Below are 54,487 nucleotides of genomic sequence, written 5' to 3'. Positions count from 1 at the left end.
GTTCCGGAAGCTCCGGCTGTATCTTCTTCGGCGCGTCGGTAGCGCGCCGTTCACTCTCTTCTGATGCCCGGGCCGCACCGTGCCGGCCCGCTTGTTCCTTCATGCCGCACTTCATCCCACCACGGCCCGCACGACCAGGATCAGCACCGCGATGAAAATCGCCGCACCGATCAGCGCCGCGATCACCACGTGCAGCGGGTTCAGCTGCGCGGCGTCCGCTTCGAGGTCGCGACGCTTGCGCACGCCGAGAAACGACCACATCACGGCTTTCATCGAGCGGCCGAAGCTGCTCCTGCCGCTGCCGCCCCCGTTGCTGTTGTCTCCCATCTTCGTCGCCTCGCTTTGCAGCGGTTCAGGACGGACTCTCGCCCGCAGTGCCGCGCACGGCCGGCGCCGGCGTATTCAGTTCGAAGAACGTGTACGACAGCGTGATCGTTTTCACGTCCTTCGGCAACTTCGGATCGACGACGAACACCACCGGCATCCGCTTCGTCTCGTTCGCAGCGAGCGTCTGCTGCGTAAAGCAAAAACATTCGATCTTCTTGAAGTACTCGGTCGCCTGCTTCGGCGCGTAGCTCGGAATCGCCTGCGCCTGAATCGCGCGCGCCTGCTGGTTCGAGACCTCGTACATCACCGTCGTCACCGCGCCGGGGTGCACGTCGAGACTGAGCTGCTCCGGCCTGAAACCAAGCGGGCCGCGCGCGTTCGCATCGAATTCGATCGAGATCGTGCGGCTCGTGTCGACCTGCGTGTTCTTCGCCTCGCGCGCGGTCGCGTCGCGCTGCACGAGGTTGTTGATGCCGGTGATCTGGCAGATCGCGCGATACATCGGCACCAGCGCGAACCCGAATCCGAACATCAGCCCCACGACAACGACGAGCTTCACCCGCATCGAGCGGTTAAAAGAACGATCCGGCCCGGCCGGCGGCTGCGTCGACATCGACTTCCTCAACTCAACATCAGTGGATCATCGGGCCGTGCCCGCGTGCACACGTCACGCGAAAAAACACTGCTTGATGAAGATACCCACAAAAAAAACGGCGGCAATGCCAAAGAGGATCAAACCAAGCCGCTTGTTGCCCGCGCGGATCTGCTCGGGGGTACGTCTTTCTTGTGGATTCCCGGTCATGCTGGACTGCCTGGCTGCTTCGTCATTGCTTCACTCATGGACCGCGGCTCGTTGCTCATTGTGCTCATTGCTCACTGTCGCGCGGCGTTCCGGGCCGGCTCATGCCGAACCGGAACGCACTGCGCAGCAAGCTTATTCGACCGTCGGCGGGTTTTCGAACGTATGAAACGGAGCCGGGCTCGGCACGGTCCACTCGAGACCTTCCGCACCATCCCACGGCTTGTCCGATGCCTTCTCGAGGTCGCCGCCGCCGCGATACGCCGGCAACGCGACTGCAAACAGGAAGTACACCTGCGCGAGGCCGAAACCGAATGCGCCGATCGTGATCACCTGGTTCCAGTCGGTGAACTGCGCGGGGTAGTCCGCGTAACGACGCGGCATGCCGGCGAGGCCGACAAAGTGCATCGGCAGGAACGCGAGGTTGAAGAAGATCATCGACGCCCAGAAGTGGATCTTGCCGCGCGTCTCGTTGTACATCCAGCCGGTCCACTTCGGCGACCAGTAATACCAGCCGGAGAACAGACCGAATAGCGAACCCGCCACCAGCACGTAGTGGAAGTGGGCAACCACGAAGTAGGTACCGTGATACTGCATGTCGAGCGGTGCCATCGCGAGCATCAGACCCGTCAGGCCACCGAACGTGAACACGAACAGGAAGCCGACCGCGAACAGCATCGGCGTTTCGAACGTGAGCGAACCGCGCCACATCGTCGCGACCCAGTTGAACACCTTCACACCCGTCGGCACGGCGATCAGCATCGTCGCGTACATGAAGAACAGCTGACCCGTGACCGGCATGCCGGTCGCGAACATGTGATGCGCCCAGACCATGAACGACAGGATCGCGATCGACGCCGTCGCGTACACCATCGAGCTATAGCCGAACAGCGGCTTGCGCGAGAACGCCGGGATCACCTGCGACACGATCCCGAACGCCGGCAAGATCATGATGTAGACCTCGGGGTGCCCGAAGAACCAGAAGATATGCTGGTACATCACCGGGTCGCCGCCGCCGGCCGCGTTGAAGAACGACGTGCCGAAGTGACGGTCGAACAGCACCATCGTGATCGCGCCGGCCAGAACCGGCATCACGGCGATCAGCAGGTACGCGGTGATCAGCCACGTCCACACGAACATCGGCATCTTCATCAGCGTGAGGCCGGGCGCGCGCATGTTCAGGATCGTCACGACGATGTTGATACCGCCCATGATCGACGACGCGCCCATGATGTGGATCGCGAAGATCGCGAAGTCCATGCCCGGGCCCATCTGCGTCGACAGCGGCGCATACAGCGTCCAGCCCGCGGCGGTCGCGCCGCCCGGTGCGAAGAACGAGCCGACCAGCAGCACCGCGGCAACCGGCAGCAGCCAGAAGCTGAAGTTGTTCATCCGCGCGAAGGCCATGTCCGACGCGCCGATCTGCAGCGGGATCATCCAGTTCGCGAAACCGACGAACGCCGGCATGATCGCGCCGAACACCATGATCAGCCCGTGCATCGTGGTGAGCTGGTTGAAGAACTCAGGCCGCATGATCTGCAGACCAGGCTCGAACAGCTCGGAGCGGATCATCAGCGCCATCACGCCCCCGGACAGGAACATGATGAACGAGAACAACAGGTACAGCGTCCCGATGTCCTTATGGTTGGTCGCGAACAGCCAGCGACGCCAGCCGTACGGCAACTCGTGCGCATGCTCGCCGTGCGCGTGGTCGTCGTGCTCGTGGTCCGCGGCTACATCGTGTCCGATGCTAGACATGACAATCTCCTAAAACGAATACTGCTGCGGCTGTCTGCAAACGCATCATGCAGCCGGACTGATCTCGACACGGCGGGCTTCTTTCGCATCGCTGCCGCCCGTGATGGTTTCCGGCTTCTTCAAGACGATGTGGTCTTCGGCGATGCCCGCCGCCTTCAGTGCGTCGCGCACGGCCTGCGCGCGACGCTTCGCGAGTTCGGCGTTGACGCTGGCCGAACCGGTCGTGTCGGTGAAACCGGACAGCGCGAACTTCGCGTCCGGATGCGCCTTCGCGTAAGCCGAGGCTGCGTCGATCGCGGCCTGCGCGTCGCCGGGCAGCGTGCTCTTGCCGGTTTCGAAGTAGATCGTCGCCGGCAGCGCGGCTTGCGGAGCCGATGCGCTATCCGATGCCGCCGCTGCGCCGCTCGATGCCGCCGCGCCCGAAGCCGACGCATCCGCGCCGCTTGCCGCAGCCGCGTCGCTCGCCGCGGCCGAACTGCTCGCGAGATGGTCGCCGCCTTCCGGCAGCTTGCCGTTGCGTGCATCGGCCACCTGCTTCGGCTGCAGCACGTCGCCGGTCTGATTGCCCCACGAGTTGCGTTCGTACGTGATCACCGAGGCAATCTCGACGTCGTTGAGCGTGTTCCCCCACACCGGCATCGCGCCCTTGCCGTGCAGCACGATGCTCACGTGTTGCGCGATCGGACCGTTGGCGATCTTGCTGCCGTCGAGCGCCGGGAATGCGCCCGCGCCCTTGCCGTTCGGCTGGTGGCAGACCGCGCAGTTCGCCGTGTAGACCTTGGCGCCGCGCTCCATCAACTCGGCAAGCGTGTAAGTCTTGTTCGGATCGTCAGCAGCAGCGGCCATCAGCTTTTTCTGGTCGTCGACCCACTTCGCGTAGTCGGCGTCGGACAGCACTTCGACGACGACCGGCATGAACGCGTGTTCCTTGCCGCACAGTTCGGTACAGAAGCCGCGGAACGTGCCGGTCTTGTCGGCCTTGAACCATGTGTCGCGCACGAAGCCCGGAATCGCATCCTGCTTCACGCCGAACGCAGGCACGTACCACGAGTGAACGACGTCGTTCGCGGTGGTGATGATGCGGATCTTCTTGTTGACCGGCACGACGAGCGGGTGATCGACTTCCTGCAGATAGGTGTCGGTCTTCGGCATCGTGCCATCGATCTCGGCGCGCGGCGTGCTGAGCGTGGACAGGAAGCTGATGCCCTCGCCCGGACCCTTCACGTAGTCGTAGCCCCACTTCCATTGATAGCCGGTGACCTTGACCGTGAGATCGGCGTTGCTCGTGTCCTTCATCGCGACGACGGTCTTGGTGGCGGGCAGCGCCATCAGCACGACGATGACGAACGGAACGATCGTCCAGATGATTTCGACGGTGGTGCTTTCGTGGAAATTGGCGGCCTTGTGACCCTTCGACTTGCGATGCGCAAAGACCGAATAGAACATCACGCCGAACACAGCGACGAAGATCACCGTGCAGAGGATCAGCATGAATGTATGGAGGCCGTAGAGCTCCTCGGCGATCTTCGAAGCGGGCGCCTGGAGATTGATCTCGTTGACGCGGGGACCGCCAGGACTGTCGCCGACCGCCAGGGCCACACCGGCGAAGAGCAACCCGCTGCACGCCAGCACGCCCGACAGGAGGGCTCGCTTGATTGTTTTCATAGCTTCCTTACCCAAAATTTCCATTCAAACCCTCGACCCCGCAGGAAGGTTGTTGTGCCGCGCCTCCTCGCTACGACACACGGCTCGCCGCACGACTTGCCGCCTCAGCACCGCCCGAGCCACATGCGCAGTTCGGCGGCGAACTGCGCGCGCCGGTACTGCGCAAGGTGCAGCCCGATCGTGATCGCTTCTCCTCGCGACACCAGCCTGATCCGGTCGCGTGGTGTCGCGCCCGGCTCGACCCGCACCCAGCGCGGATTGAATTCGAACTGCGTGACCCGCTCGGCACTGACCTGTTCGACGACGAGCCGGTTGGGAAACAGCCGGATGCGTTCGTAATCGACAGCATGGCGCGCGTAGATGGCAAACGCGACACCGACCACCAGCAAATCGATACCGGTAAATGGCAGCACCAGCCAGGCGCCACGTAAAACCAGCAGCAGTGCAATCAACAGCGAGAACGCAGCAAGCGACATATAGAAACACACGAACTGCCGTGGCGACACCGAACAGTTGCGCTTCATGACCCAGTCTCTCAGGACCGGCTCAGACTCCGTCAGCAGATCAGTTGCTTCCATCGCTGCCTCCCGCGAACGGCGCCGATGGTCGCGACGCACCGCTCGTCGCGCGGTGTACCGCCCTTCGGCGCTTCGGGCCCGTCGCTGCGGATGTGGGACCCCGAGCGACAAACTGACGCATTATAGGCGGGTTCAATGGCATCCACAAGCAAGCGTCTATCGGCCCGCAAGCCAGGCGCGACAAGCCTCTGCGCCGTTCTGACGCAGCCTCGCCAGGGCTTCTTCGCTGCGAATTCCAGACATAACGGATGCCCTCTTTACCGCGTCACGGATTCCTCGTCGGACCTCGTCCGATGTCCTCGAGACGCACGATGCCGTGCCCTTCCGCGGTCGTGCGCGGCACCGCTTTCCATGCATGGCCGTAGATCACTTCGAAGGTCAGCGCGATCGTGCCGTCGGGCTGCCGGCGCGCATCGAGCGCGGCGAGCAGCGCGCGATGAAGCCGGCGTGCGGCCTGCGGTGCGGCATCGCGCTCGAACGGATAGGCGCCCCAGCGGCGCACGTCCGCGAGCAGCGATTCGGGCGACCGGTACGTGATCGTGAGCGTCTCCTGGTCCATCACCGGAATCTCAAAGCCGCTCTCGACGAGCATGTCGCCGAGGTCGTGCATGTCGACGAAATCGATCACATGCGCATGCGAGCCGATGCCGTGCGCCGCGTCGACCTGCGCATACGCGCCGCGCAGTTCCTTCAGCGTGTCGGGACCGAGCGTGCTGAACATCAGCAGTCCGTTCACCTTGAGCACGCGCTGCCATTCGGGAAACACGAGGTCGGGACGGGAATGCCAGTGCAGCGCGAGATTGGACCAGACGAATTCGAATGCGCCTGCGGCGAACGGCAGCGCGGAGAAGTCCGACTGCGCAAAACGCGGACCGCGGGTGCCGAGCGCCTTGCCGATCGACGCGGGCAGGAAGCGGCGCCAGCTGGTGTCGCCCGCATCGTGACGCAGCGCGCGGGTCAGCATCGCGTGCGACAGGTCGGTGCCGAACACCGGCGCCTCGGGAAAACGCTCACGCAGCGACGGCAGATCGTCGCCTGCGCCGCAGCCCGCATCGAGCACGCTGGTCGGGTTCACCTTGATGTAGTCGAGACGCTCGCGCATGCGCTGCGCGATTTCGCGAGGAAGGAACGACACGTCGTCGAAGGTCGCGGCGCGGCGGTCGAAAATCCGCCGCAGGCGCCGGGAATCGTAGGCCGGACGGCTAGATTTTGCGGGAGCTGGGGACATGGGAGTCGTACGGGCGAAGTGTGCGAAGTATACTCGTTCGCTCCTATCCGTTCAGCGTGGGACGCCTTCGCGGGCGGTCCAGTCATGTCATTGCCGGCTTTGTCGTCACTCCGTTCGTCGCTGACAATCTGTCTCACGATTCGTCTCGCCGATGCAAAACGTCGGTTCGACACGGCGCTGCCGGTCATCGCTCAAGCGTTACTGCCGCAGACGTGCGCGTTATGCGGCAATTTGTCGCAGCACACGCTGTGCGCCGGCTGCGATGCCGCGTACTGGAACGAGCACCGCCTGCGCTGTCGCGTCTGCGCGATGCCGCTCGGCGGTTTCCGGCGCGCGGCGACCAGCGGCTATCGCTGTGCCGAATGCATCGCGCAGCCGCCGCCATTCGATGCAACCTTCGCGCTCGCCGACTACCGGCCGCCGCTCGATGCGCTCGCGCTCGGGCTGAAATTCCGCGCGCGGCTGGCGCTTGCGAAAGAGTTCGCGCGGCGTCTCGCACAGCTAGCCCACGACGCGCCGGACAGATCGCCACGACTCGACGTCGTCGCACCGGTACCACTCGCGCGGCGCCGGCTCGTCGAGCGCGGCTACAACCAGGCGTGGGAAATCGCGCGGCCGTTTGCCCGCGCGCTGCGCGTGCCTGCCGATCCAACACTGCTCGTGCGCACGCTCGACACCGCGCCGCAATCGCGGCTGGATCGCGCGGCGCGAAGTCATAACGTGGGTGCGGCGTTCGCGGTCGCGAAACCGGTGCGCGGCCTGCACGTCGGTATCGTCGACGATGTGATGACGAGCGGCGCGACGCTCGATGCGCTCGCGCGCACGCTAAAAGCGGCGGGCGCGCGACGTGTGACCGGCTTCGTCGCGCTGCGCACGCCTAAAGACTAGCTCAACCCGGTTCAACGTTTTCTATCCGATTCCATCATGTTCAACGTCGTCCTCGTCGAACCCGAAATTCCGCCGAACACGGGCAACGTGATCCGCCTGTGCGCGAACACCGGTGCGCGACTGCATCTGATCGAGCCGCTCGGCTTCCCGCTCGACGACGCCAAGATGCGTCGCGCGGGCCTCGACTATCACGAGTACGCGCAGATGCACGTGCATGCGGACTGGTCCGCGTTCGTTACCGCCGAAGCGCCGGACCCCACGCGCATGTTCGCATTCACGACGCGCGGCTCGGGGCGCTTTCATGCGCATGCATTCCAGCCCGGCGACTGGTTCGTATTCGGCGCGGAAACGCGCGGACTACCCGAAGCGGTGCTCGACCGCTTCGCGCCCGACCAGCGCGTGCGGCTGCCGATGCGGCCGGGCAACCGCAGTCTGAACCTGTCGAATACGGTGGCGATCGTGGTGTTCGAGGCGTGGCGTCAGGCCGGCTTCGACGGCGGCGACTGACAACGCATGAGTTCCGCTTCGTAGCGCGCGAACATCGCGTCGTCGAAGCACGAGAAGATCGCGCGAAACGCGGCCAACGGCGAGGAAGGTGCGTTCGACGCGCAGGGCGAGCCGAACGACCAACGTCGGCCGCTATTCCGCTTTCGAGTCGCGCCGCAGCAGCGCGCTCACCGCATCGCGCGGTGCAACGCCTTCGAACAGCACCGCGCAGACCGCCTGTGTGATCGGCATATCGATACCGTGCGTGCGCGCAATCGAGAGAACCGCCTGCGCGCAGCGCACACCTTCGGCGACGTGGCCGAGCGTGCCGAGAATGTCGTAGAGCCTGCGGCCGGCGGCAAGCTGCACGCCGACCGTGCGGTTACGCGACAGGTCGCCCGTCGCGGTGAGGATCAGATCGCCGAGGCCGGTGAGGCCGGTGAAGGTTTCGGTCCGCCCGCCGAGCGTCGCGCCGAGGCGCGACATTTCGGCGAGGCCGCGCGTGATCAGCGCCGCGCGCGCGTTCAGGCCGAGGCCCAGGCCGTCGGCAATGCCGGTCGCGATCGCCAGCACGTTCTTGACCGCGCCGCCGACTTCGACGCCGACGACGTCGTCGCCTGTATAGATGCGCATCGCGCCGTGGTGGAACGCGGCGACGGCCCGTTCGCGGCACGTCGCCGACGTGCTCGCGACAGTCAACGCGACCGGCAACCCCTGCGCGACTTCACGCGCGAAGCTAGGGCCGGACAGCACACCGTTGCTGCGATGTCCGCCGAGTTCCTCCGCGACGACCTGATGCGGCAGACACTGCGTGTCCGCATCGAAGCCCTTGCACAGCCAGACGATATGCGCGGGTACGGTCGACGCGTCGCGCATCGCCCGCAACAGCCCGCGCAGTCCCGCGACCGGAGTCGCGACGACGCACAGCGCGTCGTCCGCGGCACCGTGTGCGAGCGCGGCGGCCAGATCGGTTTCGTAGCGCAATGCGGGCGGCAGCCCGACGCCCGGCAGATAGCGGGCGTTTTGACGGGACGCGGCGAGTTCGGCAGCGAGCGCGCCGTCGCGCGCCCACAGTACCGCGTCGTGGCGCGCGGCCAGATGACCGGCGAGTGCGGTGCCCCATGCACCGGCGCCGAGAACGGCAACCTTCATACCCGGCACCGTGCGTTCACGTCAGTGGGTCGCGGTGCTTTGCGCGCCGTCCGACGACAACTGCGAGAGGCGCTGCTCGTAGAGCGCCTGGAAGTTGATTTCGGCGAGATGGATCGGCGGAAAGCCGGCACGCGTGATCGCGTCGGCGATGTTCGAGCGCAGGTACGGGAACAGGATGGTCGGGCAGGCGATGCCGACGAGCGGATCGATCTGTTCCGCCGGGATATTGCGGATATCGAAAATACCGGCCTGCTTCGCTTCGATCAGGAACGCGACCTTGTCCGACACCTTCGCCGTGACCGTGCCCGTGACGATGATCTCGAACACGCTGTCCGCGAGGCGTTCGGCCTTCACGTCGACTTCGACTTCGACCGACGGCATTTCCTGCTCGAGGAAGATGCCCGGCGAGTTCGGCTGCTCGAGCGACATGTCCTTCAGATAGACGCGCTGGATATTGAAGAACGGCTGGTTGTTCTCGTCAGACATGATGGAGTGGTTCCGTGAATGTAGTTACGGCGGGCCATGTCGCCATGGTCCGCCAGTTTGGGTGCTATGCGCCGCCGACAGGACCAGTCCGCGCACCGGCCGGACACGCCTGTCGCAGCGTGCAGCCTAAACAGCTGCGGCTTCGAGCAGCGGCATCAGACCACCCTTGCGGTCGAGCGCGGAGAGATCGTCGTAGCCGCCAACGTGCGTGTCGCCGATGAACACCTGCGGCACCGTGCGGCGGCCGGTACGCGTCATCATTTCTTCACGCCGGGCCGGATCCTTGTCGATGAGCACCTTTTCAACGTGCTCGACGCCGCGCGACTTTAAAAGACGTTCGGCCATCTGGCAATACGGGCACACCTGCGTGCTGTACATGATCACTTTGTTCATCATCTGGCTGCTCCTTGCTTCACGACCGGCATACCGGCCTGCTGCCACGCGTTAAGGCCGCCTTGCAGCACATGGACTTCGGCATAACCCGCATCCTGCACGACGCGGACCGCCTTGTTCGACTGCTGGCCAGTCTGGCACACCAGCAGCACCGGATTGCTCTTGTTCTTCACGAGCTGGCCGATCTTCGCCTGCAGTTCGGCGAACTCGAGATGCCGCGCCGACGGCAGATGACCCTTCGCGAAATCTTCCGCAGACCGGAGATCGACGACCACGGCGTTGCGCCGGTTGATCAGTTGCGTGGCTTCCGCGGAGGACAGGCCGCCGCGGCCGCGGCGGCTGATCGTCGGCCACAGGAGCAATGCTCCAGAGATGAGGGCGACAGCGATGAGTACAAGGTTTGTGTAATCGGTGAAAAACTTCACGAAAAACCGCCAGAAAAGAGAGAAATCGGAAATGGCAATCCGCGCATTATAAAATAACCGTCAGCTGCGATGCTGCCGCCTCTTTTCGCCCCCCCGGCGGCGCAACGCTTTACCGCTTCCTTACTACCGACCGGCACCATGTACAAACTCGTTCTCATCCGCCACGGCGAATCGACGTGGAACAAGGAAAACCGCTTCACCGGCTGGGTCGACGTCGACCTGACCGAACAGGGTAACCGCGAAGCGCAGCAAGCGGGCATCCTGCTGAAGGAGTCGGGCTACACGTTCGACATCGCGTACACGTCGGTGCTGAAGCGCGCGGTCCGCACGCTGTGGCACGTGCAGGACCAGATGGACCTGATGTACCTCCCGGTCGTGCATTCATGGCGTCTCAACGAGCGTCACTACGGCGCGCTGTCGGGGCTCAACAAGGCCGAGACCGCGACGAAGTACGGCGACGAGCAGGTACTGGTCTGGCGCCGCAGCTACGATACGCCGCCACCCGCGCTCGATCCGTCCGACGAGCGCACCGCGTACAACGACCCGCGCTACGCGAAAGTCCCGCGCGCGGAACTGCCGCTCACCGAGTGCCTGAAAGACACCGTCGCGCGCGTGCTGCCGGTCTGGAACGAATCGATCGCGCCGGCGATCAAGTCGGGCCGCAAGGTGCTGATCGCCGCGCATGGCAATTCGATGCGCGCGCTGGTCAAGTATCTCGACGACGTGTCGGACAGCGACATCGTCGGCCTGAACATCCCGAACGGCATCCCGCTCGTCTACGAACTCGATGAAAACCTGAAACCGATCCAGCACTACTACCTCGGCGACCAGGAAGCGATCGCGCGGGCGCAGGCAGCCGTTGCGAAGCAGGGCAAGGCCGGCTGACACCGGCAGCGGCGTACGCGTGTCTTGCGTGCGCCGTGCCGTATGGCCGGGATACCTGCTCTCCTGAATACGCCACTTCGGCGCCTCATTACCGGACATTTCTTTCGCGCCGCCCGCGCGGAAGCCCGAACCCACCTCGACAAACGCTGTCGAATGCCGATTGCGCCCTCGCCCACAGCCGGGCAGGTGTGCAGTTATACTTGTCCGTCGCTTTCTACCTGACGCTGCCACGCGCTTCCGACCGCCCCACTCTATGCGAAAGAATCTGAAAAACATCGGCCTGATCGCCGCGGGCCTTGCCACCGGCGTATTTGCAACCTTGCAGTTATCCGCATCGGCCCAGCAAGCCGCTTCCGCTCCGTTACCGCTCGACCAGCTGCGCCTTTTCGCCGAAGTGTTCGGGCAGATCAAGCATGAGTACGTCGAGCCGGTGGACGACAAGAAACTGCTCACCGCCGCGATCAAGGGCATGGTGGCGAGCCTCGACCCGCACTCTTCCTATCTCGACAAGACCGATTACGAAGAACTGCAGGAACAGACCAAGGGCCGCTTCGCGGGTCTCGGTATCGAGATCTCGTCGGAAGACGGGCTCATCAAGGTGATCTCGCCGATCGAAGACACGCCCGCGTTCCGCGCCGGCATCCGTCCGGGCGACCTCATCACGCGAATCAACGACAAGCCGGTGCGCGGCATGACGCTCGACCAGGCGGTCAAGCAGATGCGCGGCGACCCGGGCACGAAAGTCACGCTGACCCTCTTCCGCAAGACCGACGATCGCACGTTCCCGCTGACGGTGACGCGCGCGATCATCAACGTCAAGAGCGTGAAGATGAAGATCCTCGCGCCGGGCTACGGCTACATCCGCATCACGAGCTTCCAGGAGCGCACGACGCCTGACCTCGCCGCGAGTCTGCAGGACATCGCGCGCCAGCAGCCGAACCTGAAGGGCCTGATCCTCGATCTGCGCAACAACGGTGGCGGTCTGCTGCAAAGCGCGGTCGGCGTCGCCGGCGCGTTCCTGCCGCCGGATTCGGTGGTCGTGTCGACCAACGGCCAGATTCCGGATTCGAAGCAGGTGTACCGCGACACCTACGACAACTACCGTCTGCCGTCCTTCGACAGCGATCCGCTGAAGAACCTGCCGCCGATCTTCAAGACCGTGCCGATGATCGTGCTGACCAACGCGTACTCCGCGTCAGCGTCGGAAATCGTCGCGGGCGCGCTGCAGGATCAGCACCGTGCGCTGATCGTCGGCAAGACGACGTTCGGCAAGGGCTCGGTGCAGACCGTCCGGCCGATGACCGCCGACACCGCGCTGCGCCTCACCACCGCGTACTACTACACGCCGAGCGGCCGTTCGATCCAGAACAAGGGCATCCGTCCTGACATCCCGGTCGATCAGTACGCCGAGGGCGATCCGGACGACGCGCTCGTCACGCGCGAAGTCGACTACTCGAACCACCTCGCGAACACGCAGGATCCGAACGAGAAGAAGGAGCAGGAACAGCGCGAGAAGGAGCGCATGGACCAGTTGCGTGCACTCGAAGAGCAGAACGACAAGAAGACGCCGGAACAGCGCCAGAAGGAACGCGACCGCAAGCCAATCGAGTTCGGTTCTGCCGACGACTTCATGATGCAACAGGCGCTGAACAAGCTCGAAGGCAAGCCGGTGCAGGAATCGAAGTCGGCGATGGAGCGTCGGCTCGCGCAGGACAAGCCGGCCCAATCGGCATCGGCACCGGTCGCGGTGAAGCCGGCCCTGCCGGTCACACCGGGCGCCTCCGGCCCGGCTCCCGCGTCGGCACCGATGCCGGCGTCGCAGGGCAAGTAACCCTCCGCCTGACGTGTCTTCGCAGCCGTGCTGCGAAGACACGCTCCCCCGCGCGACTAGAATAACGATAAAGACGACGCGCCCCGCCATGAACGACGATCAACTTCTCCGCTATTCCCGTCACATCCTCGTCGATGAACTCGGCATCGAGGCGCAGCAGCGCTTTCTCGACGCGCATGCGATCGTCGTCGGCGCGGGTGGGTTAGGGTCGCCGGCGGCGATGTATCTCGCGGCCTCGGGTGTCGGGCGGCTTACGCTGGTCGATGCCGATACGGTCGATCTGACGAACCTGCAGCGGCAGATCCTGCACGTGACGGCGTCGGTCGGACGCAGCAAGGTCGAGTCGGGCCGCGACGCGATCGCGCAGTTGAATCCCGACGTCGTAGTGAACGCGGTCGCCGAACGCGTCGACGATGCATGGCTCGATGCCGCGGTGCCCACGGCGACCGTCGTGCTCGACTGCACCGACAACTTCGCGACGCGCCACGCGATCAACCGCGCGTGCGTCGCGCACGGTGTGCCGCTCGTGTCGGGTGCCGCGCTGCGTTTCGACGGCCAGATCAGTACGTTCGATTTCCGCGACGACGCATCGCCGTGCTACGCGTGCATCTTTCCGGAAGACCAGCCGTTCGAGGAAGTGGCGTGCTCGACGATGGGTGTGTTTGCGCCGACGGTCGGCATCATCGGATCGATGCAGGCCGCCGAAGCGTTGCGCGTGATCGCCGATGTGGGTACGACGCTCGTCGGCAGGCTGATGATGCTCGACTCGCTGCGGATGGAATGGAACACGATGCGCGTCGCGCGCCAGCCGGATTGCCCGGTGTGCGGCGCGCGACACGGTACAACACGCTAGCTGGGCGCCTGCGTCAGATCTCGGCGACGCGCTTCAACGCCGCCTGCACCTCTTCCGGTTCGAACGACGCGAGCACGTCGGCGACCGGCTTCTCCAGTGTCTTCAGATGCGAGCGCAGGACCTCCTGCTTGACGACCAGCAGCTGGCTCGGATGCATCGAGAACTCGGTGAGCCCCATGCCGAGCAGCAGACGCGTCAGCGCCGGGTCACCGGCCATCTCCCCGCACACGGACACCGGCACGCCGGCGCGCTTCGCCTCGCGCAGCGTGAACGCGATCAGATGCAGCACCGCCGGATGCAGCGGGTCGTACAGATGCGCGACCGCGTTGTCCGCGCGGTCGATCGCGAGCGTGTACTGGATCAGATCGTTGGTGCCGATCGACAGGAAGTCGAGCCGCTTCAGGAACAGTGGCAATGCAATCGCCGCCGCAGGAATCTCGATCATCGCGCCGATGCGCACGTTCGGATCGTACGTGAGGCCAGCGTCGTCGAGCTGGCGCTTCGCCTCGCGGATCAGGTCGAGCGTCTGGTCGATTTCCTGCGCATGCGCGAGCATCGGGATCAGGATCTTCACCGAACCGAACGACGACGCGCGCAGGATCGCACGCAACTGCGTGAGAAACATCTGCGGCTCCGACAGGCTCCAGCGGATCGCCCGCAGCCCCAGCGCCGGGTTCGCGGCAGTCTCGTAGCCGTCACCGCCGCTGATCGATTCGAGCGGCTTGTCAGCGCCGACGTCGATCGTGCGGATCGTCACCGGCAGACCGTTCATCAACTCGACCGCACGACGATATGCGGCGAACTGCTCCTCCTCTTCCGGCAGATGGTCCTTCGTGTTCATGAAGAGGAATTCCGTGCGGAACAGGCCGACGCCCATCGCGCCCGCATCGACGGCTGCGCGCGCGTCGTCCGGCAGCTCGATGTTCGCGCACAGCTCGATGCGCGTGCCGCACAGCGTCTGCGTCGGCGAGAACTTCAGGCGCTGCAACTTGCGCTGCTCGAGCGCCTTCTCGCTCTGCCGGTACGAGTATTCCTCGAGCACGATCGGCGCGGGATCGACGATCACGATGCCGTGGTCTCCGTCGACGATGATCAGATCGTCCTGGCGAATCAGCGCGCTCGCCTGCTGCACGCCGACCGCAGCCGGGATGCCGAGACTGCGCGCGACGATCGCGGTATGCGACGTGCGCCCGCCGAGATCCGTGACGAAACCCTGGAAGGTTTGCGTCTTGAACTGCATCATGTCGGCGGGCGCGATGTCGTGCGCGACGACGATCATCTCGTCGCAGCTGCCGTGCACGCCGTCGAGCGGCGACGGCGATGCGCCCGCAAGCGCCTTCAGCACCCGCTCGACCACCTGCTGGATGTCGGCCTTGCGTTCGCGCAGGTATTCGTCTTCGATGTCGTCGAAATGGCGCGACAGGCGCTCGAGCTGTTCGGTCAGCGCCCATTCGACGTTGTAGCGGCGCGTACGCACGAGATCGATGGTTTCCTGCACGAGCATGGCGTCGTTCAGGATCATCGAATGAACATTGATGAACGCGCCCATTTCGCTGGGCGCGTCGGCGGCCAGATCCGCACGCAGCGCGTCGAGTTCGAGATGCACGCGCTGCTGTGCCGAGCGGAAACGCTCGATCTCGCCCTCGATCTGGGCGTGTTCGATCAGGTAGTGGTCGACGTCGAGTGCAGCCGGGGCGATCAGGTAGGCCCGCCCGATGGCGATACCGCGTGACACGGGAATTCCATGCAGCGTGAACGACACGCGCACCTCCTCTAGTTGTGTGATGCCGCGGCAAACCGCTGCAATGCTCTCAGACCCCGGCGATCATTATAAATTCCGCAGCGCACTCGCGCGTAAGAGGACTATGTGCGACGCAACATCGCAGCGTTCGCAGAACAGCGTAGCGCGAAAATAAAAAACGCCGCGGCGAAGCGCGGCGTTTCGTGCGTCGACCGGTGCGGCCGGACGACTTACTGGCCTTCGCCGAACTTGTTGGCGATCAGCTTGAGCAGTGCGTCCATCGCGTCTTTTTCGTCCGTGCCTTCGGTTTCGATCAGCACCGTACTGCCGATCCCCGCGGCCAGCATCATCACCCCCATGATGCTCTTCGCATTGATGCGCCGGCCGTTGCGGCTCATCCAGATTTCCGCCTGATAGTTGCCAGCAAGTTGCGTCAGTTTGGCCGACGCACGCGCGTGCAGCCCCAGCTTGTTCACGATGGTCGTTTCCTGTTGCAGCATGTATGGGCCCGAGGCGCGGTTTGTGTTGTCGAAGATGAAACGGTAACGGTCTTACGAGTGGAATTTCTGCGCGATCGCGGCCTCGGGCTGCGCGGACGCGAGGCAATCGCTCGCACATGCGACTGTGGTCGGGGCCGGTGTGTTCGCGTTGATCGAATGAATGCCTTTGGTCGCGCCGGCGAGCGCCTTGTCGACGAGGGTGTCGAGTGGCGTCGCGCGATAGCACACCGCGCGCACCAGCATCGGCAGATTCACGCCGGCGAGCACGCGCACGTCCGGCAGCGTCGCGAGCCGCCCCGCGATGTTCGACGGCGTCGCGCCGAACATGTCGGTTAGCACGAGCGCGCCGTTCTCTTCCTTCAGACGATCGATCTCGCTGTGAGCGAGCGCGACGATCTGCACGGGATCGCAATCGGGCGTGACGTCGATTGCGCCGATGCGGGCCGGTAGCCCGCCGTAAATGTGAGCAATACACTCGCGAAGCGCGGTAGCGAACGGAGCGTGCGCAATAATCAGAATGCCTGCCATGTCAGTCTTGCAGCTAAACGGCCTGATTCGCGGTCTGGGCGTGGCACGCGACCGCGTGCCAGTTCGCCTGCGACAACCCTTTCGATCGGCCGATGGTCGAAAGGGCCGGAATGCGCCGATCCAGGAGTGCTTCATGGATGACGGTGCAGCGACCGTGCGCGGCATCCGGTAACGGAAGCGTCGTCAGCATTTCGTTAGACGAGGCTCGCTTCCGGGAGCCGGCATTGTACCAGTCCATTTTCGCGCTTCCCGGCGGTTTGCGCCCGCCGGTGTTGCGGTGTGTTGCAATGTCCGCAACCCGGCGTCCAGCGCAATTGCCGTTTCTTATGTGCTTCATTGTGCACTTCAGCCGGCCGCGCGCTCCAGCGCGTCGATAAACATCGCCGCGACGTCGAAGCCCGTCTGATCCATGATTTCGCGGAAGCATGTCGGGCTGGTGACGTTCACTTCGGTCAGCCAGTCGCCGATCGCGTCGAGCCCGACCAGCAGCAGGCCGCGCGCGGCGAGCACGGGACCGAGCGCCGCGGCGATCTCGCGGTCATGCGGCGTCAGCGGCTGCGCGACACCGAGGCCGCCGGCAGCCAGGTTGCCGCGCACTTCGTTGCCCTGCGGAATCCGCGCGAGCGAATACGGCACCGGCTCGCCGCCGATCAGCAGGATGCGCTTGTCGCCGGCCTTGATCTCGGGGATGAACTTCTGCGCCATCACCGAACGCGCGCCGTCGTGACTCAGCATCTCGACGATCGAGCCGAGATTCATCCCGTCGGCCTTCACGCGAAACACGCCCATGCCGCCCATTCCGTCGAGCGGCTTCAGGATCACGTCGCCGTGCTCCGCGTGGAACGCGCGCAGACGCGCAGCGTCGCGCGTGACGAGCGTCGGCGCGACGAACTGCGGAAACTCGCCGATCGCGAGCTTCTCCGAGTGATCGCGGATCGCCTGCGGCTTGTTGAAGATGCGCGCGCCGCCGCGCTCGGCCAGTTCGAGCAGCCAGGTCGACGTCACGTATTCCATGTCGAACGGCGGATCCTTGCGCATCAGCACCGCGCCGAAGCTCTTCAGCGACCGTACCGCTGCTGCTTGCGCCTCGTACCACGGCGAACGGTGCCCGTCTGCCTCGTCGCCGACGATCGCAAAACGCCGTGCATTCGCCTCGACGTCGCTGCCCGTCCACGCGAGATCTTCCGGCTCGCACGCGTACAGCGTGTGGCCACGCCGCGCGGCTTCCGCCATCATCGCGTAGGTGGAGTCCTTGTAGATCTTGAAGCGGTCCAGCGGGTCCGCGATAAAGAGAATGTCCATGAAGTCCCTGATGCGCCCTCGCGGGCTTCGCTTTTGATGGTCGATCCAACGCGCGGGCGGCCGCCTGTTACCGTTGGCCGCCGTGTGCGTCAGACCTGGATGGCTTCCGGGTCCGTTCTTTCCAGTTCAACCGACGCCGCCAGCAACCCGAGGCGCGCGACCACGCCGTACATGTAGAAGCGGTTCGGCGGCGCGGCGCCGGGCTTCGCATGCGCGTCCGGCAACGCGGTGTGCTCGAAGCCGAGCGGTACGAAATGCATGCCGGGCGCGTTCAGGTTCTGATCGCGTTCGCGGCTCCCGTGCACACGATAGAAACCGCCGACCACATAGCGGTCGATCATGTACACGACCGGCTCGGCCACTTCTTCGCCGATCCGCTCGAACGTGTAGACGCCTTCCTGCACGATCACGTCGCGAACGTCGAGGCCTTCCTTCGTCGTCGACATCTTTGCGCGTTCGCGCGCGGTCAGCGATGCGACTTCCGAGGCGTCGTGCACCGTCGTCACGCCCATCCCGTACGTGCCCGCATCGGACTTGATGACGACGTACGGCTTCTCGGAGATACCGTACTCGCGATACTTCTTCGCAATCTTCTTCAGCACGCCGTCGATCGCGTCCGCCAGCGGTTGCTCACCGGTACGCGCCTGGAAGTCGACGTCTTCGACGTGCGCGAAATACGGATTGATCATCCACGGATCGATCTCGACCATCTTCGCGAACTTCTTCGCGACTTCGTCGTAGCACGAGAAGTGCGTCGACTTGCGGCGCACTGCCCAGGCCGCATGCAGCGGCGGCAACAGATACTGCTCATGCAGGTTTTCGAGCACCGGCGGGATGCCGCCGGACAGATCGTTATTCAGCAGGATCGAGCACGGATCGAAGTTCTTCAGACCGAGCCGGCGCGTCGAACGCTCGAGCGGTTCGAGCACGAGCTTCTGGCCGTCGGACAGCGCGATCGTGACCGGGCCCGAGATGGTTTCGTCGAGCGTACCGAAGCGGACGTTCAAGCCGGCCTGCCGCATGATCATGGCCAGCCGCGCGACATTCTCCAGATAAAACGCGTTGCGCGTGTGACGCTCCGGAATCACCAGCAGATTTTTTGCGTCCGGGCAGATTTTTTCGATCGATGCCATCGCCGCCTGCACGGCGAGCGGCAGCACTTCCTGCGGCAGATTGTTGAACGCGCCGGGGAACAGGTTCGTGTCGACCGGCGCCAGTTTGAAGCCGGCGTTGCGCAGATCCACCGAACAGTAGAACGGCGGTGTGTGTTCCTGCCATTCGAGCCGGAACCAGCGTTCGATGGCGGGCGTAGCGTCGAGAATCCGTCGCTCGAGTTCGAGCAGCGGACCGTTCAACGCGGTGACAAGGTGCGGAACCATTGAGCACTCACGGGCTTAGATGCAGCGATTGTAGAGGGTAGCGGGGTATTTGCCCCCTGCATGTTGGGATGATCTCGCAACTCGCAAGCCCGCATCCACCCTGCTGTGAGCAAGGTTTTATATCGTTTCGATAGCGAGTGCGTATCAGCGGCAGCCGGTTGGCCGCGCGGGGCGGGGCTGACGCCTGCTCGAGGCTGGGCAGGTGGTGGCGAAAAAGCCTGTGGCGCGGGCTCAGACGGGCGAAAAAAAGCCCGCCGGGTGGCGGGCCAGATCGCTGCGCTTGATTCGTCCGGCAGGGTCTCGCATGCCGGACGTCTCTCCTGTTGCTCTTACGTCCTTATGTTCGTTTATTCGACGTGCTCGCCGTGCAGCGCCACGTCGAGACCTTCGCGTTCCTCTTCTTCCGTCACGCGCAGGCCCATCACCATGTCGATGCCCTTCAGCAGGATGAAGCTCACCACGCCGCTGTAGATCAGCGTCGTCAGCACGCCCTTTGCCTGCAGGATCACGCTGCCGTCCGCGCCGCCGATGTCCTTGACCGCGAACACGCCGGTCAGCAGCGCACCGATGATCCCGCCGATGCAGTGCACGCCGAACGCGTCGAGCGAATCGTCGTAGCCAAGCTTGTGCTTGAGCCACGAGGCCGACCAGAAGCAGACCACGCCGGCGACGAGGCCGATCACCAGTGCACCGATCACGCCGACGAAGCCCGAAGCCGGCGTAATCGCCACCAGACCCGCCACCGCACCCGACACGATGCCGAGCACCGACGGCTTACCCTTCGCGATCCATTCGGCGAACATCCAGCCGAGCGCTGCCATCGCGGTTGCGATCTGCGTCGTCAGCATTGCGAAGCCGGCACGGCCGTCAGCCGCCACTGCCGAACCCGCGTTGAAGCCGAACCAGCCCACCCACAGCATCGATGCACCGACCAGCGTGAGCACGAGGTTGTGCGGTGCCATCACGTCCTTGCCGTAGCCGACGCGCTTGCCGAGCACCAGACAGCACACGAGGCCCGCGATACCGGCGTTGATGTGCACGACCGTGCCGCCCGCGAAGTCCAGGATGCCTGCGCTAGCCAGCCAGCCGGTCGGTTCCCACACCATGTGCGCGATCGGCGAGTAGACGATGATCGACCAGAGCGTCATGAACACGAGCATCGACGAGAACTTCATCCGGTCGGCGAATGCACCGGTGATCAGCGCCGGCGTGATGATCGCGAACGTCATCTGGTAGACGAAATAGACCGACTCCGGAATCGTCGAGGCCAGATGGCTGACGGTCAGTGTCGTGGCCTTGTCACCCTTGATGTAGTTCATGCCCGACAGGAAGACCCGCGAGAAGCCGCCGATGAACGAGCCGCCCGGCGTGAACGCGAGGCTGTAGCCGACCACGGTCCAGACGATCGTCACGACGCAGGTGATCGCGAAGCTTTGCATCAGCGTCGCCAGCACGTTCTTCTTGCGGACCATGCCCGCATAGAACAGCGCGAGGCCCGGAATCGTCATGAACAGCACGAGCGCGGTGGAGGTCAGCATCCACGCGGTGTCGCCCGAGTTGATCTTCGACGAATCGACCGAGAACGGGGCGGTCGGCGCAGCAGGAGCGGCAGCTGCGGCGGCCGAAGCGGCCGATGCGTCGGGCGCAGCGGCGGCGCTCGCCGCAGGCGCGGCGGAAGCGTCGGCGGCAGGCGCCGAAGCGGCGGCGGCGGCCGACGCGTCAGGCGCGCTCGCCGTCGTGTCGGCTGCGGCAGCCGATGCGGCAGCGGGCGCCGAAGCGTCGTCTGCCAGCGCGGCACCGATACCGCCCGCGAGCAGCGAGCCGGCCATCAACAAGGACATCAATAATTTGCGCATCTCTGTTTCCTCTTGTCGCTGTTTTTTTTACAGGGCGTCCGCGCCGGTCTCACCGGTGCGAATCCGAATCACTTGTTCGATCGGCGTAACGAAGATCTTGCCGTCGCCGATTTTCCCGGTGCGCGCCGCACGCTCGAGCGCTTCGATTGCCTGATCGACGATGTCGTCCGAGACCGCGGCCTCGATCTTCACCTTCGGCAGGAAATCGACGACGTACTCGGCGCCCCGATACAGTTCGGTGTGCCCTTTCTGACGCCCGAAGCCTTTGACTTCAGTGACCGTGATCCCCGAGACGCCGATGGCCGACAAGGCTTCGCGCGCCTCATCGAGCTTGAACGGCTTGATGATTGCGGTGATGAGTTTCATGACTACCTCGCTTTTAGTTGCGTAACCTTGCTAACCCGTAACCCCTGCGTAACCTTCTGGTAACCCGTTTGCGTGGTGCGTCGACAGAGCGACCCGTTTGCCGGATCGCTATTGCTGCGCCGTCCGGTCGCCCGGGATGCGCGCGGGGCAGTAACAGCAACTCGCATGCCATGTGTGTGGCAGACTGTCGTCCCGCGGCACGCTGCAGGGCTGTCAGCCGGACCGGCCGAACGGCCAACGTACGCGGCGCACGGTGGCATGCCGCGTGTATCGTTGCTAGAGTGATCGCATGCGTCGGGGATGGGGGCGCGCACCAAACGCGCTCATCCGGCGGCCGCCGCTCACTACCCATGCACCAGCATCGATCACGCGCCGATGTGAGGCACAGCGGCAATGAAACGCGCACAGTTTTTGTGCAATCAAGGGGATTTACGATGAAACAACCGAACGACGTCTTCAACGACTTTCAAGCACGTATCAGCGATCTGCTCAAGAACTCGCCGGCGAAAGATGTCGAGCGCAACGTCAAGGCGATGTTGTCGCAAGGCTTTTCGAAGCTCGACCTCGTGACACGTGAAGAATTCGATACGCAGACCCAGGTGCTGGTGCGCACGCGTTCGCGGCTCGAGGAGCTCGAGCGCCGGGTAGCAGAACTCGAACAGAAGCTTCCCGTCACGCAATCGTCCTGATCTCCCGCTGATCCACGCATCACCGGCAAGCGCGCCGTGACGTCGTCAGCGTTCTAGAGAAAGGTGCGCCCGTGGGGCGCACGGTCCGACGGAGAAAACATGTCGCTTGCCGTGGTGCGCAGTCGCGCGCCGGCCGCTGGCCGCGCGCCTGAAGTGACCGTCGAGGTCCATCTCGCGAACGGGCTGCCGTCTTTTTCGATCGTCGGCTTGCCGGATCTCGAGGTCCGCGAAAGCCGCGAACGCGTCCGTGCAGCGCTGCAGAACTGCGGCCTCGATTTCCCGGTCCGGCGTATCACCGTCAATCTCGCTCCCGCCGATCTCCCGAAGGAATCGGGCCGCTTCGATCTGCCGATCGCGCTCGGCATCCTCGCGGCGAGCGGCCAACTGCCCGCCGAATCGCTACTGCATCGCGAGTTCGCGGGCGAGCTGTCGCTGACAGGCGCGCTGCGTCCGATGCGCGGCGCGTTCGCGATGGCATGCGGCGTCGCGCGCAGCGCGACGCACGGGCACGACGCGCCCGCCGCAGACAGTGCGGTCCCGCCAGAGCTTTATCTACCTGCCGCGAGCGCGCAGGAGGCGGCGCTGGTGCCGGGTGTCGTCGTCTACGGCGCCGCGGATCTGCTGTCGCTCTGCGCGCACCTTGCTGGCTCGGAAGACGGCCGTCTTTCGCCCGCACAGCCACTCGTTCCCGTCGAAAGCGCGGCCTCCGCGCCGCTGCCCGACATGCTCGACGTAATCGGCCAGCGTGCGGCGCGGCGTGCACTGGAAGTCGCCGCCGCCGGCGGGCACCATGTGTTGATGATCGGCCCACCCGGCGCCGGCAAGTCGATGCTCGCGGCACGCCTGCCCGGCCTGCTGCCGCCGATGACCGACGACGAGGCGCTGACCTCCGCCGCGCTGCTGTCTGCGAGCGCGGCCGGTTTCTCGCCGACGCACTGGCGGCGACGCCCGTTCCGCGCGCCGCATCATTCGTCGAGTGCGGGCGCGCTGGTCGGCGGACGCAATCCGCCGCAGCCCGGCGAAATCACGCTCGCGCATCTCGGTGTGCTGTTTCTCGACGAACTACCCGAGTTCGATCGACATGTCCTCGAAACGCTGCGAGAACCGCTGGAAGCCGGACGCATCACGATCTCCCGCGCGGCCTGGCAGACCGACTTCCCCGCCGCATGCCAGCTCATCGCGGCGATGAACCCGTGTCCGTGCGGCTGGCGCGGCGATCCGAACGGCCGTTGCCGCTGCACGCCGGATAACGCGGCCCGCTATCTGCGCAAGCTGTCCGGACCGCTGCTCGATCGCATCGACATCCAGCTCGAAATTCCGGCGCTGTCGCCCGCCGAGTTGTCGGCGCGTTCGTCGACGGTGGGCGAGTCGAGCGCATCGATCGCGAAGCGCGTGCGCGTGGCCCGTGAGCGGCAACTCGTGCGACAAGGCAAAACCAATCGCGAACTGACCGGCCGCGAGGTGGACGAAGTCTGCCGGCCTGATGCCGACGGCGAAGCGCTGCTACGCGACGCGGGCGAACGTTTCGGCTGGTCGGCGCGCGCGTACTACCGGGTGCTGAAAGTCGCCCGGACCATCGCCGATCTGGCCGGGAACGATGTACCGACCGGGGGCCAGGTCGCCGAAGCGGTGCAGTATCGACGCGCGATGGCCGGGCGATGAATGGTCAAGAAAGGGCAAAAAACGGCTGTCAAGACTTGACTTATGCACACAGACACGCCTCAGTCAGATTTCGACACAACTGAAAGGTCCACGTTAACCCGATCTTTAAGATCATTGATTTTATTGATTTTTTTCGATTGCCGAGATCTCAGGCAAACTGATGAGATGCCCATCCGACGGGCATCAGGGCGATGCCCCGAGGAGTTTTCAACAAAGTTATCCACAAGTCCTGTGGGTAACAAAAAAATCCCCATTAAATCCGCCTATTAGAGCGATAAGCTACAGCGGAACTTTCAGTCTGAATCTCGACTCACGGTTTGCCGATCAGCAGGTTTCGCGCCGAAGCCGCCAGTCAAAAAAGTTTGAACGACGAAAAAAACTGGTCGATCTGTTCCTGCGGCGGCTCCTTGCTACCGATAATCGCGGCCTGATACACGTGACGCCCGCGCGCGACGAGCCGCGCATGGATGACCCGCTGCTCCTGGTTTGCACCGGCCTTGCCGCTGTATGTCATCTCGATACCGAGCACCTGGCCGCCGGCCGCCAGCGGAATCTGCGTCGCGTGCGCGTCGGGCGTCGCGCCCACGTTGCGTGCAAGCCCCGAGCGCAGGAATTCGAGCGCGGTCCGCTGCATCTGCGGATCGTCGGAGGGCAGCACCACGGTACCGACCGCGAACACCGAGTGGCCGGCTTCGGCGATCTGCATCTTCATCGTCATCGGTATGCCGCCGATGTCGATCTGCCGCTCGTCGCTGCTCGGCTTGGCCGGCAGGTCGATGGTGTAGCCGTTGTCGTCGTTCATCACGGTGCGCCAGTCGTAAGTCGGCGAGCAGGCCGCAAGCGCGACACCAGCGACGATCACATACAGCGCGGCACAAACAGCACGCCCAGCCGCACGACGACGAAGGAGGGATTGCACGACACCACGAGGAAGCAAACGAGAGAGACGAAAAACGGACCGAAGCATAAGACCTGAAAGCCGAAAGACAGATAAAGACAGAAACCGGGAATCGCATTATCCGCCGATGCCGGCCGCGATGCCGCGTCCCGGGATTGACGCTACAATACGGACGCTATCCCAATGCACCACGCCGTTTCAGCGCCCCGCGCTTTTCGAGGTCTGCTCATGAGCCCTACCCCTGTTTCCCGACGTGCCGGCCCGTTCCGCTATATCGCGGCGGCCGTGGTCGCCGGTGCGATCGCGATTGCCGGCTATTTCACGTTCGGCAGCCAGCAGCACGTTCCGGATGCGACGTTCACGCTGCTGTCCGGCCAGAAAGTGTCGACCGCCGATCTGAAGGGCAAGGTGTATCTGATCAACTTCTGGGCGACGAACTGCGATACCTGCATCAAGGAAATGCCGCAGATGGTCAACACGTACAACCGCTTCAAGGGCAAGGGGCTTGATTTCGTCGCGGTCGCGATGAACTACGACGCGCCGATGTACGTGACGAACTACACACAGACGCGCCAGTTGCCGTTCAAGGTCGCGATGGACGACGGCTCCGCGGCGAAGCAGTTCGGCAACGTCCAGTTGACGCCGACCACGTTCGTCGTCGACAAGAACGGCAAGATCCTGAAGCGCTATGTCGGCGAGCCGCAGTTCGCCGAACTCGACAAGCTGCTCGAAAAAGCGCTGAACGCAGCCTGATTCTGCTGCACACGGCATCGGCGTTCCACGTCGATGCCGTCTCTCACGAACGCGATCGCGTTCCTCACCGCTCCCCATCTCCACGCGCCGCCAGGCCGTATCGCCTGATCTTCTCGTAGAGTGTCGCCTTGCCGAGCTGCAGCCGGTCGGCCGCCACCGCAACCGCGCCGCCCGCCTGATCCAGCGCCTCTGCGATCACCGCCCGTTCGAACTGCTCGACCCGCTCTTTTAGCGGCTGCAGCGCATTGTCGTCCGGCACCGCCGTCGCGCCCTCGTCCGGCACACCGAGCACCAGACGGTCGGCCGCGTTGCGCAGCTCGCGCACGTTGCCCGGCCAGTCGCGCTGCATCAGCGCGGTTCGCTGCCGGTCGGTGAGAAGCGGCGCGGGCCGGTCGTAGCGGACGGCGGCATCGAGCAGAAAATGTTCGAACAACGGCACGATGTCCTCGCGACGCTCCGCCAGCGGCGGCAACGCGATCGTCACGACGTTCAGCCGATACAGCAGGTCGCGCCGAAACGTGCCGGCCGCCACGTGATCCGTCATGTCGCCCTTGGCCGCGGCCACGATGCGGCAGTTCACGCGGATCGGCTGATTCGAACCCAGCCGCTCGAGCACGCCGTCCTGCAGCACACGCAGCAGCTTCACCTGGAGCGCGAGCGGCATGCTCTCGATCTCGTCGAGAAACAGCGTGCCGCCGGACGCATGCTCGAGCCTGCCGATGCGGCGTTTCGCCGCACCGGTGAAAGCGCCTGGCTCGTAGCCGAACATCTCCGACTCGAACATCGTCTCCGGCATCGCGCCGCAATTGACCGCGATGAACGGCTTGTCGCGACGTGGCGACAGCTCGTGCAGACTGCGCGCGATCAGTTCCTTGCCTGCGCCCGTGTCGCCGTTGATCAGCACCGACGCATCGGTCGGCGCGACGTTCGCGATCAGACGCCGCACCTGTTCGATCGCGGCACTGCGGCCGATGATGCGCGGCGCCACCGAACTCTGTCCCGCAAGTTCACGGCGCAGTGCGAGGTTTTCCAGCACCAACTTGCGGCGCTCGAGCGCACGCCGCACCGTTTCGATCAGCCGCTCGGAGGCAAACGGCTTTTCGATGAAGTCATAGGCGCCGTCGCGCATCGCCTGTACGGCCATCGAGATGTCGCCGTGACCGGTGACGAGAATCACCGGCACGTCGGGTGCACGCTCGCGGCACTGCGCGAGCAGATCGAGCCCGCTCGCGCCCGGTAGCCGGATGTCGCTGACGACCACGCCCGCGAAATCCGACCCGATCGCGCGCGCCGCCGTCTCCGCCGACGCGTGCCCGACGACGTCGAAGCCCGCCAGTTGCAAACTCTGCACGCTGGCGCGCCGCACGAGCTCGTCGTCTTCGACGTACAGCACCTGCAAACCGTTATTGACCATGATCGTTGTCACCCGAAATCAGGAGCCCGCGACGAGCGGATCCGCGACCGTCGCACGCGCGCGGCGTAGCGTCAGCACGAACACCGCGCCGCCGTCGGGCGCATTGCGCGCGGTCAGCGAGCCACCGCAGTCGCGCGCGATCGACGACGAAATCGCGAGCCCAAGGCCCAGCCCCTGACCCATCTCCTTCGTCGTGAAGAACGGTTCGAAGAGTCGCGGCAGCACGTCGTCCGGAATCCCCGGACCGTTGTCGCGCACCGCGATCGACAGCGTGCCGTCCGACGCGTCGATCTCGATCGCAATGTGTGGCGACGGCGTGCCGGCCGTTGCATCGAGCGCGTTGCCGAGCAGATTGATCAGCACCTGTTCGAGTCGCAGCTCGTCGCAATGCGCGACCAGTTGCGCGCTGTCATCGTGAATGTCGAACGGCGTGCGACTCTGCGTATAGACATCCACCGAGGCGATCTCGATCGCGACACCCTGCAGACGCTTCTGCAGCAGCGCGAGCACGTTGCGCAACGCGCGCGCCACCGGTGCGCGCGCACTGCGTGGCCGCGCGCGCCCGACGAACAACTTCAGCTGGTTCGTGATCTTGCCCATGCGCTCGGTCAGCGCGGCGATCGCTTCGAGGTTCTCGCGCGCCGACGCGTGATCGCCACGTTCGAGCAGCACGCGCGTGTTGTCGGAGAATCCGCGCAGCGCCGCGAGCGGCTGGTTCAGCTCGTGCGTGATGCCGGCCGCCATCTGGCCGAGCGCGGCGAGTTTGCTCGCCTGCACGAGTTCGTCGTGCGCGGCGCGTAGTTCCTGCTCGGCACGCGTGCGTTCGCCGACTTCTTTCGTCAGTTGCTCGTTGGCCTGCGACAAATCAGCCGTGCGCTCGGCGACGCGCTGGTTCAACTCCGCATAGGCCTTCTGCAGCAGCGCGCGGCTGCGGATCATCTCGCGCACGCGCGCGCGGCGCATCCGCCAGTAGAACGCGAACAGGCACAGCGACACATAGCCGAAGGCGGTCACGACGGTCGCGTTGCGCGCATCGCGATCGACCGGATCGACGGACGCCATCGTGATCAGGTGCCAGTCGGGTCCGCCGAGCGCCCGACGCGACGCGAGATAACGCGGCGCATAGCGGCCACCGCCGACGCGCACGATCTGCGCGCCGCCCTCGAGCGTGCGCTCGATCGTCACCGGCAGCGGTGCGATCTGCTGCTGCGCGTACTGGCGCGTCTGGTAGATCGATTCGGCGACCGGTCCCGACAACGGCCGCACCGTGTGGTATTTCCACGCCGGCACCGACGACAGAAACACGACGCCGTGATCGTCGGTGACGATCAGCGGCTCGGATGCATCGGCGCCCTGAAACCATTCGAGATTGAGCTTCACCACCGCGACGCCGACGATCGCGCCTTCGCGATACACCGGTTGCGAGATGTAGTAGCCGGGGTCATGCGAAATCGTGCCGATGCCAAAGAAGCGGCCGACACCGCCCTTCACCGCATCGTCGAAATACGGACGGAACCGGTATTCGACGCCGACGAAACTCTCCGTGTCGTGCCAGTTGCTCGCCGCAACGCAGATGCCGTTCGCCTTGATGATGTAGGTCGCGGTCGCGCGCGCGTGGCGGTTCAGGTCTTCGAGATAGCGGTTCGCGCGGTCGACGCGCTGCGGGTTCGGCTCGGCGAGCACGTCCTGCACGAGCGGATGCTCGGCGAGCAGGTACGGCAGCGACTCATAGCGCTCGAGCGTGTTCTTGAGCGCGTTGGTCGTGCGGTCGGCGCGCACGGCGGCGTTGCGCCGCAGACTGTCGATACCGCGCTGCCACGTGATATTCCACGTGAGCGCACTCGCCGCCACGAGCCCGGCGACGAGCGCGAAGAAAATCAGCAGGCGGCGCGTCACGGTAGCGGTGTCCGGTCGATGGAAGTCAACCATTGTGGCATAGCCCGGCACCGCACCCGCGCCGCTTGCGCCGCCCGCATGGACGAGCGGGCGGGACGGCGCGGGCGCCGTGGGCCCGTGCCGTCCCGTGGTACTCATCGCGTCAGGCGCCGGCCGTTTCGCTTTCGCTGACCGGAGCGCCGCCGCGCAGCGCAGCGCGCAGCTTCGAACGGTCCAGCTCCTTCTCCCACGCCGAGATGACGACCGTCGCGACACCGTTGCCGACGATGTTCGTCAGCGCGCGGCACTCGCTCATGAAGCGGTCGATGCCGAGAATCAGCACCATGCCCGACAGCGGAATCGTCGGCACCACCGCGAGCGTCGCCGCCAGCGTGATGAAGCCCGCGCCGGTCACCCCGCTCGCACCCTTCGACGTCAGCATCGTCACCGCGAGCAGCGTCAGTTGCTGCGTCCACGTGAGGTCCGTGTTGGTGGCCTGCGCGATGAACAGCACCGCCATCGTCATGTAGATGTTCGTGCCGTCGAGGTTGAACGAATAGCCGGTCGGCACCACGAGGCCCACCACCGAGCGCGAGCAGCCGAGCTTCTCCAGCTTCAGCATCAGTTGCGGCAGCGCCGCTTCCGACGAGCTCGTGCCGAGCACGATCAGCATTTCTTCCTTGATGTACGCGACGAAGCGCAGGATGTTGAAACCGACCGCGCGCGCGATGATGCCGAGCACGACGACCACGAACACGATCGACGTCAGATAGAACGTGCCGATCAGCTTCAGCATCGGCACCAGCGAACCGATGCCGTATTTGCCGATCGTGAACGCCATCGCGCCGAACGCGCCGATCGGCGCGAGCTTCGTGATGATGCGCACGACGCCGAACAGCACGTGCGAGATCCCTTCGATGAAGTCCGTCACCACCTTGCCACGGTCGCCGAGCGTCGCGAGCACGCTGCCGAACAGCATCGCGACCAGCAGGATCTGCAGGATTTCGCCTTGCGCGAATGCCGACGAGATCGTGTCCGGGATGATGTGCATCAGGAACTCGACGGTGCTCTGGCCGTGCGCCTTCGCCGCGAACGATGCGACCGCCTTGGCGTCGAGCGTCGCCGGATCGACGTTGAAGCCGACACCCGGTTTCAGCACGTGCGTCGCGATCAGGCCGAGCACCAGTGCGAACGTCGACACGATTTCGAAGTAGAGGAGCGCCTTGCCGCCCACCCGACCCACTTTCTTCATGTCCTGCATCCCGGCAATGCCGGTCACGACCGTACAGAAGATGATCGGGCCGATCACCATCTTGATCAGCTTGATGAACGCGTCGCCGAGCGGCTTCATGTCGACGGCGAACGCCGGCGAGTAATGACCGAGCACGACGCCGATGATGATCGCGGCGATCACCTGGACGTAGAGGATTTTATAAAAGGGTTTCTTCACGATATTTCCTGCGATGTGGATGAGCCGGAGCAGATGGCCTGCCACGCTGCGCATCACGCGAACGAACGAGCGTCACGCCTGTGCACGGCAGTCGGGCCGCGACAAGACGATGCGTTCAGGAATACCGGGTGGGAAATTCGGACATCGGTTGTCTCCTTGCTGTAGTTGTCGGCCTTTGAGGCCGCGATGCATTTCGCAAGGGTGATGCCAGCATGCAGGCGCGATTCGGCCTTTGATTTTTATGGAGTTTTTTGGAGCGATACGGGTGTGTCGTCCGGGATTCCGGAAATCCGGACGATTCGCGTCGTGGAATCCGGACGCAGAGCGATGGGGTAAACACCAACCAGACGCCGGCGCCCCACCCGCTTAAACACCCTCCTCAAGCACCAGCAGATTGTCGTGCGAAAAACCAAGCGCGACCGGCTGGCCACGTTCGGGCAGCCGGCGATTCGGATCGTTGAACACATCAAGCGAAATCACCGCGTCCTTCACACGCGTCCGGATCCGCACCACAGCACCGAGGAAATTCACTTCCTCGACGGTCGCCATCAGCGAATTGCGTCCCGCCGCCGGCGCTTCGAGCACGATCGCCTCGGGCCGCAGTGCGAGCAGACGCTGCTTGCCGGCATCGTCGGCGGGCAATTCGCGCGACGTCACGAGTTCCTGTCCATCGACGGCCATCCTGCCGCTCGCCGGATCGACCACGTGCCCCGACAGGATGTTCAGCGTGCCGACGAACGACGCGACGAAGCGCGTGCGCGGATAGTTGTAGATCTCCGACGGATTACCGACCTGTTCGACGCGCCCTTCGTTCATCACGACGATGCGGTCGGAGATCGACAGCGCTTCTTCCTGATCGTGCGTGACGAAGATCGATGTGATGCCGAGTTCGCGTTGCAATGCGCGGATGTCCTGCCGGAGCGAAACGCGGATCTTCGCGTCGAGCGCCGACAGCGGCTCGTCGAGCAGCAGCACCTGCGGCTTGCCGGCAAGCGCACGCGCCAGCGCGATGCGCTGCTGCTGACCGCCCGATAGCTGCCACGGGTAGCGCTCGCCGAGCGACGGCAGCTTGATCAGCTGCAGCATCTCGTCGACGCGCGCGCGGATCTCTTCCTGCGGACGACGCGCGACGCGCAGCCCGAAACCGATGTTGTCGGCCACCGTCATGTTCGGAAACAGCGCATACGACTGGAACACCATGCCGACCTTGCGCTGCCGCGTGCGCAGATGCGTGACGTCGCGACCGTCGAGGCGGATCGTGCCGCGCGTCGGGCTTTCGAAGCCCGCGATCATCCGCAGCACAGTCGTCTTGCCACAGCCCGACGGTCCGAGAAACGTGACGAATTCGCCGCGCTCGATCTTCATGTCGAAGTGATGCAGCGCGGTGTTCGCGCCGAAGGCCTTGTGCAGATTTTCGATTTCGAGAAATGCCATGACTCGCCGCCTCAGTTCCAGTTCGTCAGGTTTTCTGTCCGGACAGCGCGCGCGCCGAACCGAACACCTGGATCAGCCCCATCGAGGCCCACGTGACGACGAACGCGATGATCGCGAGCGCCGACGGTTCATACGCGCGGTTCGCGCCGATCAGTTGCAGGTATGGCCCAAACGCCGGCCGGTCGAGCAGGCTCGCCAGCGTGAATTCGCCGATCACCACCGCGAACGTGAGAAACGCGCCGGACAGGATGCCCGAGCGGATGTTCGGAAAAATCACCTTGAAGAGGATCGTCGTCCAGTGCGCGCCGAGACACTCGGCCGCTTCGGTCAGCGAACGGATGTCGACCGCACGCAGCCCCGCGTCGACCGCGCGGTACATGTACGGCAGCGACAGCGTCACGTAGCCGAGCACGAGCAGCACATCGGTCGAGCGCTCGTTGCCGGTCAACGGCAGGATCGAGCTGCTGTTGTAGATGCGCAGATAGCCGAACACAATCACGATCGCCGGAATCACCAGCGGCAGCAACGTGATGAACTCGACCAGCGGTCGCAGCTTCGGCAGCCGCAGTTGCACCCAGTACGCGGTCGGCACGACGAGCAGGATGCCGACGACGATCGTCAGCAGCGCCATCAGCATCGAGTAGCCGAACGACGCCTGGAAGCGCGGATCGGACAGCACGACCTTGTACGCGTCGAAGCTGTACGTGCCGCGACGCATCTTCAGGCTGAACTCGAAGGTCGCGATCAGCGGAATCAGAAAGTACAGCGAACCGACGATCATCGCGGTCCATGCGCCCACACGCGACTGATTTTTCATCGACGCCCCCTTTCCGCGCGCGCACGCAGCCAGATATAGCCGCCGTTCGACAGACCGGTGACGAGGATCATCCCGAGCGCGAGCGCGTAGCCGAGGTTCTGGTTGTGCAGCACGTCCCCGCGAATCTGCGCATACAGCAGGATCGTCACGATGTTCAGCGAACTGCCGGTCAGCGCATACGCGGTCGCGACCGCGCCGAACGAATTCGCGAACAGCAGCAGCGTCGCGCCGAGCACGCTCGGCCACAGCACCGGCAACGCGACGTAACGCCAGTACTGCGTCGCCGTGCCGCCGAGACAGTCGCATGCCTCGCGCCATTCGCGCTTCAGGCCGTCGAGCGCCGGCGTGACGATCAGCACCATCAGCGGAATCTGGAAGTACAGGTAAGTGAGCGTGAGGCCCCAGAAGCTCAGGATGCTGAAGCCGGTCGAATACAGATTGAAGTCGAGGTACTTCTTCAGCAGCATCGTGACGAGACCGACGCGGCCGAGCGTGCAGAGAAACGCGAACGCGAGCGGCACGCCCGCGAAATTCGATGCGACGCCGGAGAAGGTCATCAGCGTCGGACGGATCCAGCCTGGCAGCTTGCCCTGCACCGCGGCCCACGCAAGCAGCGAGCCGATCACCGCACCGCCCAGCGCCGACGCGGCGCTCACCTTCATGCTGATCCAGTACGCGTCGAGCACGCCTTCCTGGAACAGCTGGCGCAGGTTATCGAGCGTGAAATGCCCCTGTGCATCCTGGAACGCACCGACGATCAGGAAGCCGGTCGGCAAGATCAGGAACAGCACGGCGAACAGGAAGAACGGCATCACGCCGATCCACGTCCACAGCGATCCGCGCGCCGCGCCGTTCGCTTGCGGCGTCGGTGCCGGCACGGGCGGAACCAGCAGGTCGGCCTGCTCCACGCGAGCCTCCGATGAAGCGCTCATCACTCACCTCAAAAGCGCGGCGAGCTGTGACAACAGCCCGCTTTTGCACGACAGGCCGATGCATTCGTGCATCGGTGGAACAGACGCACGGCGGCGGGCAGGATGTGCCCGCCGCGCGGCGCTTACTTCACGTTTGCGCCGACAGCCGTATCCCATTGCTTCGTGATCGTGTCCTTGTACGCGTCCTGCTGCGACAGCGTCGGGAACACGGCGCTCTTGTACGCGGCGGCCGGCGGCAGCTTGTCGAGCAGCGCCTGCGGCACCTTCTTGCCTGCGACCAGCTCGTTGTAGCGGATCGGGTGGCAGTAGCCCGCGAGCCAGCCAATCTGGCCTTCGTCCGAGTACAGGTATTCCATCCACAGCTTCGCGGCATTCGGATGCGGCGCGTATGCGCTGATCGCCTGCGCGTACACGCCCGCGACGACGCCCGTCTTCGGCACGACGACCTGCACCTTCGGATTGCCCTTCAGCGTGTCGCGATCGGCCAGCGCGTTGTAGTCCCAGCGCACGATGATCGGCGTCGTCCCCTGCGCGAGCGATGCGGCCTTGCCGATCACCGGCACGAAGTTGCCGCGCTTGTTCAGCTCGGCGAAGAACTTGAGGCCGGCATCGGCCGCCTTCGAAGCGTCGTTCTTCGTCTGCGACAGACCGGACGCGTAGATACTCTGGATGGCCTGGTTCGCCGCGCGCGGATCGCCGGCGAGCGCCACCGCGTTCTTGTACTCGGGCTTCAGCAGATCGGACCAGTCGGCCGGCGCCTTGTCGATCATGTCGGCGTTCACTTCGAACGACAGCACACCGTAGTAATCGCCGTACCAGTAGCCCTCCGCATCCTTCGATTCGGCGGGGATCGAATTCCACGTCGAGACCTTGTACGGCTGCAGCAGACCCTGCGCTTTCGCGGTCGGTCCGAACGACAGGCCGACGTCGATCACGTCCGGTGCCTGCGGTCCCTTGTTGCCCTTGTTCGCCTTGATCGCCTCGACTTCGTCGCCCGAGCCCGCATCCGGATTCAGCTCGTTGATCTTGATGCCGTACTTCTTCTGGAATGCACTGATCACCGCACCGTAGCCGCACCAGTCGTGCGGCAGCGCGATCACGGTCAGCTGGCCTTCCTGCTTCGCTGCAGCGACCAGCGCATCGGGCGGAGCGGCGAACGCCGCGCTCATGCCCCCGGCCGCGACACCGGCGACGGCCGACATCGAAAGTAAACGGCTTAACGTCGTGCGGTTCATGGTGTTCCCATCCTCTGCCGAAAATAGCTACGTTGATGAATGATCGGGCGTGGCCCTGCTTCGAGGCGAACGCGTTATGGCGCAGTGGGTGCGATCGGCACGCCGCCGGCGATGATATCGATGCGGTCGGTACAAATCATGTCAACGCCCCAGCGGGCGAGTTCTTCCGCTCTTGCGGGATCGTTCACGGTGTAGGTCAGCACGCGCAGGCCGGCCGCGTGAATATCGGCGACGCGTTGCGCCGTGATGTCCTTATGGTTCGTATGCACGGACACGCAGCCCAGTTCGCGTGCGATCGCGAGCCAGTCGTCGGGCAGCGCGTCGAACAGCATGCCGCGCGGCAGTCCCGGCACGGCATCGCGCGCAGCGGCGAGCGCTTCAGCGGAAAACGACGACAGCAACGGAGGTGTTTGCGGTTGTGCGTGCATGCCCCACAGCGAGCGTGCCGCCTGTGCGACGAGCGTGCCCGTCTGCGCATCGCGACCAGGGCACGGCTTGATTTCGATGTTCGCGGCGATGCCCTCGCGCGCGCAGCGGGCCGCGACATCGGCGAGGGTCGGCAGACGTGTGCCGGCAAAAGCCGGGCCGTACCACGCACCCGCATCGAGCGCGGCGAGCTGTGCCCACGTGTGCTGCGCGGCAGCGCCGTGGCCATTCGTCGTGCGGTCGACCAGATCGTCGTGCAGCAGGAAAACTTCGTTGTCGGCGGAGAGCTTCGCGTCGAACTCGATCATCCGGTAGCCGTAGCGGATGCACGCGTCGAAGCCGGCCAGCGTATTCTCAGGCGCAAGCGATCCGCCGATGCGATGCGCGACGTGCGCCGGATAGGGCCATGCGCCCTCCGTCGCCGCTGCTCCACCGATCCCCGTCTCCAGTTCCACGTTCAGCCTTCCTTTTCAAATAACCGACAGGCCGGCGCACGAATCGCCCCGCCCGTATCATCTCTATCCGAAACGACGCGCAGTGTGTCGAAAGCGACGTCGACTGTTCGAAAGCGGACATTTTCATTCTTTTTCGAACATCCGCTTTTCGAAATCGGCGCCGTCGATTGATGTGCGAAGGCTAAATTCAAATACACAACTATGCAAGCTGCCAAAAAAATACAACACGCGGCGGATAAAATAGTACGCTCGACATGTACGTGACACACCTGCATGGCAGTGGTATTTATGCGGTACACACCCCTTTCAATATTTTGCGCCGGGACTCATTGGCAATGTGGCAGAAAGACCGTCATCAACGAATCCGCGCGCTGCTGTCTACGTTGCAGCGCGTCTCCACCGAACGCATCATGGCGGACCTCGGCGTGTCGCGCGAGACCGTGCGGCGTGACCTGCTCGACCTCGAAGCGGTCGGCGAACTGCGGCGCGTGCACGGCGGCGCGGTGCGGCCCGGCGACGAAGCGCCGATCGCCGAGCGCGCGCATACGCATGTGAAGTCGAAGACCGCGATTGCGAAGGCGGCGACCGGCGTGATCGCGAGCGGCCAGACGCTGTTCATCGACGCGGGCACGACCACTGCGCTCCTTGCCGAGGAACTGGCGAAGCTCGCCAACCTGACCATCGTCACCAACTCGATCGACGTCGCGCTGAAACTGCGCGGCACGTCGGAGCCCGCGGAGATGTCGAACGAAGTGATCCTGCTGGGCGGCTCGATCAGCGATCGCGCGTTCGCGACCACCGGCGCGACGACGATTCTCGACATCCGCCGCTACCGCGCTGATGTTGCGCTGCTGTCGCCGGTCGGCATCGACATACGCGGCGGCGCGACCAACTTCGATCACGCGGAAACCGAGGTCGCCCGCGCGATGGTGGATGCCTCGGACAAGATCGTGATCCTCGCGGATCACAGCAAGATCGGTCAGCGCAGCCGCATTTCATATTGCCCGATCGAACGCATCGATATCCTCATCACCAACAGCAAGGCCGTCGACGTCGCGGATTTCCCGTCGCTCAAACGCAAGCTGCGCAAAGTCGTGCTCGCGTAAGCCCCGCGCGTCACTCCTTCACGTGCCTCGTGTCGAGCACGCGCTTGCGCAGCCGCGTCTGGCGCAGCGCACCGGCTGCGTCGAGCACCGGGTACGCGGTCGAGCAGAACAGCGAGTTTAGCCGCTTCATGTCGCTGATCAGGTCGAGGTGCAGCGCGCTGGTCTCGATGCTGCGCAGCGTCTGCCCGGCGAGGCGATCGACGTGCGCATACGAGTACGCGCGCTCCAGATCGCGGAAGCGCTCCTTCTCCGCCAGCAGTTGCTCCGCGCAGCGCAGATCGTTGTTCAGGAACACCGACAGCCCCAGTTGCAGATTGCTGATCAGCCGCGCGTGCAGATCTTCGAGTTCGCCGAGCCCTTCGTCGGAAAACGCGAGGCGATGCGAAATCTTCTTCTCTTCGATATCGCCGACGATGCGCTCGATGATGTCACCCGCATGCTCGAGGTTGATCGTCAGCGCGATGATGTCGGTCCAGCGGCGACTATCGGTTTCGTCGAGCTGCTCGCGGGAAATCTGCGCGAGGTAGGTCTTCACGGCCGCGTACAGATGATCGACGTCGTCGTCCATGCGGGCTGTGTCGCGCGCCTTCTGCAGATCGTTGTGATGCAGTAGCTCCGCGACGTTGTCGAGCATCGAGCGCACGATGTCGCCGATGCGCAGCACCTCGCGTGCGGCGTTCGCGAGCGCGAGCGTCGGCGTGGTCAGCGCCCCGGCGTCGAGATGCAGCGGCCGGATCTCGCCGTTCGGTACCGCGCGATCGGGCAGCAGGCGCTCGCACACGCGGGCGACCGGATCGATCAGCAGCAGGCACGCGCAGCAGCGCAGCGTGTTGTAGATCAGGTGAAAGGCGACCGTCGCCTCGCGCGGATTCTCGATCAGCACCGGCAGACCGCGTGCGAGCAGCGGCGCGAATGGCAGGATCAGCAGCGCGCCGGCAAGCTTGAACGCGAGGCTGCCGAGCGCGAGCCGCCGCGCCGCTGCATTCTGCGCAAGCGTGCCGATCAATGCGAGCATGCCGCTGCCGAGGTTCGCGCCGATCACGAGGCACAGCGCGACCTTTAGCGAGATCACGCCCGACGATGCCAGCGTCGCGGTCAGCAGCACCGCCGCGAGGCTCGAGTACGAAATCATCGCGAATGCGGCGCCGACGAGCGCATCGAGCATCGTGTCGCCGGTCAGCGCGCCGAACATCACGCGCACGCCGGCGCCATGCATCATCGGCTGCACCGCTTCGACGATCAGATGCAGCGCGAGCAGGATCAACCCCAGCCCGATCGCCGTGCGGCCCGCCTGGCCGAGCCGCGTCTGCTTGCGCGACAGGAACACCGGCACGCCGAACAGCACGAGAAGCGGCGACAGCCAGGACAGATCCAGCGTCAGCAGCCGCGCCATCAGCGCCGTGCCGACGTCCGCGCCGAGCATGATCGCGAGGCCGGCCGCGAGCGGCAGGAGCCCCTGCGCGGCGAACGACGTGACGATCACCGCGGTCGCGTTGCTGCTCTGGACCAGACTCGTCACACCGATGCCGGCGACGAACGCCTTGAAGCGGCCGTTGGTGCTGCGCCCGAGCACGCGACGCAGGTCCGCGCCGAGCACCCGCAGGATGCCCGTGCGCACGATGTGCGAGCCCCACACGAGCAATGCGACACCGGACAGCAGATTAAGAAGAATCAACATGTCGGACTACGCTTCCAGTACCTTCGGCCACAACGGCCGCCGGCTGCCGGCCCATCCCGTTCCGGCGTTTATGACAGTAGTGTTGCACATTTCTGCCATATTGTAATTTTGTGCGTTTAAATATAGGATCGCCCGGCGTGCGATCGCGCATGCCGGGCGCGCCGTTGGTCGGCGCCGTGCCGACGAACCACCGCGAGGAAAAACCGATGGGCCGCAATCTGGCGCTGTTCGATCTGGATCACACGCTGCTACCGCTCGATAGCGATCAGGCGTGGGCGCATTTCCTGGCTGGGCTGGGGATCGACGGGGCGCGGCAGCACGCCGCCGAGATCGACGGATACTACCGGCAATACTCGGCTGGCACGCTCGATATGAACGATTACCTGCGCTACACGCTCGCGCCGCTTGCGCGCTATTCGCGCGAACAGCTCGATGCATGGCATGCGCAGTTCATGGAGCAGGTGATCGTGCCGGCGATCCGGCCCGCCGCGCTCGCGCTGCTGCGCCGGCATCGGGATGCGGACGACCTGTGCTGCATCGTCACCGCGACGAACGTGTTCGTCACCGCACCGATCGTGAAGGCACTCGGCGTCGAGCATCTGCTCGGCATCGAACTCGGTACCGAAGGCGACGATCCGGCCGCGCGCTACACCGGCCATGCGACGGGCGTGCCGAGTTTTCGCGAAGGCAAGATCGTACGCACCGACGCATGGCTCGCATCACTCGGCACGACGTTCGGCGATTTTCCGAAGAGTTACTTCTACAGCGATTCGATCAACGACGTGCCGCTGCTCGAACGCGTCACCGATCCGGTCGCGACCAATCCCGACGACCGGCTGCGCGCGGTCGCGACGCAACGAGGCTGGCCGGTGCTCGATCTGTTCGACGCGGGTTGAATCAGTCCGCTTAGGAACCGGTTCATCTGGAAGCCCTATGTGAGTCTGATGTCGAAAAGGCTTCCAGCTATAGGGAGTTTGGCGGCACCGGGCGGACGGGCACCGCGTGCATGCGCTGCAGGAACCTGCCGCAGAAACGACAAAGCCCGCGATAACGCGGGCTTTGTGCTGCTGCATCGTGCTGCGTGCTACAGGCGAGAACTGCGCGTTACACGACACCCGCGCCATGCGCCTGCAGGTCCGCGTGATAGCTCGAGCGCACCATCGCGCCAACGGCCGCGTGCGTGAAGCCCATCTTGTACGCTTCTTCCTCGTACATCTTGAACGTATCCGGATGCACGTAGGCGCGCACCGGCAGATGGTGCTCCGACGGCTGCAGGTACTGACCGATCGTCAGCATGTCGACGTCGTGCGCGCGCAGATCGCGCATCACCTGAAGAATTTCCTCTTCGGTTTCGCCGAGACCGACCATCAGGCCGGATTTCGTCGCGACGTCCGGATGCAGCGCCTTGAAGTCCTTCAGCAGCTTCAGCGAGTGCGCGTAGTCCGAACCCGGACGCGCTTCCTTGTACAGACGCGGCACCGTTTCGAGGTTGTGGTTCATCACGTCGGGCGGTGCGGCGTTCAGGATCGACAGCGCACGGTCCAGACGGCCGCGGAAATCGGGTGTGAGAATCTCGATACGCGTTTCCGGCGACAGCTCGCGCACCTGGCGGATGCACTCGACGAAGTGGCCCGCGCCGCCGTCGCGCAGATCGTCGCGATCGACGCTCGTGATCACCACGTACTTCAGCTTCAGCGCGGCGATCGTGCGGGCGAGATTGAGCGGCTCGTCGGTATCGAGCGGATCGGGACGGCCGTGGCCGACGTCGCAGAACGGACAGCGGCGCGTGCACTTGTCGCCCATGATCATGAACGTCGCGGTGCCCTTGCCGAAGCATTCGCCGATGTTCGGGCAGCTCGCTTCCTCGCACACGGTGTGCAGGTTGTGCTCGCGCAGGATCTGCTTGATCTCCGAAAAACGCGAACTGCCGGTCGCCGCCTTCACGCGGATCCACTCGGGCTTCTTCAGTTTTTCGATCGGGATGATCTTGATCGGGATGCGCGCGGTCTTGGCCTGCGCCTTCTGTTTCGCGGTCGCGTCGTACGCGGCGGGAGCGGGTGCCGGTGCGGCGTCGGTGGTGGCAGCGAGGTTCGCGGTAACGTCAGTCATTCGTTCGATCCAGTCAGGCAGCAACGACGCCGGCCTGCGGTTGGGCGACGGCCGCGGAATCGCCGTCGATGTTTGCGGTGAGGCGGGCAGCCAGGGTACCGGCTACGTCGTTCCAGCCGGCGGCGACGCCAAGCGTCGCCATGTCGATCGTTTCGAGGCCGGCGTAACCACACGGATTGATGGCCAGAAACGGTTGCAGGTCCATGTCCACGTTCAGGCTGACGCCGTGATAGCTGCAGCCGTTGCGGATTTTCAACCCAAGCGCGCCGATCTTCGCCCCGCCGTGCAAGCCTGCCTGCGGGCCGGGCGCGATGTAGATGCCGGGCGCGCCTGCCTTGCGTTCTCCGGCGAGATTATACGCTGCGAGGGTATCGATCACGGCCTGCTCGATCCGCTTGACGAGTTCGCGCACCATCAGTTTGCGGCGCCGCAGATCTAGCAGCAGATAGGCGACCACCTGCCCCGGCCCGTGGTACGTGATCTGACCACCACGGTCTACTTTCACGAGCGGAATGTCGCTGTCAGCCGCGAGCAGGTGGGCCGGATCGCCGGCCTGGCCGAGCGTGAAAACGGGGAGATGTTCGACGAGCCAGATTTCGTCGGGGGTATCGGCGGTGCGGGCATCGGTGAACGCGCGCATCGCCGCAAAGCTGGTTTCATACGACTCGACGCCGCGCCAGCGCAGCTCGACACCCGGCGAACGGACCGTTGCGGGCATGACCTCGGCGGGTATCGGAGAGGACGGCGAAGGAGATGGAAAAGCCGGCGAAGCGCACATAGTTCCGGCAGTTTACCGAAAACCGTCGCACCTCGCCGGCCACTGGCCGATGTGACCACCATCGGCCACCCTGTACCTCACCACGATCAGACCGCGCGCCAGCCGTCCCGGAAATGCAGACCGAAGCGCTCGCCGATGCGTCCGAGCCAGTTGAAGAACTTCTGGTCCGCCCGCGCAGGCACCGCGAACGCGACTCGCGCAGTCGGCCCGCCCTCGGCGCTCAGCCACAGCCGCTCGCCGCGCCGCAGATGCAGCGTGTGACCCGGTTCGAGCCAGTAGTCTTCCGTATCGTCGCTGCGCGTGACCCAGATCGGATTGCACGACACGGCGAGCCGGGTGCTGCGCGCAACCTTCATCGGCACCGTTTCGCCAGGCCGGATTTCGAACGTGATACTAGAGGAAATTTCCCGCATGACAGCCTCCGCAAATACCTGTTTGACGCTTACAATCGTAGGCGCAGCAAGGGTTTACGCAAAACGATGAATTTTCACCGCTATGTGAGCTAAATTGCGATGGATCTGCGACAACTCCCCGCACTGAACGCGATCAAGGCGTTCGAGGCAGCCGCCCGCCACGAGAGTTTTTCGCGCGCCGCCGACGAGCTCTTCGTCACCCACGGCGCGGTCAGCCATCAGATCCGCGCGCTCGAGGCCGAACTCGGCGTCGCGCTGTTCGCGCGCGACGGCAAGCGCGTACGGCTCACCGATACGGGCCGCCGCTACGCGACCCAGGTCCGCGCCGCACTCGAAACGCTCGCCGAAGCCACCCAGGCCATCCGCGCCGGCGACCGCGAGCGGCGCCTCGTCGTATCGATGCTGACGTCGTTCGCGGCGCGCTGGGTCACGCCGCGCATCGGCAGCTTCATCGAGGCGAATCCGCAGTGGGACCTCGAACTGCTATCCACCAACGCACTCGCCGATTTCGCACGTGACGACATCGATATCGCGATCCGCTTCGGCTACGGCAAATATCCGGGCCTGCATGCGGAGCTGCTGCTGGAGGAGATTTTCTTTCCCGCGTGTTCGCCGGACTTCAACGGCGGCAAGCTGCCGAAAACGCCCGCGGATCTCGCGAACGTGCCGCTGCTGCGCTCAGACGACGAGCTGTGGCGTCTGTGGTTCGATGCGGCCGGATTGAACGCGTGGCCGGAGCCGAAGCGTGGCGTGCTGTATACGGATTCGTCGAATCTGCTGCAGGCCGCAATCGACTGCCAGGGCGTCGCGCTCACACGGCGTTCGCTCGCAATGCCCGAGATCGCGGCAGGCCGGCTGGTGCGGCTGTTCGACATCGACGGGCCGAGCCCATGGCAATACTACTTTCTGTGCCCGCAGCAGACGCTGCACACGGCGCGCGTGCAGGCGTTTCGCCAGTGGGTGTTCGACGAGGTGGGGCGATTCCGGCAACTGTTCGAACGGGCCTGCGCGGAAGGGCCGACCATCACCGCGACCCGCGTCGCGAAAGCGTCATTGCAGGCGGGACGCTAAACGCAGACTGCGTTCAAAGCACGATCTTCACCATCGGGTGCCCAGTGAGCGCGCGATAGATATCGTCCAGATGCTCGCGGTTCAGCGCGCGCACCGTCACCGTGAGGCCGGTGTAGTTACCGCCGCTCGACGGCCGCGTTTCGATGCGAGCCGCGTCGAAGCCGCCGTCGAACCCGCGGAGTACCGTCGCGATCGTGTCGGCGAATTCGGGATGCGACTTGCCCATCACCTTGATCGGAAAGTCGCACGGATATTCAATGAGTGATTCGTTCTCGGGGTTCATCCCTCGCTCCCTGAATCGATGACGCCGCGCGAAACGACGCGCGGCGATCGCAGGCCTGACGGCGTTACTTCTTCTTGTTGAACATCAGCATCAGCGAATCCCACACGCGACCCACGACGCCCGCCTGCGGCACCGCCCGCAGCGCGACGACCGGGAACTGCGCGAGCGTCTTGCCGTCCGCGACGAGCTGCACGCTGCCCACCGTTTGACCGTCCGCGAGCGGCGCGACGAGCGGCGTATTCAGTGTGACCTGCGGCTTCGCCTTGTCGCTCGCGCCCTTCGGCAGCGTGATGTATTGATCGCTCTTCACGCCGACCTTCACCGTATCTTCCGCGCCCTTATAGACACGCGGCGTTTCGATCGTCTGGCCGGCCTTGTACAGGCGCACCGTGTCGTACGCGCTGTAGCCGTAGTTGAGCATCTTCAGGCTGTCCTGCACGCGGTCGTGTTCCTTCACCTCGCCCATCATCACGGTGACGAGACGGCGCGATGCATCCGGTGTGCCCGGCAACGGGCGCTTCGCAGTCGCGATCAGGCAGTAGCCGGCGGCCTGCGTGTGGCCGGTCTTCAGGCCGTCGACGGTCGGATCGAGCCACAGCAGACGGTTGCGGTTCGGCTGCTTGATCTTGTTATAGGTGAATTCCTTCACCGAAAAGATGCTGTAGTAGTCGGGGAAATCGCGGATCAGACGTGTGGACAGCCGTGCGAGATCGCCCGCCGTCGTGTAGTGCTGCGCATCGGGCATGCCGTTCACATCCGCAAAATGCGTACCCTTCATGCCGAGGCGCTGCGCTTCCGTGTTCATCATCGCGACGAACTGCGATTCGCTGCCGCCGACCAGTTCCGCGAGTGCGATCGCTGCGTCGTTACCCGACTGCACGATCATCCCGTAGACGAGGTCATGCACGGTCACCGGCTTGTTCGCCTCGATGAACATCCGTGACTCGTCGTTGCCTACGCGGCGCACCGCTTCGCTCGGCATCACGGTCTGGTCCATCGTGATCTTCTTCGTCTGCAGCGCTTCGAACACGAGGTACGCCGTCATCAGCTTCGTGAGCGACGCGGGCTCGACGCGTTCGTCGGGGTTACCCGACGCGAGGATCTGGTTACTGGTCGCATCGACGAGCACCCACGAACGCGCGTTCACCACCGGCGGCGGCAGCTGGCCGCCAGGGGTCAGGGTGGCGACGGGCGCAGCGGGAACCGCGGCTGCTTTTGCCTCGGCGGCCTTAGCCGAGGCTGTCTTTGCAGCGAACGCGGGATTCGCGACGAGCATGGCCGGCACCAGCACGCCGAGCGTCACGACACGGCTTACGAAAGAGGAAGGGAATGACAGAAAACCAGCAGTGGAAAAACGCATAGGATCGAGTCGGGCAGAAAAGTGTGTCGTGCACACGGACGTACACGCGGCGCATGAATGGGAAGAGCCGGCCGGCGAGCGCTTCGCCGCGAAAAGCGGTACGGCGCTCATTGGACTTGCGGCCACGCGATCGGTTCGCGCGGTGCCGCGCGCCCGGTGTATTGCGTACGACGTAACGTGACGTAGTACGACGCAAACAACCAGACGGGCCGCACTGCGCCCCAAAAAAGAGCGCTCATTATACGCGTCGCGTGAAGGCCGTTTTTCGCCGACCGTGAGAAAAGCGGCTACATGTCGCGTAAAAGTCGCTGCATGTGCCGCATGGGTCGGTGCGAATATCGGTACGACTCAGCGCCGGGTCATCGCCACGCTTCGACGATGATGCGCTTCAGGATGTGCAGCTTGCGATGCAGAAAGTGTTCGGCGCCGGGGATCACGACCACCGGCAGTTCCTGCGGACGTGCCCAGTCGAACACCGATTGAAGGGGCACCGTGTCGTCGATCTCGCCGTGAATCACAAGCGTATTTTCCGGCACCGGCACGACGTCCCAGCGGCTCGCGGCCGTCCCGACCAGCACCATTCTTTCGATTGTCTTGCCCGCATCGCGCAGTTGCTGCGCGACGTGCGACAGCACGAACGTGCCGAACGAAAAGCCCGCGAGCACGAGCGGCAACGCGTCGTGGCCCGGCTGCGCGCGCATGTGTTCGAGCAGCGCGAGCAGGTCGTCGCGTTCGCCGTGGCCGTTGTCGTGTTCGCCCTGCGTCTCTCCGACGCCGCGAAAATTCGACCGGTACGTGACGTAGCCGAGCTGCACCAGCGTGCGCGCGAGCGTCTGTGCGACCTTGTTGTCCATCGTGCCGCCGAACAGCGGATGCGGATGTGCGACGAGCGCGAGGCCGCGCGGCGCGGCGCCTGCGTCGCGGACCGCGTCGGGCAGATCGAGCGCGACTTCGATCTTGCCGACCGGCCCGTCGATCAGGAATTTCTGTGTGTGAACGTTCATGCGGTCTCTAGTGGTCGATCAACGGTCGATCAGCAGCCGTTCGACGATCTTGCCGTTCACGAGATGCGAGTCGACGATCTCATCGATGTCGCTTTCGTCGACGTACGTGTACCACGTGCCTTCCGGATACACGACGATCGTCGGCCCCTCCTCGCAACGGTCGAGGCAACCGGACTTGTTGATCCGCACCTGGCCCGGCCCCGCGAGACCGAGCTGCTTCACGCGCTTTTTCGCGTACTCCTGCATCGCCTGTGCGTTGCAGTTCGCGCAGCTTGGTCGATCGGCGCCGGGATCGCGCTGGTTCAGGCAGAAGAACACGTGATATTTGAAGAACGAATCCATGATGGGCGAGCGCGAACGCTGGAGTCAGTGTGGGGGGCGGCGCGGCAACGTGTCGCAGTGCGGCTCGCCTTCTTGCATAGGCTTGCACGCGCTTGCGGAAGGCTTGCGATCGTCTGCCGTCAGTACCGTTCGATGTCCGGTCGATTATAACGAGCGCGCCGGCCTGCCGCAGCGGCATGGCACCACCGGGTTCAGCCCGCGCCGCGCCGTCGCGTGAGCCACGCGCGCTCCGCGGAGAACGCGAGCCACACGAGCATCGCGTACGGCCACGTCCACGCGAGCCAGCGCGCGAGCCCGTTGAAGTGCAGATAGCGGCCCTGGCGCCAGTCGGCAAGCAGGACGTCGAAGTACGGATTCACCGGCAGCAGGTTCACGCAGATCAGCGACACCGCGAGCGCGGCCGCCGCGAACGTCGCGCGCCACGCGGCCGGCAGCACGAGCGAGCACAGCGCAGCCGCCGTGCCGGCAGCGAGACCTGCTAGCGCACCGGGTGTCGCCCAGTCGAATGCGAGACCGGACTGCGATTGCAGGAACGTCGCGCCGGCCTTCACGAACAGCGTCAGCACGACCAGCAAGAGCAGCAGCCGGATGCGCGGCGCGCGCGGTCGGATCGGCAGCGACGCGAGCGCACACGCGGCGAACAGGTTCAGCCCGGTGACGATCGCTTCCCACACGTCGTCGGGCAGCGCCGCGCCGAGCATCGCGGGCCACGACGCAACATGCCACGCTGCGGGCGTCCATGCGAGCAGCGCGTCCTGCATCGTCGAATCGAAACTCAGCCACAGTGCACGCGGCCAGCCGCCCAGGCCGAACAGCAGCGGCGCGGGGAACATCGTCGCGAACGGCCACAGCCCGGTGAGCCCGACGAGCGCGGCGGCATCGCGCTCGAGCCACAGGAAACGCATCCGGCGCAGCGCGCCGCGGTCGAGCAGCGCGCCGGTCGCGGGCGACATCAGCGCGGCGCCGAGCAATGCGCCAAGCGCATTCGCCGCGAGATCGAGATTGGATGCGACGCGTGTCGGCAGATAGGTCTGCACGGCCTCCATCACCGACGACAGCAGCGTGCCGAGCACGAACGCGAGCGCAATCGCCGATGCGCCGCGCCGCCGCGGATACACCGCGAGCACGCACAGCGCGCCGAACGGCATGTAGCCGAGCACGTTCGTCACGACGTCGAATGCGGTCAGGTATTGCGGCAGCGGATCGTTCAGGTAGTCGAACGGACCGAGGCCGAGTGAACGCCAGCCCGTGAACGGATACCACGACCCGTAGACGATCAGCGCCGCGTACAGCCACAGCGCCTGCCGCGCGAGCGCGGATGGCCGGCGCTGCCAGGGCTTGTCGCTCATCGGGGGCTCCGTGGCCACTGAGGCGCGCGCTTCATCGCGCGGCGCTCACGACGAGGGCGCGGTTTCCACGCTCATCGCGCCACGCTCATTTCGACGCGACTAGCGGCTGCACGCCGAGCCACGCGACGATCTGCGCGATCAGGTCGTTGCTCGCGGCGGCCAGCGCGGCCGCGCCGCCGGCGGCGTCCGGCGAACTCGCAGGCGCGCGCGCGACGAACGTATGCTGGCCGACCACCTTGCCGCTCTGGATCAGCGTCGCGCGCGCGGTGACCGCGCCGTGGCTCTCGGACTGCCCGTCGAACACCTGCTCGAACTCTTCGAGGTCGACCTTCAGCACCGGTGCCCGCACGCCGTCCGCGCCCGTAAGCACGGTGCCGCGCGACGACAGCGCGTTGCGCAGCCGCTGCGTGAGCAGTTGCGCGGGCGCCATCGTCCAGTGACTGTTCGCATACGACGCGAGCCGCTGCTGGTCGGCGTAACCGAGCCGGTAGACGAGGTGGTCGGAATCGAGCGTCTCGGGTGCGCCGATGTCGAGCACCTTGACGGCAGGCAGGGTACCGACCGATGTCGGCGGCGATGCGGGGCCGAGGTCGTAGCGGAAATCGGCGATCGCGGCGGGCGTGCCCGCGCAGCCCGCGAGTACCGCCGCGGTCAGCACGGCGGCAAGCAGCGCGCCGGACGGAAGAAAACGGGAGAAGATGCGTGGCATCGCAAAGGTCCTATGAAATCATTTCGCCGCGGCCCCGGGCCAGGCGAAGCCCGGCTCGCCGGGGCCAGGAGCTGCGCGCGGCGCGCCGAACAGCACGCTGCGGGGGTTGTTGCTGAACGTGTCGGCGGCACGGTCCACCGAGCGCGCCGCCGAACGCACGTCCTCCGACAGCGCGTTGACGCGCGGCAGCGTGTCGTAGCTCACGCGCGAGGACAGCTCCTGCAGCGTCGAATCCATCGCGCCGAGCGCGTCGCCCGCCTGCTGCGCCGCCGTGCCGACCTTGTTCAGGTTCATCTCGAACGGACCGTCGGGACGGTTCAGGCTCGTGATCAACTGGTTGGTCGACGCGAGCGTGCTGTCCAGCTGGTTCAGCGTCGCGGGCAGCTTGCCGACCGTCGGACCCATCTGCTGTGACAGCGTCGTCACGCCGTCGGCCGCGTGCTGCAGGCTCGTCGCGGTCGCGAGCAGTTGCCGTCGCATGTCCTCGGAGAGCAGCGCATCGACGTCGCTCGCGACTTTCTCGAGCTTCCGCAGCAGATCGTCGCCGCGCTCCTGCAACTGGTCGAGCAGACCGGGATGCATCGGCAACTGCGCGACGTTCTTCAGCGACGAGGGCAGCGGCTCCGGATCGTGGCCGTTATCGTCGAGCTGGATGAACGCGATCCCCGTCACGCCCTGGAAGCCGAGACTGCCGAACGTGGAGTGCGTGATCGGCGCGTGGCTGTCGACCAGGATCCGGATCACGATCTGCCCCGGGTGCGAACGGTCGAAATGGATCGTCTGCACCTTGCCGACGTCGAGCCCGCGATAGCGCACCGCGGCGTCGGTGTAGAGCCCCGTCACGTTGGTGCGCGCGATCAGGTCGTACGGCACGCGCACCGAGCGGTCGACGTTGAACAGGAACGCCGCAAGCGCGATCGCGACCAGCAGGCCCACCGTGAAGATACCCGCCCAGAAGGCATGCGATTTGTTTTCCATGGTCAGGTTCCCTGGTTCACAGCGGCAACTCGGACGAAGCCGGTTCGAGCGCGGCCGGCGGCAGCTTCGCACGGCGCTCGGGCGGCAACGCCAGGAGCGCGAGGCGGCCGCGCAGGCCGAGAAAATATTCGCGGATGAACGGATGATCGACGTTCGCCGCCTCTTCGACCGGCGCGGCGACGAGCACCTTGCGATCCGCGAGCACCGCGACGCGAGTCGACAGTGCGACCATCGTATCGAGATCGTGCGTCACCATCACCACCGTCAGACCGAGCGCGCGATGCAGCGTGCCGATCAGCTCGACGAATTCGTCGGATGCCTGCGGATCGAGCCCGGCGGTGGGTTCGTCCAGAAACAGCAGCTCGGGTTCCAGCGCGATCGCGCGCGCGATGCCGACCCGCTTGATCATCCCGCCCGACAGCGCGGCCGGCATCTTCGACGCGTTCTTGCATGGCAGCCCGACCATCTCGAGCTTGAGCATCACGATGTCGCGCAGCAGGTCCTCGGGAATCTTGCCGAGCTCGCGCAGCGGCTGCGCGACGTTGTCGAACACCGACAGCGACGAGAACAGCGCGCCGTGCTGGAACAGCATGCCGGAGCGGCTGCGCATCAGGTGCGCGGTGTCCTCGTCCATCGCCGCCCAGTCTTCGCCGAGCACGCGAATCGTGCCCGACGACGGCCGTTCGAGCCCGAGAATCTGCCGCACCAGCGTCGTCTTGCCGGACCCCGAACCGCCGACGATCGACACGATCTCGCCGCGCCGCACCTCGAGGTTCAGATGCTGGTGCACGATGTTGCGGCCGTAGCGCTTGGTCAGGTTGTGCACCTCGATCACCGGCTCGGCGATCTCGGGCAGTGGCTGGCCGCGCACGGCGGTCGTGAGCGGCGAGATCATCCGAGCCCCACGTTCTGGAACAGGATCGCGAACACGGCGTCCGCGAGAATCACGACGGTGATCGACGTCACCACCGATGTCGTCGTGCCCTCGCCGAGACTCTGCGAATTCGCCTTGATCCGGAAGCCGAAATGGCAACCGACGATCGCGATTAGCATGCCGAACGCCACGCCCTTGCCGAGCCCGATCCACAGGTTCGCGACCGGCACGACGCCTGGCAGCGCACGCGCGAAATACGACAGATCGATGCCGAGCACGATCTTCGCCGCAAGCGCGCCGCCCGCGAGCGCGACGATGTTGGTCCACATCACGAGCAGCGGCATCGCGACGCCGAGCGCGACGACCCGTGGCAGGATCAGCCGCAGCCCGTGGGGGATGCCCATCACGCGCATCGCGTCGAGTTCCTCGGTGACGCGCATCACGCCGATCTGCGCGGTGATCGCCGAGCCCGAGCGGCCGGCCACGAGAATCGCGGATAGCACTGGCCCGAGTTCGCGGATCACCGATAGCCCGAGAATATTCACGATGTACTGGTTCGCGCCGAACAGCCGCAGTTGCTGCGCGGACAGGTAACTCAGCACGATGCCGATCAGGAACGCGACGAGCGCGGTGATCGGCAGCGCCTTGGTGCCCGCGTTGTAAATGTTCGACGAAATCTCGGTCCACGGCGCGATCTTCGGTTTCCGTGCGATCGCGACCAGGTCGAGCATCACGCGGCCGAACATCGCGATGCCGCCGTACAGGTGTTCGAAAAACGCAAAGATGGACAGGCCGAGGCGCGTGAACAGATCGACGTGCGGTACGGCCTCGGCCGGCTCGCGGCCGGCGTCGAGCAGCGCGATGCGCTCGAAGATGTCGCGCTGCGTGTCGTTGAGCGCGACGAGTTCGGCCGGCAGTTGATGGCCCCACACGCGCCACAGCGCCTGGCCGCCGACGTGATCGAGCCGCTCGACCCGCGACAGGTCCCATTGCGTGACCCGCTCCCTGGCGCCGACGAGCGAGCGCAGGCGCGGCACCACGTGGCCGCGCCGACGGTCGCGCGCGAGTGCGAGCGCCGTCCACTGGCCGGAAAGCCTTACGATCTTGCCCTGGTTGCCCGCCGTGATGTCGAGGCCAGGCGGAGTGTCGAAGTTCAAGGCGCGCGGGGGTGGGTTGTCCGTGAGCGGCCATTGTAACGAACGCGGCGTGTCGATCAGAGTTAGCTAACCCTCGTGGCCACCCCTGTCGCTACAATAGCCACCATGAACGACCCTCGCACCTCCACCGGCGCCGAGCCCGCCGACGACTGGCGCATCGACCGGGCCCGCGCCGTCGCGCTGTTCGGCGCGCATGCGCAGGACTGGCCGATCGAAATCGTCGAAGAGACCGGCTCGACGAACGCCGACCTGATGGCCCGCGTCAAGGCACTGCCGCGCAAACCCGGCGCGCTCGCACGGCCGATCGTGCGCGTTGCGTATCTGCAGACCGCAGGCCGCGGACGACGCGGCCGCCCCTGGTACGCCGAGCCGGGCAATGCGCTGCTGTTCTCGGTCGCGTGCGTGCTGCCGCGCCCGCTCGAAGGGCTCGCGGGCTTGAGCCTCGCGGTCGGCGTCGCGCTCGTCGATGGCCTGCGCTCGCTGCCGCTCACCGGCTCCGGGCCTGGTCAGATCGCGTTGAAGTGGCCGAACGACGTGCTGTTCGAAGGCGACAAGCTGGCCGGTATCCTGATCGAAACCGCGTGGAGCACCGCCGACGCGAGCGCGGTCGTGATCGGCATCGGTACCAACGTGAAGGGCGCGGACGCACTCGCTGAAAAGATCGGCGCGCTGCAGGCCAGCGTGCCCGCGCAGGCGCGCGGCGCGGCGCCGACGGCGCTGTCGCGTGCGCTGCCAACGGCGAATCTCACCGACACGCTCGCCGCCGAGCTGAACGCACTCGAACCCGCGCTGCAGCGTTTTGCAGTCGAAGGCTTCGCGCCGTTCCGGCAACGCTGGAACGGTTGCCACGCGTACGCGGGCCGCGACGTGGTGCTGATCGAGCAAGGTGTGGAAGTGGCGCGCGGCGTGGCGGCCGGCGTCGACGAAAGCGGACAGTTGCTGCTCGATACGGCAAGCGGCCGCGAGACGATCGCCACCGGCGACGTGTCGCTGCGGCTCGCGAGTGCTGCCGAGGGTGCTGCATGAGCGGCACGCCGTTCCTGCTGATCGATGCGGGCAACAGTCGCGTGAAATGGGCGCTTACCTACGACGCGCACGGCGGTAAGCCGACGCGCAGCGGCGCGTTCGCGCATCCCGCCGACGACGCACCGCCCATCCCCCCTGCCGACTGGTTGACCCTGCCAGTGCCCATCGGTGCATGGGTATCGAACGTCGCGGGCGAGACCGTCGCGCGGCGCATCGACGCGTTGCTCGACGCGCGCTGGCCCGGCCTGCCGCGCACGACGATCCGCGCGACCGCCCGGCAGTGCGGCGTGACCAACGCGTACACGACGCCGTCCGCGCTCGGCAGCGACCGCTGGGCCGGCCTGATCGGCGCGCATGCGGCGTTCCCCGGCGAACATCTGCTGATCGCGACGTTCGGCACCGCGACGACGCTCGAAGCGCTACGCGCGGACGGCACGTTCACGGGCGGTCTGATCGCGCCGGGCTGGTCGCTGATGATGCGCTCGCTCGGCGAACACACGGCGCAGTTGCCGACGCTCGATGCGCACGCGGCGCGTGGATTGCTCGGCAAGGCTGACTCGATTTCTTCGGGTGCCTTTGCTACCGACACACCGCGCTCGCTGTCGGCCGGTTGCATGCTCGCGCAGGCGGGGCTCGTCGAACGCGGCTGGCGTGATCTGCAGGCGGCATGGCAGGTGCCGGTGCGGCTGGTGATCGGTGGCGGCGCGGCGGACGAAGTCGCCGGTGCGCTGCAGGTGCCGTACACGCGTCACGACGCGCTCGTGCTGTCGGGACTCGCGCTGATCGCCGCCGACAGCCCCGCGCCTTCGTCATCCGCGCATCCATGATGAACGCAGCCTCATCCCCTCGACGGAGACCCCGACCATGCTGCGCTGGCTGATCGCCATCCTGTTTCTCGCCAACATGCTTGCGTTCGTCGCGATGCGCGGAGTCTTCGGACCGCTGCCGTCGGCCGGCACGCGCGAGCCGAATCATCTGAACCGGCAGATTCGTCCGGAGTGGCTGAAGGTGACGCCGCTGTCGGCGGCGGATGCCGCGGATCTTGCGGTAGTGGGTGGGCCGGCGCCCGAGCCGGCGATTGCCGCGTCGGCGCTCGCGCAATAAGATCGGCGCGCGTTAGCCCAGCGCGCGAACCTTCTTCAGCAGCGCGGTAGTCGAGCGATCGTGCTCGAACGGAATAGCCAGCGCACGGCCGCCCCAGCTACGCACCAGCGCGGATTCGGGCAGCGTGTCCATGTCGTAGTCGCCGCCCTTCACGAGCACGTCCGGGCGCAGCGCTTCGATCAGCTCGACCGGCGTCTTCTCGTCAAAACGCACGACCCAGTCGACGCTCTCCAGTGCCGCGAGCAACGCCATGCGGTCGGCGTCGGTATTGATCGGCCGGTCGTCGCCCTTGCCGAGCATCCGCACCGACGCATCGCTGTTCACGCCGACGATCAGACACGCGCCGAGGGCCTTCGCATCGGCGAGGTACGTGACGTGCCCGCGATGCAGGATGTCGAAGACACCGTTGGTGAACACCACGGGGCCCGTCAGCGACGGACGGCGTTGCGCGAGGGCGTCGCGGGTCGTGAGCTTGCGTTCGAAATGGACGGCCATAGGATCGGAGCGAATAGATAGCGAAGAGGATTAAAAAAACCGGTCGAAAAAAACGGCCCGGCAGGTTGCGCGCCTGTCGGGCCGTGTTGCTTTTCGTTTGCGTGGCGCTCAGCGTAACGCCGCGTCGCGGCGTCAGCTCAGGCCGGCTGCTGTTGTGCGGAGCCCTGCTCGGCCTGCAGGCGCTGCACCACTTCCTTGCGATAGCGGTTCAGTTCCTGCGCGGTGTTGAACGAGCGCTCGAACAGGATCGACAGGTTGTGCAGGATGCGCTCGATCACCTTCTTTTCCCAGCCGTCGTCGAAGCGGATCTGTTCGTCGAGCCAGCGTTCGAGCCATTCCGGATCGGGCAGGCGCGACTGGATGGTATCGCGCGGGAAGAGCGCCTGATTCACGTGCAGGTTGGTCGGGTGCAGCGGCTTTTCGGTGCGGCGCGCCGATGCCATCAGTACGCCGATCTTCGCGAACGCCGCACGCGCGACGTCACCGAAATTCGTCAGCGCCTTCTTCATGTAGCGCAGATACGCGCCGCCGTGGCGCGCTTCGTCACGCGAGATGGTTTCGTAGATCTGCTTGATGACCGGCTCGGTGTGCCATTCGGCCGCACGGCGATACCAGTGATTCAGGCGGATTTCGCCGCAGAAGTGGAGCATCAGCGTTTCGAGCGGCGGCGCCGGATCGAACGTGAACCGCACCGCGTGCAGTTCTTCTTCAGTCGGCACGAGTTCCGGCTTGAAGCGGCGCAGATACTCCATCAGCACCAGCGAGTGCTTCTGCTCCTCGAAAAACCACACGCTCATGAACGCGGAGAAATCGCTGTCGTGGTGGTTGTCGCGCAGGAACATTTCCGTGGCGGGCAGTGCGGACCATTCGGTGATCGCGTTCATCTTGATCGTCGCGGCCTGCTCGTCGGTGAGCAACGACGCGTCGAACTTGTCCCATGGGATGTCCTTCTCCATGTCCCATCGAACGGACTCGAGCGATTTATAAAGTTCCGGATAAAGCATGGTGTTCATATTCCCACCCCTGTTCTGCGCGTTGCGACGTCTTGATGTGGCTGGCTACTGTTGCGGCTAACGAGCAAAAAACGCACGTTCGCGTGCTCAATGTTCAATTTTACGCGGTAATCGGGTGCCCAGATGCAAGGGTGTCGCAAAGAAGCGTCTGCATTCGATGTGCACTTGCGAA

The 54,487-nt window shown here is 65.1% G+C and carries 56 protein-coding genes; 14 read left to right on the top strand and 42 right to left on the bottom strand.

Annotated elements, in window-relative coordinates:
* Positions 1 to 111: 111 nt before the first annotated feature.
* From ACREXZ_RS17185 to ACREXZ_RS17155, 7 genes are all read right to left on the bottom strand, one after another.
* On the bottom strand, positions 112 to 327 hold the full coding sequence (locus ACREXZ_RS17185; protein WP_431765301.1) for a DUF2970 domain-containing protein: 216 nt from the start codon (positions 325 to 327) through the stop codon (positions 112 to 114).
* A gap of 25 nt (positions 328 to 352) precedes the next feature.
* Entirely contained in the window at positions 353 to 940 is a 588-nt protein-coding gene (locus tag ACREXZ_RS17180) for a cytochrome c oxidase assembly protein (protein WP_431765300.1), read from the bottom strand.
* Between the two features lie 54 nt (positions 941 to 994).
* Positions 995 to 1,129, bottom strand: coding sequence for a cytochrome oxidase small assembly protein (locus ACREXZ_RS17175; RefSeq protein WP_431765299.1), 135 nt, complete (start codon positions 1,127 to 1,129; stop codon positions 995 to 997).
* A gap of 132 nt (positions 1,130 to 1,261) precedes the next feature.
* Positions 1,262 to 2,884: a cytochrome c oxidase subunit I gene (ctaD, locus tag ACREXZ_RS17170; RefSeq protein ID WP_431765298.1), complete on the bottom strand. Its 1,623-nt coding sequence runs from the start codon at positions 2,882 to 2,884 to the stop codon at positions 1,262 to 1,264.
* 45 nt (positions 2,885 to 2,929) lie between these two features.
* The gene (gene coxB / locus ACREXZ_RS17165) at positions 2,930 to 4,573 is read right to left on the bottom strand and encodes a cytochrome c oxidase subunit II (protein WP_431765297.1); all 1,644 of its coding nucleotides are present in this window, start codon (positions 4,571 to 4,573) and stop codon (positions 2,930 to 2,932) included.
* A gap of 80 nt (positions 4,574 to 4,653) precedes the next feature.
* The gene (locus tag ACREXZ_RS17160) at positions 4,654 to 5,127 is read right to left on the bottom strand and encodes a DUF2244 domain-containing protein (RefSeq protein ID WP_431765296.1); all 474 of its coding nucleotides are present in this window, start codon (positions 5,125 to 5,127) and stop codon (positions 4,654 to 4,656) included.
* Between the two features lie 265 nt (positions 5,128 to 5,392).
* A complete protein-coding gene (locus ACREXZ_RS17155) occupies positions 5,393 to 6,355 on the bottom strand; it encodes a methyltransferase domain-containing protein (protein ID WP_431765295.1) in 963 nt (320 codons plus the stop codon).
* 84 nt (positions 6,356 to 6,439) lie between these two features.
* Here ACREXZ_RS17155 and ACREXZ_RS17150 point away from each other — a divergent pair, with 84 nt between their 5' ends.
* Both ACREXZ_RS17150 and trmL read left to right on the top strand, forming a co-directional pair.
* Positions 6,440 to 7,243 (top strand): ComF family protein, encoded by an 804-nt coding sequence (locus ACREXZ_RS17150; protein ID WP_431765294.1) that lies wholly within the window; start codon positions 6,440 to 6,442, stop codon positions 7,241 to 7,243.
* Between the two features lie 36 nt (positions 7,244 to 7,279).
* Positions 7,280 to 7,750 carry a tRNA (uridine(34)/cytosine(34)/5-carboxymethylaminomethyluridine(34)-2'-O)-methyltransferase TrmL gene (trmL, locus tag ACREXZ_RS17145; RefSeq protein ID WP_431765293.1) on the top strand — a complete coding sequence of 157 codons (471 nt, stop codon included), beginning with the start codon at positions 7,280 to 7,282 and terminating at the stop codon, positions 7,748 to 7,750.
* A gap of 132 nt (positions 7,751 to 7,882) precedes the next feature.
* On the opposite strand, the gene ACREXZ_RS17140 is transcribed toward trmL, so the two are convergent.
* The 4 genes from ACREXZ_RS17140 to ACREXZ_RS17125 form a co-directional block, all read right to left on the bottom strand.
* Positions 7,883 to 8,881, bottom strand: coding sequence for an NAD(P)H-dependent glycerol-3-phosphate dehydrogenase (locus tag ACREXZ_RS17140; RefSeq protein ID WP_431765292.1), 999 nt, complete (start codon positions 8,879 to 8,881; stop codon positions 7,883 to 7,885).
* A 21-nt stretch (positions 8,882 to 8,902) separates the two neighbouring features.
* Complete coding sequence (gene secB / locus ACREXZ_RS17135; protein WP_431765291.1) at positions 8,903 to 9,367, bottom strand: protein-export chaperone SecB; 465 nt, start codon at positions 9,365 to 9,367, stop codon at positions 8,903 to 8,905.
* A 126-nt stretch (positions 9,368 to 9,493) separates the two neighbouring features.
* Positions 9,494 to 9,760, bottom strand: coding sequence for a glutaredoxin 3 (gene grxC, locus ACREXZ_RS17130; RefSeq protein WP_431765405.1), 267 nt, complete (start codon positions 9,758 to 9,760; stop codon positions 9,494 to 9,496).
* Positions 9,760 to 10,185, bottom strand: a complete 426-nt coding sequence (locus tag ACREXZ_RS17125) for a rhodanese-like domain-containing protein (RefSeq protein ID WP_431765290.1) — start codon at positions 10,183 to 10,185, stop codon at positions 9,760 to 9,762. The genes grxC and ACREXZ_RS17125 overlap by 1 nt, the downstream gene beginning before the upstream one ends.
* A gap of 138 nt (positions 10,186 to 10,323) precedes the next feature.
* Between ACREXZ_RS17125 and gpmA the strand changes: the two genes are divergently transcribed.
* The 3 genes from gpmA (at position 10,324) to ACREXZ_RS17110 (ending at position 13,754) form a co-directional block, all read left to right on the top strand.
* Positions 10,324 to 11,070 carry a 2,3-diphosphoglycerate-dependent phosphoglycerate mutase gene (gpmA, locus tag ACREXZ_RS17120; protein WP_431765289.1) on the top strand — a complete coding sequence of 249 codons (747 nt, stop codon included), beginning with the start codon at positions 10,324 to 10,326 and terminating at the stop codon, positions 11,068 to 11,070.
* Positions 11,071 to 11,323: 253 nt separating this feature from the next.
* Positions 11,324 to 12,901, top strand: a complete 1,578-nt coding sequence (locus ACREXZ_RS17115) for a S41 family peptidase (protein ID WP_431765288.1) — start codon at positions 11,324 to 11,326, stop codon at positions 12,899 to 12,901.
* A gap of 88 nt (positions 12,902 to 12,989) precedes the next feature.
* Positions 12,990 to 13,754 (top strand): HesA/MoeB/ThiF family protein, encoded by a 765-nt coding sequence (locus ACREXZ_RS17110; RefSeq protein WP_431765287.1) that lies wholly within the window; start codon positions 12,990 to 12,992, stop codon positions 13,752 to 13,754.
* A gap of 13 nt (positions 13,755 to 13,767) precedes the next feature.
* Here the strand turns inward: ACREXZ_RS17110 and ptsP are convergent, their stop codons facing one another.
* From ptsP to ACREXZ_RS17075, 7 genes are all read right to left on the bottom strand, one after another.
* A complete protein-coding gene (gene ptsP, locus ACREXZ_RS17105) occupies positions 13,768 to 15,516 on the bottom strand; it encodes a phosphoenolpyruvate--protein phosphotransferase (protein ID WP_431765286.1) in 1,749 nt (582 codons plus the stop codon).
* Positions 15,517 to 15,725: 209 nt separating this feature from the next.
* Positions 15,726 to 15,995 (bottom strand): HPr family phosphocarrier protein, encoded by a 270-nt coding sequence (locus tag ACREXZ_RS17100; RefSeq protein ID WP_431765285.1) that lies wholly within the window; start codon positions 15,993 to 15,995, stop codon positions 15,726 to 15,728.
* A gap of 51 nt (positions 15,996 to 16,046) precedes the next feature.
* Positions 16,047 to 16,523: a PTS sugar transporter subunit IIA gene (locus tag ACREXZ_RS17095; RefSeq protein ID WP_431765284.1), complete on the bottom strand. Its 477-nt coding sequence runs from the start codon at positions 16,521 to 16,523 to the stop codon at positions 16,047 to 16,049.
* Positions 16,524 to 16,868: 345 nt separating this feature from the next.
* A complete protein-coding gene (gene gshB / locus ACREXZ_RS17090) occupies positions 16,869 to 17,825 on the bottom strand; it encodes a glutathione synthase (RefSeq protein ID WP_431765283.1) in 957 nt (318 codons plus the stop codon).
* A gap of 89 nt (positions 17,826 to 17,914) precedes the next feature.
* Positions 17,915 to 19,204, bottom strand: a complete 1,290-nt coding sequence (gshA, locus tag ACREXZ_RS17085; RefSeq protein ID WP_431765282.1) for a glutamate--cysteine ligase — start codon at positions 19,202 to 19,204, stop codon at positions 17,915 to 17,917.
* Positions 19,205 to 19,551: 347 nt separating this feature from the next.
* Complete coding sequence (locus ACREXZ_RS17080) at positions 19,552 to 21,060, bottom strand: ammonium transporter (RefSeq protein WP_431765281.1); 1,509 nt, start codon at positions 21,058 to 21,060, stop codon at positions 19,552 to 19,554.
* 27 nt (positions 21,061 to 21,087) lie between these two features.
* A complete protein-coding gene (locus tag ACREXZ_RS17075) occupies positions 21,088 to 21,426 on the bottom strand; it encodes a P-II family nitrogen regulator (protein WP_006048089.1) in 339 nt (112 codons plus the stop codon).
* Positions 21,427 to 21,860: 434 nt separating this feature from the next.
* On the opposite strand from ACREXZ_RS17075, the gene ACREXZ_RS17070 reads away from it, so the two are divergent.
* Both ACREXZ_RS17070 and ACREXZ_RS17065 read left to right on the top strand, forming a co-directional pair.
* A complete protein-coding gene (locus ACREXZ_RS17070) occupies positions 21,861 to 22,115 on the top strand; it encodes an accessory factor UbiK family protein (RefSeq protein WP_133650002.1) in 255 nt (84 codons plus the stop codon).
* Positions 22,116 to 22,214: 99 nt separating this feature from the next.
* Positions 22,215 to 23,777, top strand: a complete 1,563-nt coding sequence (locus ACREXZ_RS17065) for a YifB family Mg chelatase-like AAA ATPase (protein WP_431765280.1) — start codon at positions 22,215 to 22,217, stop codon at positions 23,775 to 23,777.
* Positions 23,778 to 24,129: 352 nt separating this feature from the next.
* Here ACREXZ_RS17065 and ACREXZ_RS17060 read toward each other — a convergent pair whose 3' ends face one another.
* Positions 24,130 to 24,744, bottom strand: a complete 615-nt coding sequence (locus tag ACREXZ_RS17060) for a hypothetical protein (protein WP_431765279.1) — start codon at positions 24,742 to 24,744, stop codon at positions 24,130 to 24,132.
* Positions 24,745 to 24,903: 159 nt separating this feature from the next.
* On the opposite strand from ACREXZ_RS17060, the gene ACREXZ_RS17055 reads away from it, so the two are divergent.
* Positions 24,904 to 25,428, top strand: coding sequence for a TlpA disulfide reductase family protein (locus ACREXZ_RS17055; protein ID WP_431765278.1), 525 nt, complete (start codon positions 24,904 to 24,906; stop codon positions 25,426 to 25,428).
* 64 nt (positions 25,429 to 25,492) lie between these two features.
* Here ACREXZ_RS17055 and ACREXZ_RS17050 read toward each other — a convergent pair whose 3' ends face one another.
* The 8 genes from ACREXZ_RS17050 to ugpQ all read right to left on the bottom strand — a co-directional run bounded on the left by ACREXZ_RS17050 (position 25,493) and on the right by ugpQ (position 35,460).
* Entirely contained in the window at positions 25,493 to 26,842 is a 1,350-nt protein-coding gene (locus ACREXZ_RS17050) for a sigma-54-dependent transcriptional regulator (protein WP_431765404.1), read from the bottom strand.
* A gap of 18 nt (positions 26,843 to 26,860) precedes the next feature.
* Positions 26,861 to 28,876, bottom strand: a complete 2,016-nt coding sequence (locus ACREXZ_RS17045) for a sensor histidine kinase (protein ID WP_431765277.1) — start codon at positions 28,874 to 28,876, stop codon at positions 26,861 to 26,863.
* Positions 28,877 to 28,880: 4 nt separating this feature from the next.
* Entirely contained in the window at positions 28,881 to 30,170 is a 1,290-nt protein-coding gene (locus ACREXZ_RS17040) for a dicarboxylate/amino acid:cation symporter (RefSeq protein WP_431765403.1), read from the bottom strand.
* Positions 30,171 to 30,533: 363 nt separating this feature from the next.
* Positions 30,534 to 31,601, bottom strand: coding sequence for an ABC transporter ATP-binding protein (locus ACREXZ_RS17035; protein WP_431765276.1), 1,068 nt, complete (start codon positions 31,599 to 31,601; stop codon positions 30,534 to 30,536).
* A 25-nt stretch (positions 31,602 to 31,626) separates the two neighbouring features.
* A complete protein-coding gene (locus ACREXZ_RS17030; protein ID WP_431765275.1) occupies positions 31,627 to 32,418 on the bottom strand; it encodes an ABC transporter permease in 792 nt (263 codons plus the stop codon).
* On the bottom strand, positions 32,415 to 33,350 hold the full coding sequence (locus tag ACREXZ_RS17025) for an ABC transporter permease (RefSeq protein WP_431765274.1): 936 nt from the start codon (positions 33,348 to 33,350) through the stop codon (positions 32,415 to 32,417). The genes ACREXZ_RS17030 and ACREXZ_RS17025 overlap by 4 nt, the downstream gene beginning before the upstream one ends.
* Before the next feature lie 122 nt (positions 33,351 to 33,472).
* The gene (locus ACREXZ_RS17020; protein WP_431765273.1) at positions 33,473 to 34,585 is read right to left on the bottom strand and encodes an ABC transporter substrate-binding protein; all 1,113 of its coding nucleotides are present in this window, start codon (positions 34,583 to 34,585) and stop codon (positions 33,473 to 33,475) included.
* Positions 34,586 to 34,659: 74 nt separating this feature from the next.
* Positions 34,660 to 35,460, bottom strand: a complete 801-nt coding sequence (ugpQ, locus tag ACREXZ_RS17015; RefSeq protein WP_431765402.1) for a glycerophosphodiester phosphodiesterase — start codon at positions 35,458 to 35,460, stop codon at positions 34,660 to 34,662.
* Positions 35,461 to 35,801: 341 nt separating this feature from the next.
* Between ugpQ and ACREXZ_RS17010 the strand changes: the two genes are divergently transcribed.
* On the top strand, positions 35,802 to 36,572 hold the full coding sequence (locus ACREXZ_RS17010; RefSeq protein ID WP_431765272.1) for a DeoR/GlpR family DNA-binding transcription regulator: 771 nt from the start codon (positions 35,802 to 35,804) through the stop codon (positions 36,570 to 36,572).
* 10 nt (positions 36,573 to 36,582) lie between these two features.
* On the opposite strand, the gene ACREXZ_RS17005 is transcribed toward ACREXZ_RS17010, so the two are convergent.
* On the bottom strand, positions 36,583 to 38,250 hold the full coding sequence (locus tag ACREXZ_RS17005; protein WP_431765271.1) for a Na/Pi cotransporter family protein: 1,668 nt from the start codon (positions 38,248 to 38,250) through the stop codon (positions 36,583 to 36,585).
* Positions 38,251 to 38,456: 206 nt separating this feature from the next.
* Between ACREXZ_RS17005 and ACREXZ_RS17000 the strand changes: the two genes are divergently transcribed.
* Complete coding sequence (locus ACREXZ_RS17000) at positions 38,457 to 39,146, top strand: HAD family hydrolase (RefSeq protein WP_431765270.1); 690 nt, start codon at positions 38,457 to 38,459, stop codon at positions 39,144 to 39,146.
* Between the two features lie 208 nt (positions 39,147 to 39,354).
* Here the strand turns inward: ACREXZ_RS17000 and lipA are convergent, their stop codons facing one another.
* The 3 genes from lipA to ACREXZ_RS16985 all read right to left on the bottom strand — a co-directional run bounded on the left by lipA (position 39,355) and on the right by ACREXZ_RS16985 (position 41,550).
* Entirely contained in the window at positions 39,355 to 40,359 is a 1,005-nt protein-coding gene (lipA, locus tag ACREXZ_RS16995) for a lipoyl synthase (protein WP_431765269.1), read from the bottom strand.
* 13 nt (positions 40,360 to 40,372) lie between these two features.
* Positions 40,373 to 41,137: a lipoyl(octanoyl) transferase LipB gene (gene lipB, locus ACREXZ_RS16990; protein ID WP_431765268.1), complete on the bottom strand. Its 765-nt coding sequence runs from the start codon at positions 41,135 to 41,137 to the stop codon at positions 40,373 to 40,375.
* Between the two features lie 86 nt (positions 41,138 to 41,223).
* Positions 41,224 to 41,550, bottom strand: coding sequence for a DUF2917 domain-containing protein (locus ACREXZ_RS16985; protein WP_431765267.1), 327 nt, complete (start codon positions 41,548 to 41,550; stop codon positions 41,224 to 41,226).
* A 99-nt stretch (positions 41,551 to 41,649) separates the two neighbouring features.
* Here ACREXZ_RS16985 and ACREXZ_RS16980 point away from each other — a divergent pair, with 99 nt between their 5' ends.
* Complete coding sequence (locus ACREXZ_RS16980) at positions 41,650 to 42,621, top strand: transcriptional regulator GcvA (RefSeq protein ID WP_431765266.1); 972 nt, start codon at positions 41,650 to 41,652, stop codon at positions 42,619 to 42,621.
* A 13-nt stretch (positions 42,622 to 42,634) separates the two neighbouring features.
* Here ACREXZ_RS16980 and ACREXZ_RS16975 read toward each other — a convergent pair whose 3' ends face one another.
* The 9 genes from ACREXZ_RS16975 to ACREXZ_RS16935 form a co-directional block, all read right to left on the bottom strand.
* The gene (locus ACREXZ_RS16975) at positions 42,635 to 42,904 is read right to left on the bottom strand and encodes a DUF493 family protein (protein ID WP_431765265.1); all 270 of its coding nucleotides are present in this window, start codon (positions 42,902 to 42,904) and stop codon (positions 42,635 to 42,637) included.
* Between the two features lie 64 nt (positions 42,905 to 42,968).
* Complete coding sequence (locus tag ACREXZ_RS16970; protein WP_431765264.1) at positions 42,969 to 44,264, bottom strand: D-alanyl-D-alanine carboxypeptidase family protein; 1,296 nt, start codon at positions 44,262 to 44,264, stop codon at positions 42,969 to 42,971.
* Between the two features lie 359 nt (positions 44,265 to 44,623).
* Positions 44,624 to 45,268, bottom strand: coding sequence for an alpha/beta hydrolase (locus ACREXZ_RS16965; RefSeq protein WP_431765263.1), 645 nt, complete (start codon positions 45,266 to 45,268; stop codon positions 44,624 to 44,626).
* 18 nt (positions 45,269 to 45,286) lie between these two features.
* Positions 45,287 to 45,610 carry a (2Fe-2S) ferredoxin domain-containing protein gene (locus tag ACREXZ_RS16960; RefSeq protein ID WP_431765262.1) on the bottom strand — a complete coding sequence of 108 codons (324 nt, stop codon included), beginning with the start codon at positions 45,608 to 45,610 and terminating at the stop codon, positions 45,287 to 45,289.
* A gap of 191 nt (positions 45,611 to 45,801) precedes the next feature.
* On the bottom strand, positions 45,802 to 46,959 hold the full coding sequence (locus ACREXZ_RS16955; RefSeq protein ID WP_431765261.1) for a VanZ family protein: 1,158 nt from the start codon (positions 46,957 to 46,959) through the stop codon (positions 45,802 to 45,804).
* Between the two features lie 85 nt (positions 46,960 to 47,044).
* Entirely contained in the window at positions 47,045 to 47,668 is a 624-nt protein-coding gene (locus tag ACREXZ_RS16950; protein WP_431765260.1) for an ABC-type transport auxiliary lipoprotein family protein, read from the bottom strand.
* An 18-nt stretch (positions 47,669 to 47,686) separates the two neighbouring features.
* Entirely contained in the window at positions 47,687 to 48,646 is a 960-nt protein-coding gene (locus ACREXZ_RS16945; RefSeq protein WP_431765259.1) for an MlaD family protein, read from the bottom strand.
* A gap of 16 nt (positions 48,647 to 48,662) precedes the next feature.
* Entirely contained in the window at positions 48,663 to 49,541 is an 879-nt protein-coding gene (locus ACREXZ_RS16940; protein WP_431765258.1) for an ABC transporter ATP-binding protein, read from the bottom strand.
* Positions 49,538 to 50,677 carry an MlaE family ABC transporter permease gene (locus ACREXZ_RS16935; RefSeq protein ID WP_431765257.1) on the bottom strand — a complete coding sequence of 380 codons (1,140 nt, stop codon included), beginning with the start codon at positions 50,675 to 50,677 and terminating at the stop codon, positions 49,538 to 49,540. The genes ACREXZ_RS16940 and ACREXZ_RS16935 overlap by 4 nt, the downstream gene beginning before the upstream one ends.
* Positions 50,678 to 50,782: 105 nt before the next feature.
* Here ACREXZ_RS16935 and ACREXZ_RS16930 point away from each other — a divergent pair, with 105 nt between their 5' ends.
* Genes ACREXZ_RS16930 through ACREXZ_RS16920 form a run of 3 tightly spaced genes read left to right on the top strand, consistent with a single transcriptional unit; the run spans position 50,783 to position 52,807 of the window.
* The gene (locus ACREXZ_RS16930) at positions 50,783 to 51,703 is read left to right on the top strand and encodes a biotin--[acetyl-CoA-carboxylase] ligase (protein WP_431765256.1); all 921 of its coding nucleotides are present in this window, start codon (positions 50,783 to 50,785) and stop codon (positions 51,701 to 51,703) included.
* Complete coding sequence (locus tag ACREXZ_RS16925) at positions 51,700 to 52,530, top strand: type III pantothenate kinase (RefSeq protein ID WP_431765255.1); 831 nt, start codon at positions 51,700 to 51,702, stop codon at positions 52,528 to 52,530. Before ACREXZ_RS16930 ends, ACREXZ_RS16925 begins: the two co-directional genes overlap by 4 nt.
* A 37-nt stretch (positions 52,531 to 52,567) precedes the next feature.
* Positions 52,568 to 52,807 (top strand): hypothetical protein, encoded by a 240-nt coding sequence (locus tag ACREXZ_RS16920; RefSeq protein ID WP_431765254.1) that lies wholly within the window; start codon positions 52,568 to 52,570, stop codon positions 52,805 to 52,807.
* A 12-nt stretch (positions 52,808 to 52,819) separates the two neighbouring features.
* Here ACREXZ_RS16920 and rfaE2 read toward each other — a convergent pair whose 3' ends face one another.
* Positions 52,820 to 53,302 carry a D-glycero-beta-D-manno-heptose 1-phosphate adenylyltransferase gene (gene rfaE2, locus ACREXZ_RS16915; RefSeq protein WP_431765253.1) on the bottom strand — a complete coding sequence of 161 codons (483 nt, stop codon included), beginning with the start codon at positions 53,300 to 53,302 and terminating at the stop codon, positions 52,820 to 52,822.
* A 137-nt stretch (positions 53,303 to 53,439) separates the two neighbouring features.
* Entirely contained in the window at positions 53,440 to 54,315 is an 876-nt protein-coding gene (locus ACREXZ_RS16910; protein WP_431765252.1) for a ferritin-like domain-containing protein, read from the bottom strand.
* Positions 54,316 to 54,487: the final 172 nt, after the last annotated feature.

This window comes from Paraburkholderia sp., assembly GCF_050742655.1.
Taxonomy (GTDB): Bacteria; Pseudomonadota; Gammaproteobacteria; order Burkholderiales; family Burkholderiaceae; genus Paraburkholderia.
Note: the sequence above shows the minus strand (reverse complement) of the source record. Positions and strands in the feature narration are given on the sequence as shown.

What these genes read in the sequence shown, in the direction of transcription:
- ACREXZ_RS17185 (WP_431765301.1), bottom strand. Translation starts at nt 327, where the DNA reads ATGGGAGACAACAGCAACGGGGGCGGCAGCGGCAGGAGCAGCTTCGGC.
- ACREXZ_RS17180 (WP_431765300.1), bottom strand. Translation starts at nt 940, where the DNA reads ATGTCGACGCAGCCGCCGGCCGGGCCGGATCGTTCTTTTAACCGCTCG.
- ACREXZ_RS17175 (WP_431765299.1), bottom strand. Translation starts at nt 1,129, where the DNA reads ATGACCGGGAATCCACAAGAAAGACGTACCCCCGAGCAGATCCGCGCG.
- ctaD (WP_431765298.1), bottom strand. Translation starts at nt 2,884, where the DNA reads ATGTCTAGCATCGGACACGATGTAGCCGCGGACCACGAGCACGACGAC.
- coxB (WP_431765297.1), bottom strand. Translation starts at nt 4,573, where the DNA reads ATGGAAATTTTGGGTAAGGAAGCTATGAAAACAATCAAGCGAGCCCTC.
- ACREXZ_RS17160 (WP_431765296.1), bottom strand. Translation starts at nt 5,127, where the DNA reads ATGGAAGCAACTGATCTGCTGACGGAGTCTGAGCCGGTCCTGAGAGAC.
- ACREXZ_RS17155 (WP_431765295.1), bottom strand. Translation starts at nt 6,355, where the DNA reads ATGTCCCCAGCTCCCGCAAAATCTAGCCGTCCGGCCTACGATTCCCGG.
- ACREXZ_RS17150 (WP_431765294.1), top strand. Translation starts at nt 6,440, where the DNA reads ATGTCATTGCCGGCTTTGTCGTCACTCCGTTCGTCGCTGACAATCTGT.
- trmL (WP_431765293.1), top strand. Translation starts at nt 7,280, where the DNA reads ATGTTCAACGTCGTCCTCGTCGAACCCGAAATTCCGCCGAACACGGGC.
- ACREXZ_RS17140 (WP_431765292.1), bottom strand. Translation starts at nt 8,881, where the DNA reads ATGAAGGTTGCCGTTCTCGGCGCCGGTGCATGGGGCACCGCACTCGCC.
- secB (WP_431765291.1), bottom strand. Translation starts at nt 9,367, where the DNA reads ATGTCTGACGAGAACAACCAGCCGTTCTTCAATATCCAGCGCGTCTAT.
- grxC (WP_431765405.1), bottom strand. Translation starts at nt 9,760, where the DNA reads ATGAACAAAGTGATCATGTACAGCACGCAGGTGTGCCCGTATTGCCAG.
- gpmA (WP_431765289.1), top strand. Translation starts at nt 10,324, where the DNA reads ATGTACAAACTCGTTCTCATCCGCCACGGCGAATCGACGTGGAACAAG.
- ACREXZ_RS17115 (WP_431765288.1), top strand. Translation starts at nt 11,324, where the DNA reads ATGCGAAAGAATCTGAAAAACATCGGCCTGATCGCCGCGGGCCTTGCC.
- ACREXZ_RS17110 (WP_431765287.1), top strand. Translation starts at nt 12,990, where the DNA reads ATGAACGACGATCAACTTCTCCGCTATTCCCGTCACATCCTCGTCGAT.
- ACREXZ_RS17100 (WP_431765285.1), bottom strand. Translation starts at nt 15,995, where the DNA reads ATGCTGCAACAGGAAACGACCATCGTGAACAAGCTGGGGCTGCACGCG.
- ACREXZ_RS17095 (WP_431765284.1), bottom strand. Translation starts at nt 16,523, where the DNA reads ATGGCAGGCATTCTGATTATTGCGCACGCTCCGTTCGCTACCGCGCTT.
- gshB (WP_431765283.1), bottom strand. Translation starts at nt 17,825, where the DNA reads ATGGACATTCTCTTTATCGCGGACCCGCTGGACCGCTTCAAGATCTAC.
- gshA (WP_431765282.1), bottom strand. Translation starts at nt 19,204, where the DNA reads ATGGTTCCGCACCTTGTCACCGCGTTGAACGGTCCGCTGCTCGAACTC.
- ACREXZ_RS17080 (WP_431765281.1), bottom strand. Translation starts at nt 21,060, where the DNA reads ATGCGCAAATTATTGATGTCCTTGTTGATGGCCGGCTCGCTGCTCGCG.
- ACREXZ_RS17075 (WP_006048089.1), bottom strand. Translation starts at nt 21,426, where the DNA reads ATGAAACTCATCACCGCAATCATCAAGCCGTTCAAGCTCGATGAGGCG.
- ACREXZ_RS17070 (WP_133650002.1), top strand. Translation starts at nt 21,861, where the DNA reads ATGAAACAACCGAACGACGTCTTCAACGACTTTCAAGCACGTATCAGC.
- ACREXZ_RS17065 (WP_431765280.1), top strand. Translation starts at nt 22,215, where the DNA reads ATGTCGCTTGCCGTGGTGCGCAGTCGCGCGCCGGCCGCTGGCCGCGCG.
- ACREXZ_RS17060 (WP_431765279.1), bottom strand. Translation starts at nt 24,744, where the DNA reads ATGCTTCGGTCCGTTTTTCGTCTCTCTCGTTTGCTTCCTCGTGGTGTC.
- ACREXZ_RS17055 (WP_431765278.1), top strand. Translation starts at nt 24,904, where the DNA reads ATGAGCCCTACCCCTGTTTCCCGACGTGCCGGCCCGTTCCGCTATATC.
- ACREXZ_RS17050 (WP_431765404.1), bottom strand. Translation starts at nt 26,842, where the DNA reads ATGGTCAATAACGGTTTGCAGGTGCTGTACGTCGAAGACGACGAGCTC.
- ACREXZ_RS17045 (WP_431765277.1), bottom strand. Translation starts at nt 28,876, where the DNA reads ATGAGTACCACGGGACGGCACGGGCCCACGGCGCCCGCGCCGTCCCGC.
- ACREXZ_RS17035 (WP_431765276.1), bottom strand. Translation starts at nt 31,601, where the DNA reads ATGGCATTTCTCGAAATCGAAAATCTGCACAAGGCCTTCGGCGCGAAC.
- ACREXZ_RS17030 (WP_431765275.1), bottom strand. Translation starts at nt 32,418, where the DNA reads ATGAAAAATCAGTCGCGTGTGGGCGCATGGACCGCGATGATCGTCGGT.
- ACREXZ_RS17025 (WP_431765274.1), bottom strand. Translation starts at nt 33,350, where the DNA reads ATGAGCGCTTCATCGGAGGCTCGCGTGGAGCAGGCCGACCTGCTGGTT.
- ACREXZ_RS17020 (WP_431765273.1), bottom strand. Translation starts at nt 34,585, where the DNA reads ATGAACCGCACGACGTTAAGCCGTTTACTTTCGATGTCGGCCGTCGCC.
- ACREXZ_RS17010 (WP_431765272.1), top strand. Translation starts at nt 35,802, where the DNA reads ATGTGGCAGAAAGACCGTCATCAACGAATCCGCGCGCTGCTGTCTACG.
- ACREXZ_RS17005 (WP_431765271.1), bottom strand. Translation starts at nt 38,250, where the DNA reads ATGTTGATTCTTCTTAATCTGCTGTCCGGTGTCGCATTGCTCGTGTGG.
- ACREXZ_RS17000 (WP_431765270.1), top strand. Translation starts at nt 38,457, where the DNA reads ATGGGCCGCAATCTGGCGCTGTTCGATCTGGATCACACGCTGCTACCG.
- lipA (WP_431765269.1), bottom strand. Translation starts at nt 40,359, where the DNA reads ATGACTGACGTTACCGCGAACCTCGCTGCCACCACCGACGCCGCACCG.
- lipB (WP_431765268.1), bottom strand. Translation starts at nt 41,137, where the DNA reads ATGTGCGCTTCGCCGGCTTTTCCATCTCCTTCGCCGTCCTCTCCGATA.
- ACREXZ_RS16985 (WP_431765267.1), bottom strand. Translation starts at nt 41,550, where the DNA reads ATGCGGGAAATTTCCTCTAGTATCACGTTCGAAATCCGGCCTGGCGAA.
- ACREXZ_RS16980 (WP_431765266.1), top strand. Translation starts at nt 41,650, where the DNA reads ATGGATCTGCGACAACTCCCCGCACTGAACGCGATCAAGGCGTTCGAG.
- ACREXZ_RS16975 (WP_431765265.1), bottom strand. Translation starts at nt 42,904, where the DNA reads ATGAACCCCGAGAACGAATCACTCATTGAATATCCGTGCGACTTTCCG.
- ACREXZ_RS16970 (WP_431765264.1), bottom strand. Translation starts at nt 44,264, where the DNA reads ATGCGTTTTTCCACTGCTGGTTTTCTGTCATTCCCTTCCTCTTTCGTA.
- ACREXZ_RS16965 (WP_431765263.1), bottom strand. Translation starts at nt 45,268, where the DNA reads ATGAACGTTCACACACAGAAATTCCTGATCGACGGGCCGGTCGGCAAG.
- ACREXZ_RS16960 (WP_431765262.1), bottom strand. Translation starts at nt 45,610, where the DNA reads ATGGATTCGTTCTTCAAATATCACGTGTTCTTCTGCCTGAACCAGCGC.
- ACREXZ_RS16955 (WP_431765261.1), bottom strand. Translation starts at nt 46,959, where the DNA reads ATGAGCGACAAGCCCTGGCAGCGCCGGCCATCCGCGCTCGCGCGGCAG.
- ACREXZ_RS16950 (WP_431765260.1), bottom strand. Translation starts at nt 47,668, where the DNA reads ATGCCACGCATCTTCTCCCGTTTTCTTCCGTCCGGCGCGCTGCTTGCC.
- ACREXZ_RS16945 (WP_431765259.1), bottom strand. Translation starts at nt 48,646, where the DNA reads ATGGAAAACAAATCGCATGCCTTCTGGGCGGGTATCTTCACGGTGGGC.
- ACREXZ_RS16940 (WP_431765258.1), bottom strand. Translation starts at nt 49,541, where the DNA reads ATGATCTCGCCGCTCACGACCGCCGTGCGCGGCCAGCCACTGCCCGAG.
- ACREXZ_RS16930 (WP_431765256.1), top strand. Translation starts at nt 50,783, where the DNA reads ATGAACGACCCTCGCACCTCCACCGGCGCCGAGCCCGCCGACGACTGG.
- ACREXZ_RS16925 (WP_431765255.1), top strand. Translation starts at nt 51,700, where the DNA reads ATGAGCGGCACGCCGTTCCTGCTGATCGATGCGGGCAACAGTCGCGTG.
- ACREXZ_RS16920 (WP_431765254.1), top strand. Translation starts at nt 52,568, where the DNA reads ATGCTGCGCTGGCTGATCGCCATCCTGTTTCTCGCCAACATGCTTGCG.
- rfaE2 (WP_431765253.1), bottom strand. Translation starts at nt 53,302, where the DNA reads ATGGCCGTCCATTTCGAACGCAAGCTCACGACCCGCGACGCCCTCGCG.
- ACREXZ_RS16910 (WP_431765252.1), bottom strand. Translation starts at nt 54,315, where the DNA reads ATGAACACCATGCTTTATCCGGAACTTTATAAATCGCTCGAGTCCGTT.